Origin of the sequence: Marichromatium gracile, from assembly GCF_004343155.1 — a bacterium.
Lineage (GTDB): Bacteria > Pseudomonadota > Gammaproteobacteria > Chromatiales > Chromatiaceae > Marichromatium > Marichromatium gracile.
Genome location: NZ_SMDC01000001.1, coordinates 339,657 through 396,761, shown reverse-complemented (window position 1 = coordinate 396,761; position 57,105 = coordinate 339,657). Strand labels below are relative to the sequence as shown.

General features: G+C 69.8%; 49 protein-coding genes (2 of these 49 running past the window's edge). 6 read left to right on the top strand and 43 right to left on the bottom strand.

Annotated elements, in window-relative coordinates:
• From waaA to EDC29_RS01690, 25 genes are all read right to left on the bottom strand, one after another.
• Positions 1-763, bottom strand: the 5' portion of a protein-coding gene (gene waaA, locus EDC29_RS01810; RefSeq protein WP_132228309.1) for a lipid IV(A) 3-deoxy-D-manno-octulosonic acid transferase. It extends 551 nt beyond the left edge of the window; 763 of the gene's 1,314 nt are visible here — the first part of the coding sequence; it begins with the start codon at positions 761-763; its stop codon lies beyond the left edge, outside the window.
• The gene (gene hldE, locus EDC29_RS01805) at positions 756-2,186 is read right to left on the bottom strand and encodes a bifunctional D-glycero-beta-D-manno-heptose-7-phosphate kinase/D-glycero-beta-D-manno-heptose 1-phosphate adenylyltransferase HldE (protein ID WP_082805941.1); all 1,431 of its coding nucleotides are present in this window, start codon (positions 2,184-2,186) and stop codon (positions 756-758) included. Before hldE ends, waaA begins: the two co-directional genes overlap by 8 nt.
• A gap of 31 nt (positions 2,187-2,217) precedes the next feature.
• The gene (locus EDC29_RS01800; protein WP_132228307.1) at positions 2,218-4,731 is read right to left on the bottom strand and encodes an EAL domain-containing protein; all 2,514 of its coding nucleotides are present in this window, start codon (positions 4,729-4,731) and stop codon (positions 2,218-2,220) included.
• Positions 4,732-4,749: 18 nt separating this feature from the next.
• Complete coding sequence (locus tag EDC29_RS01795) at positions 4,750-6,780, bottom strand: HDOD domain-containing protein (RefSeq protein WP_165913407.1); 2,031 nt, start codon at positions 6,778-6,780, stop codon at positions 4,750-4,752.
• 121 nt (positions 6,781-6,901) lie between these two features.
• Positions 6,902-7,669, bottom strand: a complete 768-nt coding sequence (locus EDC29_RS01790; RefSeq protein ID WP_132228303.1) for a polysaccharide deacetylase family protein — start codon at positions 7,667-7,669, stop codon at positions 6,902-6,904.
• A 56-nt stretch (positions 7,670-7,725) separates the two neighbouring features.
• Positions 7,726-8,244, bottom strand: coding sequence for an NADH-quinone oxidoreductase subunit B family protein (locus tag EDC29_RS01785; protein ID WP_062272728.1), 519 nt, complete (start codon positions 8,242-8,244; stop codon positions 7,726-7,728).
• Between the two features lie 31 nt (positions 8,245-8,275).
• A complete protein-coding gene (locus EDC29_RS01780) occupies positions 8,276-9,865 on the bottom strand; it encodes a hydrogenase large subunit (protein WP_132228301.1) in 1,590 nt (529 codons plus the stop codon).
• Positions 9,862-11,334 carry a hydrogenase 4 subunit F gene (locus EDC29_RS01775; protein ID WP_062272724.1) on the bottom strand — a complete coding sequence of 491 codons (1,473 nt, stop codon included), beginning with the start codon at positions 11,332-11,334 and terminating at the stop codon, positions 9,862-9,864. Before EDC29_RS01775 ends, EDC29_RS01780 begins: the two co-directional genes overlap by 4 nt.
• Entirely contained in the window at positions 11,331-12,017 is a 687-nt protein-coding gene (locus EDC29_RS01770) for a formate hydrogenlyase (RefSeq protein WP_123139040.1), read from the bottom strand. The genes EDC29_RS01775 and EDC29_RS01770 overlap by 4 nt, the downstream gene beginning before the upstream one ends.
• Positions 12,014-12,979 (bottom strand): respiratory chain complex I subunit 1 family protein, encoded by a 966-nt coding sequence (locus EDC29_RS01765; RefSeq protein WP_123139041.1) that lies wholly within the window; start codon positions 12,977-12,979, stop codon positions 12,014-12,016. Before EDC29_RS01765 ends, EDC29_RS01770 begins: the two co-directional genes overlap by 4 nt.
• A 78-nt stretch (positions 12,980-13,057) precedes the next feature.
• Positions 13,058-15,070, bottom strand: a complete 2,013-nt coding sequence (gene hyfB, locus EDC29_RS01760; RefSeq protein ID WP_123139042.1) for a hydrogenase 4 subunit B — start codon at positions 15,068-15,070, stop codon at positions 13,058-13,060.
• Positions 15,067-15,336, bottom strand: a complete 270-nt coding sequence (locus EDC29_RS01755; protein WP_005224898.1) for a transcriptional regulator — start codon at positions 15,334-15,336, stop codon at positions 15,067-15,069. The genes hyfB and EDC29_RS01755 overlap by 4 nt, the downstream gene beginning before the upstream one ends.
• A 235-nt stretch (positions 15,337-15,571) precedes the next feature.
• The gene (locus tag EDC29_RS01750; RefSeq protein WP_123142792.1) at positions 15,572-16,885 is read right to left on the bottom strand and encodes a histone deacetylase family protein; all 1,314 of its coding nucleotides are present in this window, start codon (positions 16,883-16,885) and stop codon (positions 15,572-15,574) included.
• Entirely contained in the window at positions 16,879-18,555 is a 1,677-nt protein-coding gene (locus EDC29_RS01745; protein WP_132228299.1) for a hydantoinase/oxoprolinase family protein, read from the bottom strand. Before EDC29_RS01745 ends, EDC29_RS01750 begins: the two co-directional genes overlap by 7 nt.
• A gap of 130 nt (positions 18,556-18,685) precedes the next feature.
• Positions 18,686-19,741, bottom strand: a complete 1,056-nt coding sequence (locus tag EDC29_RS01740) for a PilT/PilU family type 4a pilus ATPase (protein WP_123139328.1) — start codon at positions 19,739-19,741, stop codon at positions 18,686-18,688.
• Positions 19,742-19,963: 222 nt separating this feature from the next.
• A complete protein-coding gene (locus EDC29_RS01735; RefSeq protein WP_123139045.1) occupies positions 19,964-21,124 on the bottom strand; it encodes a PilT/PilU family type 4a pilus ATPase in 1,161 nt (386 codons plus the stop codon).
• 166 nt (positions 21,125-21,290) lie between these two features.
• The gene (locus tag EDC29_RS01730; RefSeq protein ID WP_123139046.1) at positions 21,291-22,757 is read right to left on the bottom strand and encodes a glutamate synthase subunit beta; all 1,467 of its coding nucleotides are present in this window, start codon (positions 22,755-22,757) and stop codon (positions 21,291-21,293) included.
• The gene (gene gltB / locus EDC29_RS01725; RefSeq protein WP_123139047.1) at positions 22,750-27,405 is read right to left on the bottom strand and encodes a glutamate synthase large subunit; all 4,656 of its coding nucleotides are present in this window, start codon (positions 27,403-27,405) and stop codon (positions 22,750-22,752) included. Before gltB ends, EDC29_RS01730 begins: the two co-directional genes overlap by 8 nt.
• Before the next feature lie 366 nt (positions 27,406-27,771).
• A complete protein-coding gene (aroB, locus tag EDC29_RS01720) occupies positions 27,772-28,854 on the bottom strand; it encodes a 3-dehydroquinate synthase (protein WP_123139048.1) in 1,083 nt (360 codons plus the stop codon).
• 348 nt (positions 28,855-29,202) lie between these two features.
• Positions 29,203-29,736, bottom strand: a complete 534-nt coding sequence (gene aroK / locus EDC29_RS01715; protein WP_123139049.1) for a shikimate kinase AroK — start codon at positions 29,734-29,736, stop codon at positions 29,203-29,205.
• A 498-nt stretch (positions 29,737-30,234) separates the two neighbouring features.
• Positions 30,235-32,436, bottom strand: a complete 2,202-nt coding sequence (locus EDC29_RS01710; RefSeq protein ID WP_123139050.1) for a type IV pilus secretin PilQ — start codon at positions 32,434-32,436, stop codon at positions 30,235-30,237.
• Between the two features lie 20 nt (positions 32,437-32,456).
• Positions 32,457-32,978: a pilus assembly protein PilP gene (locus EDC29_RS01705; RefSeq protein WP_123139051.1), complete on the bottom strand. Its 522-nt coding sequence runs from the start codon at positions 32,976-32,978 to the stop codon at positions 32,457-32,459.
• On the bottom strand, positions 32,975-33,589 hold the full coding sequence (locus EDC29_RS01700) for a type IV pilus inner membrane component PilO (RefSeq protein WP_123139052.1): 615 nt from the start codon (positions 33,587-33,589) through the stop codon (positions 32,975-32,977). The genes EDC29_RS01705 and EDC29_RS01700 overlap by 4 nt, the downstream gene beginning before the upstream one ends.
• 55 nt (positions 33,590-33,644) lie before the next feature.
• Complete coding sequence (locus EDC29_RS01695; RefSeq protein WP_123139053.1) at positions 33,645-34,214, bottom strand: PilN domain-containing protein; 570 nt, start codon at positions 34,212-34,214, stop codon at positions 33,645-33,647.
• A 2-nt stretch (positions 34,215-34,216) separates the two neighbouring features.
• On the bottom strand, positions 34,217-35,284 hold the full coding sequence (locus EDC29_RS01690) for a pilus assembly protein PilM (RefSeq protein ID WP_123139054.1): 1,068 nt from the start codon (positions 35,282-35,284) through the stop codon (positions 34,217-34,219).
• Between the two features lie 316 nt (positions 35,285-35,600).
• Here EDC29_RS01690 and EDC29_RS01685 point away from each other — a divergent pair, with 316 nt between their 5' ends.
• Positions 35,601-36,209, top strand: coding sequence for a hypothetical protein (locus tag EDC29_RS01685; RefSeq protein WP_123139055.1), 609 nt, complete (start codon positions 35,601-35,603; stop codon positions 36,207-36,209).
• Between the two features lie 10 nt (positions 36,210-36,219).
• Here the strand turns inward: EDC29_RS01685 and EDC29_RS01680 are convergent, their stop codons facing one another.
• The 12 genes from EDC29_RS01680 to EDC29_RS01625 all read right to left on the bottom strand — a co-directional run bounded on the left by EDC29_RS01680 (position 36,220) and on the right by EDC29_RS01625 (position 48,295).
• On the bottom strand, positions 36,220-37,059 hold the full coding sequence (locus EDC29_RS01680; RefSeq protein WP_132228297.1) for a type II secretion system minor pseudopilin: 840 nt from the start codon (positions 37,057-37,059) through the stop codon (positions 36,220-36,222).
• Complete coding sequence (locus tag EDC29_RS01675; protein WP_132228295.1) at positions 37,056-37,751, bottom strand: prepilin-type N-terminal cleavage/methylation domain-containing protein; 696 nt, start codon at positions 37,749-37,751, stop codon at positions 37,056-37,058. The genes EDC29_RS01680 and EDC29_RS01675 overlap by 4 nt, the downstream gene beginning before the upstream one ends.
• Positions 37,748-38,140, bottom strand: a complete 393-nt coding sequence (locus EDC29_RS01670; RefSeq protein WP_123142795.1) for a type IV pilus modification PilV family protein — start codon at positions 38,138-38,140, stop codon at positions 37,748-37,750. The genes EDC29_RS01675 and EDC29_RS01670 overlap by 4 nt, the downstream gene beginning before the upstream one ends.
• Positions 38,137-38,592: a GspH/FimT family pseudopilin gene (locus EDC29_RS01665; protein ID WP_132228293.1), complete on the bottom strand. Its 456-nt coding sequence runs from the start codon at positions 38,590-38,592 to the stop codon at positions 38,137-38,139. Before EDC29_RS01665 ends, EDC29_RS01670 begins: the two co-directional genes overlap by 4 nt.
• 4 nt (positions 38,593-38,596) lie before the next feature.
• Positions 38,597-39,022, bottom strand: a complete 426-nt coding sequence (gene gspG, locus EDC29_RS01660) for a type II secretion system major pseudopilin GspG (RefSeq protein WP_123139060.1) — start codon at positions 39,020-39,022, stop codon at positions 38,597-38,599.
• 77 nt (positions 39,023-39,099) lie between these two features.
• Entirely contained in the window at positions 39,100-40,308 is a 1,209-nt protein-coding gene (locus EDC29_RS01655; protein ID WP_132228291.1) for a type II secretion system F family protein, read from the bottom strand.
• 4 nt (positions 40,309-40,312) lie between these two features.
• Positions 40,313-41,992, bottom strand: coding sequence for a type II secretion system ATPase GspE (gspE, locus tag EDC29_RS01650; protein ID WP_132228289.1), 1,680 nt, complete (start codon positions 41,990-41,992; stop codon positions 40,313-40,315).
• Positions 41,971-43,845: a polysaccharide biosynthesis protein gene (locus tag EDC29_RS01645; protein ID WP_132228287.1), complete on the bottom strand. Its 1,875-nt coding sequence runs from the start codon at positions 43,843-43,845 to the stop codon at positions 41,971-41,973. The genes gspE and EDC29_RS01645 overlap by 22 nt, the downstream gene beginning before the upstream one ends.
• Complete coding sequence (locus EDC29_RS01640) at positions 43,842-44,888, bottom strand: MraY family glycosyltransferase (RefSeq protein ID WP_132228285.1); 1,047 nt, start codon at positions 44,886-44,888, stop codon at positions 43,842-43,844. The genes EDC29_RS01645 and EDC29_RS01640 overlap by 4 nt, the downstream gene beginning before the upstream one ends.
• Positions 44,889-44,948: 60 nt before the next feature.
• Positions 44,949-45,503, bottom strand: a complete 555-nt coding sequence (locus tag EDC29_RS01635) for a DJ-1 family glyoxalase III (protein WP_123139065.1) — start codon at positions 45,501-45,503, stop codon at positions 44,949-44,951.
• 54 nt (positions 45,504-45,557) lie between these two features.
• Positions 45,558-46,925: a S41 family peptidase gene (locus EDC29_RS01630; protein WP_132228283.1), complete on the bottom strand. Its 1,368-nt coding sequence runs from the start codon at positions 46,923-46,925 to the stop codon at positions 45,558-45,560.
• Positions 46,922-48,295, bottom strand: coding sequence for a murein hydrolase activator EnvC family protein (locus tag EDC29_RS01625; RefSeq protein WP_242465899.1), 1,374 nt, complete (start codon positions 48,293-48,295; stop codon positions 46,922-46,924). Before EDC29_RS01625 ends, EDC29_RS01630 begins: the two co-directional genes overlap by 4 nt.
• A 183-nt stretch (positions 48,296-48,478) precedes the next feature.
• Here EDC29_RS01625 and EDC29_RS01620 point away from each other — a divergent pair, with 183 nt between their 5' ends.
• The 4 genes from EDC29_RS01620 to EDC29_RS01605 all read left to right on the top strand — a co-directional run bounded on the left by EDC29_RS01620 (position 48,479) and on the right by EDC29_RS01605 (position 51,084).
• Complete coding sequence (locus EDC29_RS01620) at positions 48,479-48,841, top strand: ArsR/SmtB family transcription factor (RefSeq protein ID WP_123139067.1); 363 nt, start codon at positions 48,479-48,481, stop codon at positions 48,839-48,841.
• A 156-nt stretch (positions 48,842-48,997) separates the two neighbouring features.
• On the top strand, positions 48,998-49,435 hold the full coding sequence (locus EDC29_RS01615; RefSeq protein WP_062272671.1) for a rhodanese-like domain-containing protein: 438 nt from the start codon (positions 48,998-49,000) through the stop codon (positions 49,433-49,435).
• A gap of 147 nt (positions 49,436-49,582) precedes the next feature.
• On the top strand, positions 49,583-50,077 hold the full coding sequence (secB, locus tag EDC29_RS01610; RefSeq protein WP_123139068.1) for a protein-export chaperone SecB: 495 nt from the start codon (positions 49,583-49,585) through the stop codon (positions 50,075-50,077).
• On the top strand, positions 50,074-51,084 hold the full coding sequence (locus tag EDC29_RS01605; protein WP_123139069.1) for an NAD(P)H-dependent glycerol-3-phosphate dehydrogenase: 1,011 nt from the start codon (positions 50,074-50,076) through the stop codon (positions 51,082-51,084). Before secB ends, EDC29_RS01605 begins: the two co-directional genes overlap by 4 nt.
• Before the next feature lie 39 nt (positions 51,085-51,123).
• On the opposite strand, the gene EDC29_RS01600 is transcribed toward EDC29_RS01605, so the two are convergent.
• The gene (locus tag EDC29_RS01600) at positions 51,124-51,594 is read right to left on the bottom strand and encodes a tRNA (cytidine(34)-2'-O)-methyltransferase (RefSeq protein WP_123142803.1); all 471 of its coding nucleotides are present in this window, start codon (positions 51,592-51,594) and stop codon (positions 51,124-51,126) included.
• A gap of 185 nt (positions 51,595-51,779) precedes the next feature.
• On the opposite strand from EDC29_RS01600, the gene EDC29_RS01595 reads away from it, so the two are divergent.
• The gene (locus tag EDC29_RS01595; protein WP_062272772.1) at positions 51,780-52,004 is read left to right on the top strand and encodes a hypothetical protein; all 225 of its coding nucleotides are present in this window, start codon (positions 51,780-51,782) and stop codon (positions 52,002-52,004) included.
• 36 nt (positions 52,005-52,040) lie between these two features.
• Here EDC29_RS01595 and EDC29_RS01590 read toward each other — a convergent pair whose 3' ends face one another.
• The 5 genes from EDC29_RS01590 to glnA form a co-directional block, all read right to left on the bottom strand.
• Positions 52,041-52,445: a hypothetical protein gene (locus tag EDC29_RS01590; RefSeq protein WP_132228281.1), complete on the bottom strand. Its 405-nt coding sequence runs from the start codon at positions 52,443-52,445 to the stop codon at positions 52,041-52,043.
• A 91-nt stretch (positions 52,446-52,536) separates the two neighbouring features.
• Complete coding sequence (gene ntrC, locus EDC29_RS01585) at positions 52,537-53,976, bottom strand: nitrogen regulation protein NR(I) (protein WP_123139330.1); 1,440 nt, start codon at positions 53,974-53,976, stop codon at positions 52,537-52,539.
• Positions 53,977-54,066: 90 nt separating this feature from the next.
• On the bottom strand, positions 54,067-55,149 hold the full coding sequence (gene glnL, locus EDC29_RS01580) for a nitrogen regulation protein NR(II) (RefSeq protein WP_123139072.1): 1,083 nt from the start codon (positions 55,147-55,149) through the stop codon (positions 54,067-54,069).
• A gap of 112 nt (positions 55,150-55,261) precedes the next feature.
• Positions 55,262-55,783: a DUF4124 domain-containing protein gene (locus EDC29_RS01575; RefSeq protein WP_132228279.1), complete on the bottom strand. Its 522-nt coding sequence runs from the start codon at positions 55,781-55,783 to the stop codon at positions 55,262-55,264.
• 115 nt (positions 55,784-55,898) lie between these two features.
• A protein-coding gene (gene glnA, locus EDC29_RS01570; RefSeq protein WP_062272656.1) for a glutamate--ammonia ligase crosses the window boundary here: on the bottom strand, positions 55,899-57,105 show its 3' portion. 200 nt of this gene lie beyond the right edge of the window; 1,207 of the gene's 1,407 nt are visible here — the last part of the coding sequence; its start codon lies off the right edge, out of view; it ends in the stop codon at positions 55,899-55,901.

Genomic DNA, 57,105 nt, shown 5'->3' with positions numbered 1-57,105 from the left:
GGGTGCTGGCGGCGATCCACAGCGGACGCCCCTCGCCCCAGTGCGCGCGCAGCTCGGCACTGCGGGTCTCGCGTTCGGGGTCGTCGGCGACGTCGAACTTGACCGAGCCGGTCACCCGCACCCGCTCGGGCTCGGCGCCGAGCGCGTTGAAGCGACGCGCGTCGCCGCGCCCCTGGGCGGCGATCAGCGCGAAGCGGCGCAGCGTCGGCGCGGTGAGCCGGCCGAGCTGGGCATAGCCGCGCGCCGAGCGCGCCGACAGTCGGGCATTGACCAGCAGCGAGGGGATGCCGCGCTCGGCGCAGGCGTCGAGCATGTTCGGCCAGATCTCGGTCTCGATGACGATCAGCAGCCGGGGACGCGCCTGATCGAGGAAGCGCGCCTGCACCCCGGGCAGGTCGTAGGGGGTGTAGCGGTGCGCCACCCGCTCGCCGAACAGCGCGTGCAGCCGCTCGGCCCCGGTCGGGGTGGTGGTGGTGACCAGCACCCGACAGGTCGGGGTACGCGCGAGCAGGTGGTTGATGAGCCCGCGCGCGGCCAGCACCTCGCCGACCGAGACGGCGTGCACCCAGACCTCGACCGGCGGTGCGGGCACGCCGCGCGCCAGCCGTTCGCCGAGACGCAGCTCGCGCGCCGGTCGCGACAGCCCGCGCAGCACCAGGCGCAGTAGCACCAGCGGCAGGGTCAGACGCAGTACCAGGGTGTAGAGCAGTTGCAACAGTGTCCCCCTGAACGAGGGTTGGTCCTCGATCACCGACTCAGACATCGCGGATCGCCCCGATGATCCGGCTGGTCGAGCGCCCGGGCAGGAAGTCGAGCACCCGCACCTCGCCGCCGCGCGCGCGCACGCAGTCGGCCCCGGCGATCTCCTCGACGCGGTAGTCCCCGCCCTTGACCAGCACGTCCGGGCCGACGGCGCAGATCAGCGCCTCCGGGGTGTCCTCGGAGAAGGGACAGACCCAGTCGACCGAGGCCAGCCCGGCGAGCACCGCCATGCGCTGCTCGACGCCGTTGATCGGTCGCCCCTCGCCCTTGAGCCGGCGCACCGAGTCGTCGTCGTTGACCGCCACCACCAGCCGATCGCCGAGCGCGCGGGCCTGCTGCAGATAGGCGACATGACCCTCGTGGAGGATGTCGAAGCAGCCGTTGGTCATCACCACCCGCTCGCCGCGCGCGCGCGCCTCGGCCACGGTGTGCACCAGGGCGTCGCGATCGAGCAGGGTGCGCCACTCGCCGCCGCGATAGGCGCGCGCCAGTTCGCGCACGCCGACGCTGGCGGTGCCGAGCTTGGCCACCGCCAGCCCGGCGGCGCAGTTGGCCAGGGCGCAGGCGGCGGGCAGCGGCATGCCGGCGGCGAGCGCGGCGGCGAGCGCGGCGATCACGGTATCGCCCGCGCCGGTGACGTCGAACACCTCGCGTGCCTGGGTCGGCAGGTGCAACGCCTCGGCACCGGCGGCGAGCAGCAACATGCCGCGCTCGCCCAGGGTCACCAACAGCGCCTCCAGCGCCAGCTCGTCGCGCAGCCGCCCGGCGCGCGCGATCAGGGTGGCGTCGTCGGCGCAGACGCCGACCACCGCCTCCAGCTCGCCGCGATTGGGGGTGAGCAGGGTGGCGCCGCGATAGCGCGCGAAGTCCGATCCCTTGGGGTCGACCAGCACCGGCAGGCCACGGGCGCGGGCGCGCTCGATCAGCCGCTGCGGGTCGACCAGGGTGCCCTTGCCGTAGTCCGAGAGCAGCAGCAGCTGATGATGCGGCAGCGCGGCCTCGACCAGCGCCGGCAGCGGGTCCTCGGCCAGCGGCGCGAGCGGCTCCTCGAAGTCGAGCCGGATGAGCTGCTGGTGATGGCTGAGCACCCGCAGCTTGGTGATGGTCGGCACGTCGTCGCGACGGTGCAGGTGCAGCGCGACCCCAGCCTCGCGCAGCGGCGCGGCCAGGCACTCGGCGGCCTCGTCGCGACCGGTGACCCCGGCCAGCGCGGTGCGCACGCCGAGCGCGGCGAGGTTGAGCGCGACGTTGGCCGCACCGCCGGGGCGGTCCTCGCGCCCGTCGATGCGCACCACCGGCACCGGGGCCTCGGGCGAGATACGACGGGTGCTGCCGCTCCAGTAGCGGTCGAGCATCAGATCGCCGGCCACGAGGATGCTGGCGCGGCCGAAGTCGGGGAGATCGGGAAGGGGGATCGGGCTCAAGCTGGACTCCGCAATCGCACGGGACAGATCCCTAACATGATCGCACGAGTTCCTCGATCGGGCGCGGTCGACCGACGCCGTAACCCTGAGCGTAATCGACGCCGATGCCGCGCAGCACCTCCAGCGTCTCCTCGCCGTCGACGAACTCGGCCACGGTGCGCATCCCCATCGCCTGACCGACCTCGTTGATCGAGCGCACCATGGTGCGGGCGATCGGGTTGACGGCGATGTCCTTGATGAACATGCCGTCGATCTTGATGAAGTCGACCGGCAGGTTCTTCAGATAGGCGAAGGAGGACAGCCCGCTGCCGAAGTCGTCGAGGGCGAAGCGACAGCCGAGCGCGCGCAGCGCCTCGATGAACTCGACGGCGTTGGTCATGTTGGAGATCGCCGCGGTCTCGGTGACCTCGAAGCAGAGCTTGGCGGCGATGGCCTCGTGGCGGTGCAGCCGCATGGCGATGCGATCGAGCAGCTGGGGGTCGCTCAGCGAGTGACCGGAGAGGTTGATCGAGCACAGGCTGAGACCGTCGAGATGCTCGGGGTGATCGCCGAGCCAGGCGAGCGCCGTCTCCAGCACCCACTCGTCGATCCGCCCGATCAGGTGATAGCGCTCGGCGGCGGGCAGGAAGGCGCCGGGCATCACCGCCGCACCGTCGTCGTCGTACATCCGCAGCAGCAGCTCGTAGTGCGCGCCGTCGCCGTCGCCGTTGACCGGCACGATCGGCTGGAAGGCGAGCCCGAAGCGCGCCTGCTCGAGCGCCAGGTTGATCCGCGACACCCACTGCATCTCGCCGTGACGGCGCGCCAGCTCGGCATCGTCGGCGGTATAGACATGGATGCGGTTTCGCCCGCCGTCCTTGGCCGCGTAACAGGCGCTGTCGGCGGCGCTGAGCAGCGAGACCAGGCCCTCGCTGGCGGCGTCGATCGACACCAGCCCGATGCTCACGCCGAGCCGGAAGCGCTTGTCGCCCCAGACGAAGTGGAAGTCGCCGACGGCCTTGCACAGCGCCTCGGCGACCCGGATCGCGCCGGCGTGCTCGCAGTCCTCCATCAGCACCCCGAACTCGTCGCCGCCGAGCCGCGCCAGGGTGTCCTGCTGACGGATGCAGGCGGCGAGCACGTGGGCGAGCTGGCGCAGCACCGCGTCGCCGGCGATGTGCCCGCAGGTGTCGTTGATCACCTTGAACTGATCGAGATCGAGATAGCAGAGCGCATGCTGGCGGCGCTCGCGCCGCGCCTCCTCGATCGCCCGCTGCAGTCGCTGCTCGAAGGCGCTGCGGTTGAGCAGCCCGGTGAGCGCGTCGAGACTGGCCTGACGGCGCAGCTCCTCGGAGAGTCGGTGGGCCTCGGTGTTGTCGAGCCAGGAGCCGACCAGCTCCACCGCCCGACCGTTGCCGTCGCACAACAGGCGCACGCTGTCGCGCACCCAGCGCCAGTCGCCGTCGCGATGACGCATGCGGTACTCGGCATTGGCCGCGCGCCCGGCATCGCCGTCGAACATGCCGTCGAGCACGGCGCGATCCTCCGGGTGTACCAGCCCCTCCCACACCAGCGCGCCGTTGACCAGTTGCTCGGGATCGTAGCCGAGCAGCTGGCGGAGGTTGTCGCTGACGAAGATGAAGCGCGCCGGGCGCCCCGGCTCGCGGGCATAGACCACCGCCGGGCTGGCGGCGATGACGTGGTGGAGCAGATCGAAGGAGCGGCGCATCGCCTCCTCGGCGCGACGGTGCGCGGCGAGGTCGCGGACCACCGCGAAGACCTCGCCGCCGACCGGCGTCTCGGTACCGGCGCCGAGCGCGAGCAGCTTGATCTCGACCGGCAACGGCGGCCCGCCGGCGCCGTCGAGCAGCTCCAGCTCGATGGCGCGCACCCGCCCCTCGGCGCTCTCACCCAGCTCATCCAGCAGGGCGCTGGCGCGACCCCGATGGCCGGGCGCGACCAGTTCGAGCAGCGGGCGCTCGAGCACGCTCTCGGGACGGCGCTGCAACAGCACCGCGATCCGATCGTTGACGAAGCGCACCCGGCCGGCGCCGTTGAGCAGGAAGATCAGGTCGGGCGAGGCGTGTACCAGGAAGCGGTGGAGACGCTCAGAGTCGCGCAGCCGCGCCTGCATGGTCGCCTGGGCGCGGGTCAGCGCGCCGCGCTCGCAGGCGCGCGCGATCGCCGCAAGCAGGGTGTCGAGCCGATAGGGCTTGGCGACGAAGTCACAGGCGCCATGACGCAGCGCGCGGGTCGCCTCGGCCACCGAGCGGGTGGCGCTGACCACCACCACGGCGATCTCCTCGCCGCGCTCGGCGAGCCGGTCGAGTACCTGCACGCCGTCGCCGACCGGCAGGATCAGGTCGAGCAGGATCAGGTCGAAGCGCTCGCCCTCGAGCTGCGCCAGGGCCTCGGCGACACCGGCGACGGCGCACACCGAGAAGCCCCGCGCCCCGAGCAGGCGCTCCAGGCTGGCGCGACTGCGCGGCTCGTCGTCGACCACCAGCAGGCGCCGGCAGCCGTCCTCGGCCAGCGTCGCGGGGGAAGGGGGTTGTCGATCGCTCATCGCTTCGCTCCGCCTCGCTCAGGGTCGGCGCAGCGGCAACAGGACCTGGAAGCGACAGCCGGCGCCAGGCCGACTGCGACAGCTCACCAGCCCTCCGGCCGCCTCGACCAGATTACGCACGATGGTCAGCCCCACCCCGGCATGTCCCGGCTTGGCGCTCTGTTGCGGCTGAAACAGGGTCTCCAGCCGTTCGGCGGCAAGCCCCGGGCCGTCGTCCTCGACCCGCAGCTCGACATGGGCGCGACCGCCGACCCGCACCCCGTCCTCCAGCGCCACCTCGATCCGTCCGCCCTCGCCCAGCGCCTCGGCGGCGTTGCGCACCAGATTGACCACCACCTGACGCAGGGCGTCGCGCGCCAGACGCAGCGGCGGCAGCGAGTCGGGACAGGTACAGCTGAACGCGATCCCGCGCGGCCGACACAGCGCATGGTCGAGCACCCCGACGAGCCGGCGCAACGACTCGGCCGGATCGCCCTCGTCACCGTCGCCGGCGGCCTCGTCGCCGTCGACCAGACGCACCAGGATGGTCCCGACCCGTTCCAGCTCCTCGCGCAGCACCAGCAGGTCGGCATTGGCCTCGGCGTCGTCTGCAAGACGCTGGGCGAGCAGTTCGAGATAGTTCTGGGCGATGCTCAGCGGGTTGCCCGCCTCGTGCACCACCTGACGCAATCGCGCCCGTTCGAGCAGCGCGCGCTCCTGCGCGGCGCGCTGGTGCAGCAGGCGCTGCTCGCGCTGGCGCGCCAGCGCCCGGCCACAGACCTCGCCGAAGGTCCGCAGCAGCCGCTCGCGCGCGCGCAGCCGGGCGAGCTGCGCCGCGCTCGGCGCCAGCACCAGCACCACGCCGGGCTCGCCGGCGGCGCGCAGCGGCAGACAATAGAGCGCCTCGGCGCCGGCGGCGAGCTGGTGTTCGAGCACCCCGGGCCCGTCGTCCGCGAGCAGCGTCGAGCAGGGCTCGCCGGCGAGTGCGCGAGCGGGCAGGTGCTCACCGTCGGCGGCACAGTCGATCGCCGCGAACCCGGGATCGGCCATCAGCGGATCGCGACCGCGCAAGCGCCCGTCCTCAGCCACCAGGAAGCGCGCCCGGTCGATGCCGAACAGCACCACCACGCAGCGCGCGATGGTCGCGAGCAGCACGTCCTCGTCCTCGGCGCGGGCGAGCTGGCCGTCGAGCCCGTCGACCAGCGCGCGATCGCACAGCGCACGCGTCAACGGCGCGCCCGGCGCGCTACCGCTCTCGAACCCCAGCGCCGCGCACAGCGGCTCGACCTGTTGCACGGCCTCGCGATGCAGCCGTTGCGCCAGCGCCGGGGTCAGGCCGAACAGCGCATCGGCCAGCGCCAGGGCCTCGGACTCGCGCCAGTGCGGACTGTCGAGTGCGTTGGCCAGATGCACCAGACGCAGCGCCGGCGGCGCGTCGGCGAGCGCCGCGAGCGGGGCGTGATGATGGCGCGCGGCCATCACCAGCGGCGCCGGCAACCGCCAGGCGCCGAGCAGCGCGCCACCCACGGCGCAGTGATCGACACCGAGCCGTTCGCGCTCGCGCGCGAGCAGACGCGCGGCATCACCCTCGCCCGCGCCTTCGGGCGGCCACTCACCGCGCTGGGTGGCGATCACCAGACGACCGATGTCGTGCAGCAGACCGGCGAGATAGAGCCGCTCGGGCGCGTCGATGGAGAGGGTATGGGCCAGGGCGCGGGCGAGCGCGGCGGTGACCAGGGCATGACGCCAGAAGGCGGCGAGCGTCGCGGCGGACAGCGCGCGCTCCGGGGCCAAGGCCTGGACCAGCGCGGTGGTCAGGGCGATGGTCTTGATGGTGTCGAGCCCGAGGGTGACCAGCACCCGTTCGAGCGAGACGAAGGTGGGCGCACGACGGCGGAAGGCGGCGGAGTTGGCGATCGCCAGCATCCGCGTGGTCAGCGACGGGTCGCGCGCGCAGATCCGCGCCAGGGTCTCGAACTCGACGGCCTCGTCGACGAAGGCATCGAGCAGTTCGAGCAGCACCAGGGGTGGCGAGGGCAGCGCGTCGAGCGCGCTCGGATCGATATCCATGCTTGCTGTGGCCATAGAACGAACACCGCAGATCGATCGTCGGGGGATCGCTCCAGGTCATCGCTCCATGGTGTGCCCGCAGCGCATGATTCACGCGAAAAGTGTAATGAATTTCACCCGCTCATTCACCCGCCAATCGCGCCCGCCAGCTCACCAGATCGGGCTTGGGGGCGTGCTTGACCGCGACCTTCCACCAGAAACCGAGCAGGTCGTCGCCGAAGGAGATCGCCTTGCGCGGCAGCGCCAGCGGATGATCGGCGCGGGTCGCGGCACCGCGCAGACAGGTCGTCGCCGAGCGATAACCGGCGGCGGCGGCAAGCCCCGGGGTGTGGTGATCGAAGCTGCCGAAGGGATAGCAGAGATGCTGCACCGGGGCGCCGAGCAGGTCCTCGAGCCGTGCACGACTGGCGCCCAGCTCCTCGGCCTGACGCGCAGGCGGGCACTCGCCGAGCTTGACGTGATTGGCGGTGTGCGAGCCGATGGTGATGCCAGCGGCATGGACCTCGCGCAGCGCGGCGGCGTCCATCAGCTCGGGGACCGGGCGGCCGGGGTCCTTGGCGAACCACTCGGCGCGCCGCCCGACCCAGTCGCTGATGACATAGACGGTGGCCGGGAAGCCGTGACGCGCGAGCACCGGCAGGGCGTGGTCGACGAAGTTGCGATAACCGTCGTCGAAGGTCAGTACCACCGAGCGCGGCGCCAGCGCGCGCTCGCCGCGCAGCCCGGCGAGCGCCTCGTCGAGCCCGATCACCCGATAGCCGAGGCGCGCGAGCAACGCCATCTGCGCGCTGAAGCGACGGCGATCGCAGTAGTTGGCGCGATGTGCGCGCATCGGCGCGAAATCGCCGACCTGGTGATACATCAGGATCGAGAGACGGGGCTCGCTCATGGTGACACTCGTGCGATGGGGATGAGTGCCAAGGATACCGTCGCCGGCGATCGCGATCAGTCGCGATCCTGCGCCAGCGCCGCCAGCAACCCCTCGACCAGCTGCAGCGGGGTGGGCGGGCAGCCGGGGATGCGCACGTCGACCGGGATCACCCGCTCGACCGCGCCGCAGCTGGCATAGCTCTCGCCGAACTCGCCGCCGTCGCAGGCGCAGTCGCCGGCGGCGATGACGAACTTGGGCGCGGGCATGGCGCGCCAGGTGCGACGCAGCGCCTGTTCCATGTGACGCGACACCGGCCCGGTGACCAGCAGCGCGTCGGCATGACGCGGCGAGGCGCAGAAGCGGATGCCGAAGCGTTCGAGGTCGTAGTAGGCGTTGGCGAGGGCGTGGATCTCGATCTCGCAACCACCGCAGGAACCGGCATCGACCTGACGGATCGCGAGGCTGTGGCCGAACCGCGCGTCGACCCGGCGGCGCAGCTCGATGCCGAGACGTTCGAGGCCGGCGGCGTCGGGACGCGCGACCGGCTCGGTGCGCAGCCCGGTGCGAACGATCTGGTTGAGGATGCGGAACATGGTTCAGTGCCTGTCGATGCTGGGGCGGGCGCTACAGGTCCACCCCGGAGTAGGAGCCGTTGACCGACTTGTTGCACACCGGGAAGTCGGGGACGATGTTGCCGAGGATCAGGTGTTCGAGCGCCGGCCAGTTGAACCAGCTCGGGTCGCGCGGGAAGTAGCGCGCCACCCGCCCGGCGACATCGAGCCGCACCAGCGCGACCGACTCGCCGCGCCAGCCCTCGACCAGCCCCAGCCCGCTGGCCTCGGGGCGCGGCGTCAGCGGCGCCGCGATCGCGCCCTCGGGGAGCGCGGCGAGCAGCTGCTCGATCAGCCCCAGGCTGGCGTGGATCTCGCGCATCCGCACCCGCATCCGCGCCGCCACGTCGCCCTCGTGCTCGACCACCGCCGTCTCCAGCCGCAGCCGGTCGTAGGGTGCGTAGGGGACGTGATGGCGCAGGTCGTGGTCGATCCCGCTGGCCTTGGCGACATAGCCGGTGCAGCCGAGCGCGCGCGCCGTGCCCTGCGCGAGGATGCCGGTGGTGAGCAGCCGGTCGTTGAGCGGCGGATGATCGTCGAGGATGTCGAACAGCCGCCGCAGCACCCGTCTGAGCTCGCCGTTGGCCTGGATCAGACGCTCCGGCGCGGCGGGGTCGAGATCGCGCACCACGCCGCCGGGGACCAGAGTGTCCATCAGCAGACGATGGCCGAAATGGCTGGCGTTGTCGCGCTGCCAGCGCTCGCGCAGCAGCGCGCACTGGCTCTGGCCGAAGCCGAAACCGACGTCGTTGCAGATCCCGCCGATGTCGCCGAGATGGTTGGCCACCCGCTCGCGCTCGGCGAGCAGCGCGCGCAGATAGAGCGCGCGCGCCGGCACCTCGGTGTCGCAGGCGCGCTCGAGTGCCTGACAGGCCGCCCAGGCATGGGCCACGGTGCTGTCGGCGGCGACCCGCGCGGCGAGTCGCACCAGCCCCGCGGCATCACGGCCGACGGCGTGTTTCTCGATGCCCTTGTGGACATAGCCGAGACGCTCCTCGAGCCGCAGCACGTCCTCGCCCATCACCTGGAAGCGGAAGTGTCCGGGGGCGATCACCCCGGCGTGCACCGGCCCCACCGGCACCTCGCAGACGCCGTTGCCCTGCAGCCGCACGATCGGGTAGTCGCCATCGGCGGGGGTGCGACCGGGATGGTCGCCGGCGAGCGGGAAGTCGGGACGCAGCGGGTGGGCCGTCTCCGGCCAGGCCTGGTGACGGGTCCAGCGCACCGCACCGCGCGGATGACCGAGGAAGCGCACCCCGAGGAGGTCCTGGGCATGGCGTTCGAGACGGTCGACACCGGGGAAGAGCGGGGTGTGGGAGGCCAGCTCGGGCGGCGCGCCCGTCACCTCGGTCTGCGCCAGCAGATAGCCGTCGGCGGCGGCGAACAGCGCCTGCACGCGCAGCCGCTCCTCATCGAGCGCATCGGCCCAGAGCCCGGCGTGACGCAGCCCGGCGTCGGCGGCGAGCTCGGCGAGCAGGCCCCAGTGCGCCGCCGGCAGCGCCAGACAGGACTCGACCCCGGCGACGCCGGCGCATGCAGTGGCGCCGATACCCGGGGCGGTGAGCAGCCCCTGCAGGTCGGCGAGCGGATCGGTGACGTTCATAGCAGATGACTCCCCGCGATCAGTCCGGTCGCCCGGTCGAGCCAGCCGGCGAGCAGCGCCGGGATCGCCAGCCCCAGCCACAGCACCAGCCCGAGATGGATCATCACCGGCAGCATGTTGGCCTCGACCGGCTGCTGACCCTCGGGCGGCGTGCCGTAGACCATCGGGTGGACATGGCGAAACAGCCCGGCGCAGGCCACCGCCAGCCCGCCGAGCAGCGCCACGCTCAACCAGGGCTGGGTCTGGATGGTGGCGGTGAGCAGCAGGAACTCGCTGGCGAAGACCCCGAACGGCGGGAAGCCGGCGATCGCCACCACCCCCAGCAACAGCGACCAGCCGACCGCCGGCTGGGTACGGATCAGCCCGCGGATGCGGTCGATCGACTGGGTGCCGGCGATGTGCGCAGCGTGCCCCACGGTGATGAAGATCGCCGACTTGGTCAGCGAGTGCACCAGCATGTGCAGCAGCGCGCCGAAGGTGGCCAGCGGCCCGCCGAGCCCGAAGGCGAAGGTCATCAGGCCCATGTGCTCGATCGAGGAGTAGCTGAACATCCGCTTGATGTCGCGCTGGCGGTGCAGAAACAGCCCGGCGACGAGGAAGGAGATCAGCCCGAAGCCCATCAGCAGCGCACCGGCCAGGTGCGGGGTATCGGTCGCCGCCAGCGAGCCGTCGACCAGCATCTTCAGCCGCACCACGGCATAGAGGGCGACGTTGAGCAGCAGCCCGGAGAGCACCGCAGACATCGGCGTCGGCCCCTCGGAGTGGGCATCGGGCAGCCACTGGTGCATCGGCACCAGCCCGACCTTGGTGCCGTAGCCGACCAGCAGGAAGACGAAGGCGATGCGCATCACCGTGGGGTCGAGCGCCGCGGCGTCGGCGTAGAGCACGCTCCAGGTCAGCCCCTCGGTGGGGTCGGCGAGCACCTGCTGGGCGGCGAAGTAGGTCAGCACGGTGCCGAACAGCGCCAGGGCGATGCCGACGCCGCAGAGGATGAAGTACTTCCACGCCGCCTCGACCGCCTCCGGGGTGCGATAGAGCGAGACCAGCAGCACCGTGGCCAGGGTCGCGCCCTCGACCGCCACCCAGAGCACGCCGAGGTTGTCGGTGGTGAGTGCCACCAGCATGGTCAGCATGAAGGTCTGGTACATGCTGTGATAGATGCGCACCCCGGGCGGACTGATACGGGCGTTGGCGCAGACGTGACGCATGTAGGGGCGCGAGAAGATCGCCGTGGTCAGACCGACGAAGGCGGTGAGCACCACCAGATAGACGTTGAAGGCATCGACCCTGAAGTGCAGCCCGGCGACCACCTCGTGCGCGGCGACCGTCCAGCCGAGCCACAACGCGGCGGCCAGGGTGAGCGCGGCGACGCCGAGGTTGATCCAGCCGGCCCAGCGCACCGAGCTGACGAAGGCGAGCGCCAGCGCCCCGGCCAGCGGCAGCAGCAGGATCAGGATCAGCGCGCTCATGGCGTCTCCTCCTCGGTCTCGGTGAGGCGGTTGAGGCGGTCGACGTCGAGCGAGTCGATGCTGTCGCGGATCTGGAAGAAGAACACCCCGAACAGCACCATCGCCACCAGCACGTCGAAGGCCACGCCCAGCTCGACCACCAGCGGCATGCCGGCGGTGGCGGAGACCGCGGCCAGGAACAGCCCGTTCTCCATCGACATGAAGCCGAGCACCTGGGCCACCGCCTGCTGGCGCGCCACCAGCATCAGCAGCCCGATCAGCACCACCGCCAGGCTCACCGCGACGATGTTGCGGGTGAAGGTCAGCTCCTCGGCAACGATCGGCACCACCACCCAGTAGCTGAAGATCACCAGCGCCACCGCCGCCATGCTCACCAGCGCCGGGTGGCTGAGGGTCTCGGTGTGACGCTCCAGGGCGAGACGGCGCACCAGCCGGTGCAGCATCCAGGGGATCAGCATCGCCTTCAGCGCCAGGGTGAGCAGCGCCGAGAAATAGAGATGGTGGGCGTGGCCGGCGATCGCCACGGTGAGGGTCACCGCGGCGATCAGCGCGCCCTGCCAGGCGAAGGCGTGGATGGCGGCGAGCAGTCGGGTCTGCGACAGCAGCCCGAAGGACAGGAAGAGCACCAGCGCCGCCTGCAGCAGCACGAACTGTTCGAGCAGCGGCAGTTGCGTGAGACTCATGCGCCCACCTCCAGGATGACGTGACTGAGCAGCCCGAGCAGGGCCAGCAGCAGGGCGAGGTTGAGGAAGGCCGGGGCGCGGAACAGCCGCATCTTGGCCACCACCGTCTCGCCGACGGCGAGCGCCGCGCCGAGCACCGCGAGCTTGAGCAGGATCGCCCCCAGGCCGAGCGCCAGCGCCGCCGGGGCGAACGCCTGACCGATCCCCCAGGGCACGAAGACGTTGGCGATCAGCACCCCGTAGAGCATCAGCTTGAGATACGCGGCCAACTCCATCAGCGCCAGGTGGCGACCGGTGTACTCGAGCAGCATGCCCTCGTGGATCATCGTCAGTTCGAGATGGGTGGTGGGGTTGTCGACCGGGATGCGTCCGCTCTCGGCGAGCGCCACCAGCACCAGGGCGCCGAAGGCGAAGAGATAGGACGGGCGGACCACGAAGCCGTCGGCCAGGTGATAGCCGATCACGCTCGACAGGCTGGTGCTGTGGGCGCTCATCGCCAGGGTGAAGACCGCGACCAGCATCGCCGGCTCGGCGAGGCTCGAGACCATCATCTCGCGCGAGGCGCCCATGCCGCCGAAGGCGGTGCCGACGTCCATCCCCGCCAGCGCGAGGAAGAAGCGCGCCAGACCGAGCAGGCCGACCAGCACGATGATGTCGGCGATCTGCGCCGTCGGCAGGTCGCGCGCCACCAGCGGCACCGTGGCCGCGGCCAGCCAGGTGGCGACGAACACCACGTAGGGCGCCAGACGGAACAGCGGCGAGGCGGTGTGCGCCACCCGCGTCTCCTTCGCCAGCAGCTTGCGCAGGTCGCGATAGGGTTGCAGCACCGAGGCGCCGCGGCGGTTGTTCAGCCGCGCCTTGACCTTGCGCACCCAGCCGATCAGCAGGGGCGCCAGCGCGGGGTAGAGCAGCGCCTGCAGCAGCGCCATCCCCCAGGCCGAGAGCATCACAGGTTCATCCATCGCACAGGGTCCCGCACGGCAGTGGGCGCGCCGCGACTGGGCGCGACGCCACCGGGTTGAGCAGGGCGCGCGCCGCGATCACGAGATGATCCACAGCAGCACCAGCAGCGTCGCCAGGGTCCAGCCCAGATAGACCCGCACGTTCCCCGACTGCAGCAGCACCACCCGACGCGCGGCCGACTCCACCGCCTGGGCCAGCGGCACATAGAGCAGCGACCAAGCACGGTCGGCGATGCGCAGGCGATAGCGCGGCCGGGTATCGGTGGCCGCGGGCTTGCGCTCGTCGATCGCGAAGGCGAGCGCGAACACCCGGCGGATCGGCTGGGCGAAGGCCGCGGCGCTGTACTGCATCCGCGGCGTCGGCGGGGTCAGACCGCAGTCCCAGGGGTCGCAGCGGCGCACCCGTCGTACCCGCCCGCGCCGCGCCCAGAGGATCGCCGCACCGGCGATCAGCGCCAGCAGCAGGATCGACAGCGGCGCGCTGTAGCTCGCGGTCTCGGCCGAGACCGGGGTCAGCCACAGCCAGCCGCCGGCAGCGGCCTGCGGCAGCCCGGTGCCGACGACGGCCACGGCGACCGGGTCGAGCAGCGCGATCACCTGGGTCGGCAGCACCCCGAGCAGCACGCAGAAGAGCGCCAGCAGCCCCTGTCCCCAACGCATCCCCAGCGGCACCGCCCGCGCCCGCCGGACGTGACGCGAGCGCGCCTGGCCGAGGAAGGCGACGCCATAGACCTTGACGAAGGTCGCCGCCACCAGCGCGCCGGTGAGCGCGAGTACCGCCGAGACGATCGGGATCAGGCTGCGCAGCACGCCGCTGTCGAGCTGCCAGGCCTGGAGCGCGGCCTGGAAGGTCAGCCATTCGGAGACGAAGCCGTTGAGCGGCGGCAGCGCCGAGATCGCGACACAACCGATGAGGAAGAACAGCCCGGTCCAGGGCATGCGCCGCAGCAGCCCGCCCATCTGCTCGAGGTCGCGCTCGTGGGTGCTGTGCAGCACCGCCCCGGCGCCGAGAAACAGCAGCCCCTTGAACAGCGCGTGGTTGATGGCGTGATAGAGCGCGGCGACGAAGGCCAGCGCGGCGAGCGTCGGATGGCCGGTGGCCATGAACAGCACCGCCAGACCGAGGGCGATGAAGATGATGCCGAGGTTCTCCACCGAGGAGTAGGCGAGCAGCCGCTTGAGGTCGCTCTGCATCATCGCAAACAGCACCCCGGTGAGCGCCGAGAGACTGCCGACGGCCAGCATCACCACGCCCCACTGCCAGTGGAACTGACCGATCAGGTCGAAGACCACGCGCACGAAGCCGTAGACGGCGACCTTGAGCATCGCCCCGGACATCAGCGCCGAGATGTGCGAGGGCGCCACCGGGTGCGCCTCGGGCAGCCAGGCGTGCAGCGGCACCAGCCCCGCCTTCATGCCGAAGCCGAGCAGCACCAGGGCGAAGCACAGGCTCGCCCAGGACGTCGACAGCGCCGCCTCGCGCAGCAGGGTGAACTCGAAACCGCCGGCGAAGGCGGCGAGCACGCCGAAGCCGAGCAGGATCGCCAGCCCGCCGACATGGGCCATCAGCAGATAGAGGAAGGCTGCGCGACGGTTGGCCGGGTTGTCGTGGTGGAAGGCGACGAGGAAATAGGAGGCCAGCGACATCAGCTCCCAGGCCACCATGAACACGAAGGCGTCGGCGGCGAGCACCACCAGCAGCATGCCGGCGACGAACAGCCCGCTGAAGCCGCCGAGCGCGGCGAGCGACTCGCGTCCGTTCTCCAACCCGCGCACATAGGCCGGGCCGTAGATGCCGGCGGCGGTGACGAGGATACCGATCAGCGCGAGGAAGAAGCCGGCGAGGGCGTCGAGTTGGAGGTGCCAGGGCAGCCAGGGCAGCCCCAGCGGCAGGACGAGACCGAGATCGAGCCCCTCGACCAGCGCCCACAGCCCGGCGCCGCTCGCCGCCACCCCGGAGAGCCCGAGCAGCGGCAGCGAGGCCCAACGCAGCGCCCGCGGCCAGCGTGCGGCCGGCAGCGCGACCAGCGCCGAGGCCAGCGCCAGGGTCAGCGCCAGCAGGGCCAGTGACAGGGCGGGATGCATGTTCATGGACGATCGTCGTCCGGCGGCATGACCTTCAGCCGCACCCCGCGTCCGCCACCGGCGCTGACCGCACCTTCGCCGATCAGCTCGATACCGGCCCGATCGAGCGCCTCGACCACCTTGACCAGGGATTCGACATTGCCGCGCACCTGGCCGTCGCTGGCCTCCATGCGCTGGATGGTCGGCAGCGACAGGGCCGCCGCCTCGGCCAGTCGGCGTTGATCGAGGCCCAGCAGGGCGCGGGCGGCACGAAGTTGCGCGGCTGTAATCATGTCTCAGACATCACTAATTAGTATTTGAACATTAGCTTAGTACTCTGAACCATGTTTATGCAAACGTTGAACATGATAAATCACCGTCCAGATATCACACTGGACGCTGACGATCAGACAGACGAGCGCCCGTCACGACGGCGCAGAGACGCCGGCGCCTGGAGTCGAACGGGGAGAGGCGCCTCGTGCACCGCCGACGAACGGCGGTAGCGGGCGAGGCGGGGGAAGATCGCGATCAGCGGATCAGATAACGATCGGCGGGACGGTCCTGGAGGAAGGCGGCGGCGAAGCCCTCGTCGGGCGCCAGCTCGAACCAGCGCAGCGCGGCGCGACGGCAGTCGTCGCAGGCATAGAGCGGGACATGGACGGCGAGCGTCTGCGGACCGTCGCCGATGCGGGTGGCGATACGCAGCGCGCCGCCGCAGTGCCGACACAGCCGCACCGCCTCGTGCTGATGCTCGAAGGCGTCGATGGTGTCGTAGTAGATCTCGCGGGTGCGATGGGCACACTCGTCGCTGACCGCGTGGAGCTGTGCCTGACGCTGCTCGCGCTTGGCCCAGACGGCGCGGGTGCGGGTGCCGATGCGGCGCACCGCCTCGGTGATCTCCTCGGGCTGCACCCCGCCCGAGGGGCGGCGGTAGGGCTCGACGACATGATCGCTCTCCAGCCCGGTCATCGCCAGCAGGATGCCCATGTTGATATAGGGCAGCGCGCTCTCGATCGAGTAGCCGCCCTCGAGCACCGCCAGGTCCGGGGCGAGCAGCCGGGTCAGCTCGGCATAGCCACGGGCGCTGAAGTCCATGTCGGTGAGCGGGTCGGCGAAGTGGTTGTCCTGACCGGCGGAGTTGATCACCAGCTCGGGCTCGAAGTCCTCGAGGATCGGCAGCACGGTGTCGCGCACGATCTCCAGATAACCGGCGTCGGAGGTGCGCGGCGGCAGCGGGATGTTGACGGTGGCACCGACCGCGTTGGGCCCGCCCTGCTCGTCCATGAAGCCGGTGCCGGGATAGAGGGTGCGACCGTCCTGATGGATGGAGATGAAGAGCACGTCGGGATCGTGCCAGTAGATGTCCTGGGTGCCGTCGCCGTGATGGCAGTCGGTGTCGATGATGGCGACGCGGCGGATGTCGTGCTGCTGGCGCAGCGCCTCGATCATGATCGCCTCGTTGTTGATCGCGCAGAAGCCGCGCCCGCCGTGCATCACCCGCTGGGCGTGATGACCCGGCGGGCGCACCAGCGCGAAGCCGCGCTCAATGTCGCCGGCGTGCCAGGCGCGGGCGAGACGCAGCGCGCCACCGGCGGCGATGCGGTGCGACTCGCCGGCCACCGTCTCGACCCCGGACGGGCAGAAGTGGACCCGCTGCACGTCGGCCACGGAGACCGGCTCGGGGCGGTATTCGCGCACCCCCTCGAGATCGAGCAGGCCCTCCTCGCAGATCTGGTCGCGGGTGTAGAGCAGGCGCTCCTCGCGTTCGGGGTGGGTGGCCTCGATCGCCCAGTCGAAGGCGGGAAAGAGGACCAGCCCGGTCTCGTGTCTGGCACTCAGCATACGGCGACCTTGGCGTGTTCCGGGGTGAAGGGCTCGAGCAGCCCGGGCTTGACCTGGAGGGTCAGACGGATGTTGCGCCCGACGGTGGAGAAGCCGCGCACGATGTTGAACTCGAGGTCCTCGACCACCTCCAGCTCCGGGGTCCCGGCCTCGGGACCGAGACGCTCGAAGAGCAATGCCCGGGCCTGCTCCAGCGCCTGCTCGCGCCGATAACTCCGATCGCACCGCCACTGCCGGTCGCTCCCGGAGCAGCTCACCCAGCCCTGCTCGGTGTCGGCGATCAGGCTCAGGGCATCGGTCGGGCGCGCCATCGCCGCACCGATCGCGTTGGCCACCCCCGAATCGGGCACCAGCTCGACCGGCAGCTGGCTGCGCCGCGCCAGGTGCGGGGCCAGCGACTCGGCCGGCCCGCCGAGCACCAGGATGCGCGCCGGGCGGATGCGATGCCCGTCGAGCAGCTCGTGGATGGTGTCGACATGGCTGCCGTTGACCTGATCGACCAGGCCATCGACCGCGGCCATGATCCGTCGACAGGCGTGATCGATCACCGCGCGCGCGGCCATCGCCGGCTCGCAGCCGAGTTCGGCAGCGAGCTCGGCCACCCCGGCGGTGGCCACCTGCGGGTCGCCGCGCTCGCTCTCGCCGAGGGCGATCAGCGCGTCGGTGGGGGTGAGCGCCGGTCCGCCGCGCGCCAGCGGTGCGCCGAGTCGGCGTGGACCGATGGTGATCTTGCCCTCGACACAGCGCACCTCGCTGTCGCCGCCGACGCCGATCGAGCGGCTGAGTAGGGCGCGGATCAGGGTGCGGGTGGCGCCGATGGTGATGCCGAGCGGTTCGAGCAGCGGCGAACCGCCGCTGAGCAGGGCGATCTCGGTGGTGGTGCCGCCGATGTCGAGCACCACCACGTCCTCCTCGGGCGAGGCCACCGGGATGGCCCCCATCACGCTCGCCGCCGGCCCCGAGAGCACGGTCTCGGCGGGGGAGTCGAGCGAGGCGGCCAGCGACAGGGTGCCGCCATCGGCCTTGAGCAGGTGCACCGGGGCGCTCACCCCGCGGGTGCGCAGCGCCTCGGCGATCGCCTCGTAGAAGTTGCGGTGCAGCGGATAGACCGAGGCGGCGAGATGGGTGGTGGCGATGCGCCGGGGGAAGTTGAGCTGCCCGGAGACGCGGTGGCCGGTGAACACCCGCTCGAAGCGCTCGGCGATACGCTCGGCGATGCCCAGCTCGTGGGCCGGGTTGCGGGTGGAGAACTTGCCCACCACGCCGACATAGCGGATGCCGGCGGCGGCAAAGCGCTCGGCGCAGAGATCGACGGCGTCGAGATCAAGCGGGCTGATCTCGCGACCGCGATGATCGATCGCGCCCGGCACCACCGCGTAATGCTCGCCGGTGCGATAGAGCGCGGGATCGACCCCGGGACCGGCGCACACCAGCATCCCCACCGGGGAGAGACCGGCGCCGACCACCGCGTTGGTGGTCAGCGTGGTGCTCAGCACCACCCGGCGCACCGCCGTCGGCTCGGTGGCGTGCAGCACCCGGTCGAGGGCCTCGAGCAGGGTCGCGCCCAGGTCGTCGGGGTCGGTGTCGACCTTGGCGCGCGCGCGCACCCCCTCGGGGCCGAGCAAGACGATGTCGGCGTGCGTGCCGCCGACGTCCAGTCCGATGATCATCCATTCCTCCGCGAGAGACCCCGGTCCGTGTGCCCAGGGCGGGATAGCGGGCGACCCCTGGGCCGCCGGTTGGTCGTTCGGGTGCCGGAGCGTCCGGCCACCGCTGTGGTCGCGCGCGGGTCCATCCAGATCAGCCGAAGTGGATCCTCGCCTCCAGGTTGGCGGCGGAATCGGCGTTGTCGAGTGCTTCCTGCAGCGAGATGGTGCCGTCGCGATAGAGCGCGAGCAGGGCGTCGTCGAAGGTGCGGATGCCCTCCTCGCCGCTCTGCTGCATCGCCTGACCGAGGGCCTCGACCTGACCGTCGCGGATCAGGTCGGCAATGTGCGGGGTGTTGACCATGACCTCGATCGCGGCGCAGCGCGACCCGGCCTGGGTGCGTACCAGGCGCTGCGAGATGATCGCGCGCAGATAGACCGAGAGGTCGGTGAACAGCGTCTTGTGCTGCGCCTGGGGGAACAGGTTGATGATGCGCTCCATCGCTTGATAGGCGTTGTTGGCGTGCAGCGTGGCGACGGCCAGATGGCCGGTACCGGCCAGTTCGAGCGCCGCCTCCATGGTCTCGCGGGTGCGGATCTCGCCGATCAGCACCACATCGGGGGCCTCGCGCAGCGCGCTCTTGAGCGCCTTGGCATAGCTCTTGGTGTCGAGCCCGAGTTCACGCTGGCTGACGATGCACTGCTTGTGCGGATGGACGAACTCGATCGGGTCCTCGATGGTGATGATATGGCCCGGGGCAGTGCTGTTGCGGTGATCGAGCATCGCCGCGAGGGTGGTCGACTTGCCCGAGCCGGTGGCGCCGACCATGAGGATGATGCCGCGCCGGTGCATGATCAGCTTGGGCAGCACCGCCGGCAGACCGAGCTCGTCGCAGGTGGGGACCGTGGTGCGGATATAGCGCAGCACCATCGAGGGGTAGCCGCGCTGGTGATAGGCGTTGACGCGGAAGCGGGCGCGATTGTCGAGCGCGACGGCGAAGTCGACCTCCAGCTCCTCCTCGAACTCGCGCGCCTTGGCCGGATCGAGCAACGAGGCAAGGGCCTCGCGACACACCGTCGGGGTGAGCATGGTCTCGCCGATCGGGCGGATGACGCCCTCGATCTTGATCTTCACCGGCATACCCGGGGTGAGGAAGAGATCGGAGGCGTTGTGCCGGATCATCATCTCGAGATAGGGGGTGATATCCATCGCCATGTCGGGCTCCGGGGGTCGGCGCGGACGCGCGGGTGAAGACGGAGAAACTGCAAGGTTAACTTATAAAGGAATTCTTATATCCTTATGCATTTATCTTTGTTCCGCGTCAATGGCTTTTGCTCGACGCGCTTGCGCCTCCGCAGCGGGCGGCGCGCGATGCGGCCAGCCGTTTCAATCCTCTAGCGCCGCGCTCGCCGGACAGCGGCAGCCCGTCACCTAACGAAAGGGCGGCTCATCGTCGTCGCCGAGGATGGACAGCCCGTCGGCCGGCTCGAAATGATCCTTCTCGCGCGCCTCCTGTCCCTGGAGCTTGATCATCAGCCGCAGCTCGTTCATCGAGTCGGCGTTGCGCAGCGCGTCCTCGTAGCTGATCTTGCGCGCCTCGTAGAGGTCGAACAGCGACATGTCGAAGGTCTGCATGCCCTGCTCGCGCGAGCGCTTCATCACCTCCTTGATACCGCTGACGTCGCCCTTGAAGATCAGGTCCTGGATCAGCGGCGAGTTGATCAGCACCTCGACGGCGGGGATGCGACCACCGTCGGTGCAGGGCAGCAGGCGCTGCGAGATCACCGCCTTGAGGTTGAGCGAGAGATCCATCAGCAGCTGGGCGCGGCGCTCCTCGGGGAAGAGGTTGATGATGCGATCGAGCGCCTGGTTGGCGCTGTTGGCGTGCAGCGTCGAGAGACAGAGATGGCCGGTCTCGGCGAAGTTGATCGCGTGCTCCATGGTCTCGCGATTGCGGATCTCGCCGATGAGGATGACGTCCGGGGCCTGGCGCAGGGTGTTGACCAGCGCCGCCTCCCAGCTCTCGGTATCGACTCCGACCTCGCGCTGGGTGATCAGACAGTTACCGTGGGGATGGACGTACTCGACCGGGTCCTCGATGGTGACGATGTGGCCATAGGTTTCCTGGTTGCGGTGTCCGACCATCGCCGCCAGCGAGGTCGACTTGCCCGAACCGGTACCGCCGACCAGCAGCACCATGCCGCGCTTGGCCATGACGATGTCGAGCAGCACCGGCGGCAGCTTGAGCTCGGCGGCGGAGGGGATGCGGGCGTTGATGGTGCGCAGCACCGCGCCGCCCTTGCCCTGCTGGACGAAGGCGTTGACGCGGAAACGGCCGATGTCCTGGGGATGGATCGCGAAGTTGCACTCCTTGTGCATGTCGTAATCGCGGATCTGCCGATCGTTCATGATCGAGCGCACGAGGATGTTGGTCTGCGCCGCGCTCAGCGGCTGATCGCCGATCGGGGTGAGACGGCCGTCGATCTTGCAAGCGGGAGGGAAGCCGGCGGTGATGAAGAGATCGGAGCCCTTCTTGGCGACCATCTTGCGCAGACAGTCGAGCATGAAACGCGCGGCCTGTTGGCGATCCATGGCGATACCTCGTTGGTTCTCAGCCATCGAGTGTATCACCTCGCCGGCACCGACAAGACCCTGCCCGTGACCGGGATGTGGACAACGAAAAAGCGGCCCTCGCGGGCCGCTTCTCCTGGGGTCGGGGACCGTCTCGCCCCGGATCGACCGGGGCGGACGGCGGCGCTCAGCGCGGCAGGTCGGAGCAGCCCATCAGCCACTCGTCGACGGCGCGGGCGCACTGACGGCCCTCGCGGATCGCCCACACCACCAGCGACTGGCCGCGACGCATGTCGCCGGCGGCGAACACGCCGTCGACGCTGGTGCGATAGGCCTCGGGACCCTCGGTGGTGCCCTTGACGTTACCGCGGGCGTCGAGCTCGAGCCCGGCCTCGTCGCGCAGCTCGGCGAGCATGCCCTCGTGGACCGGGTGGACGAAGCCCATCGCCAGCAGCACCAGATCGGCCTTGAGCTCGCCCTCGGTGCCGGGGACGTCGTGCATCTGCCAGCGACCGTCGGCGTCACGCTCCCAGCGCACCAGGTTGTAGCGCACCCCGGTCACCTGACCGTTGGCATCACCGACGAAGCCCTTGGTGGCGACGTTCCACATCCGCTCGCAGCCCTCTTCCTGGGAGGAGGAGGTGCGCATGCGGTTGGGCCAGTTGGGCCAGGTCAGCGACTTGTCCTCGCGCTCCGGCGGACGGTCGAGGATCTCGACCTGGGTGACCGACTTGGCGCCGTGACGGTTGGAGGTGCCGATGCAGTCCGAACCGGTATCACCACCACCGATGACCACCACGTGCTTGCCCTCGGCGCTGATGAAGTCGTCGTCGGGGACGTGGGAGCCCTGCACCCGCTTGCTGTTGCGGGTGAGGAAGTCCATCGCGAAGTGGATGCCGGCGAAGCTGCGACCGGGCACGTCGAGGTCGCGCGGCTTCTCCGAGCCGCCGGCCAGCACCACCGCATCGTACTCATCGCGCAGCTGGGCGACCGAGATGTCGACACCGATGTGGGCGTTGGTGTGGAACTCCACGCCCTCGGTACGCATCTGCGCCATGCGCCGATCGATCAACTGCTTGTTGAGCTTGAAGTCGGGGATGCCGTAGCGCAGCAGGCCGCCGATGCGGTCTTCCTTCTCGTAGAGCGAGACCTTGTGGCCGGCGCGCGCGAGCTGCTGCGCGGCGGCCAGGCCCGCCGGGCCGGAACCGACCACGGCGACCCGCTTGCCGGTACGCCGCTCGGGCACCTGGGGCTTGATCCAGCCCTCCTCCCAGGCCTTGTCGACGATCGCACACTCGATGGTCTTGATCGCCACCGGGGTGTCCTCGAGGTTGAGCGTGCACGAGGCCTCGCAGGGCGCGGGACAGATTCGACCGGTGAACTCGGGGAAGTTGTTGGTCGAGTGCAGCACCTCGATGGCCGCCTGCCAGTCACCCCGATAGGCCAGATCGTTCCAGTCCGGGATGATGTTGTTGACCGGGCACCCCTGGTGACAGAAGGGGATGCCACAGTCCATGCAGCGCGCACCCTGTTCGCTGACCTCGGCCTCGGTCAGCGGGATGACGAACTCGTTGTAGTGGACGACGCGATCGCCGGCCGGCTCGTAGCGCCGGTCGCGACGGTCGTATTCCATGAAACCGGTCGGCTTACCCATGGTCGACGATCCCCTTGAGCTGCTTGTTCGACTGCGGCGGACGGCTCTGGCTGGCACGCATGCCTTCCAGCGCCTGACGGTAATCCACCGGCATCACCTTGACGAACTTCGGCAGCCAGGCCGCCCAGTCGTCGAGGATGCGCCGCGCCACCGCGGAGTTGGTGTAGTGCAGGTGTTTCTCGATCAGCTGCTTGAGACGCAACGCGTCGTGGCGCGTCATGTCGCGGCTGAGATCCACCCGTCCATGGGTCTCGAGATCGCCGCCCTGATGGTCGAGCGCCTCGAGTGCGTCGTCCTCGGCAGCGACCGGCTCGAGCTCGACCATCGCCAGATTGCAGCGATCGGCGAAGTCGCCGGCCTCGTCGAGCACGTAGGCGACACCGCCGGACATGCCCGCGGCGAAGTTGCGCCCGGTCGCGCCGAGCACCACGGTGACACCGCCGGTCATGTACTCACAGCCGTGATCGCCGACGCCTTCGACCACCGCCACGGCGCCGGAGTTGCGCACGCAGAAGCGCTCACCGGCGACGCCGCGGAAGAAGCACTCGCCGTTGATGGCACCGTAGAGCACGGTGTTGCCAACGATGATGTTCTCCTCGGCCTTGCCGATGGCCGACTCGGCCGGCGGGTAGATGATGATGCGTCCCCCCGAGAGGCCCTTGCCGACGTAGTCGTTGCCCTCGCCCTCGAGCTCGACGGTCACGCCACCGGCGACCCAGGCGCCGAACGACTGACCGGCGGTGCCCTTGGCCTTGATGTGGATGGTGCCGTCGGGCAGCCCGGCGTGACCGTAGCGCTCGGCGACGCGGCCCGAGAGCATGGCGCCGAAGGAACGGTTGAAGTTCTTCACCGGGGTCTCGATGCGTACCGACTCACCGCGCTCGAGCGCGGGCGCGGCCTGGGCGATCAGCTCGTTGTCGAGCGCCTGGTCGAGCCCGTGGTCCTGGGCCTCGGTGTTGTGGATCGCGACCTCGGGACCGACCTCGGGCTTGGCCAACAGACGCGAGAAGTCGAGCCCCTGCGCCTTCCAGTGATCGATGGCGCGACGCATCTCGAGGCGATCGGAGCGACCGATCATCTCGTTGATGGTGCGGAAGCCGAGCTTGGCCATCAGCTGACGCACTTCCTCGGCGACGAAGAAGAAGTAGTTGATGACGTGTTCGGGCTTGCCGGTGAAGCGCTTGCGCAGCTCCGGATCCTGGGTGGCGACGCCGACCGGGCAGGTGTTGAGATGACACTTGCGCATCATCAGACAGCCCTCGACGATCAGCGGTGCGGTGGCGAAGCCGAACTCGTCGGCGCCGAGCAGCGCGCCGACGACCACGTCGCGACCGGTACGCATGCCGCCGTCGACCTGCACCGAGATGCGCCCGCGCAGACGGTTGAGCACCAGCGTCTGGTGGGTCTCGGCGAGACCGATCTCCCAGGGCGAGCCGGCGTGCTTGATCGAGGTCAGCGGGCTGGCGCCGGTGCCGCCGTCATAGCCGGAGATGGTGACGTGATCGGCATGGGCCTTGGACACGCCCGCGGCCACGGTGCCGACACCGACCTCGGAGACCAGCTTGACCGAGATGCGCGCCTTGGGGTTGACGTTCTTCAGGTCGTGGATCAGCTGGGCGAGATCCTCGATCGAGTAGATGTCGTGGTGCGGCGGCGGCGAGATCAGACCGACGCCCGGGGTCGAGTGACGCACCCGCGCGATCTGCGCGTTGACCTTGTGACCGGGCAGCTGACCACCCTCGCCGGGCTTGGCGCCCTGGGCGATCTTGATCTGGATGTCGTCGGCGTTGACCAGGTACTCGGCGGTGACGCCGAAACGACCCGAGGCGACCTGCTTGATCGCCGAGCGCTCGGGGTTGCTCGAACCGTCGGGCAGCGGGTTGAAGCGCTCGGGCTCCTCGCCACCCTCACCGGTGTTCGACTTGCCGCCGATGGCGTTCATCGCCTTGGCCAGGGTCGAGTGCGCCTCGTAGCTGATCGAACCGAAGGACATCGCGCCGGTGACGAAACGCTTGACGATCTCCTTGGCCGGCTCGACCTCGTCGATCGGCACCGGGGTCTCGGCGAACCTGAAGTCCATCAGCCCGCGGAAGGTCAGCAACCGCTCGCTCTGCTCGTCGATCAGACGCGAGAACTCGGCGAAGGTGTTGGCGTCGTTGGCACGCGTGGCGTGCTGCAGCTTGGCGATGCTGTCCGGGGTCCAGATGTGCTCCTCGCCGCGCAGCCGGAAGGCGTAGTCGCCGCCGACATCGAGATGCTTGCGATAGATCTGCTCGCCACCGAATGCCTGGGCGTGCCAGCGCACCGCCTCTTCGGCGACCTCGGGCAGACCCACGCCCTCGACCGTGGTCGGGGTGCCGGTAAAGTAGGCCTCGACGAAGCCGCTGTTGAGACCGACCGCGTCGAAGATCTGCGCGCCGCAGTAGGACTGGAAGGTGGAGATGCCCATCTTCGACATCACCTTCTTCAGCCCCTTGCCGACGGCCTTGATGTAGCGCGACTGCGCTTCCTCGAAGCTCGGCGCGTCGTCCTCGGCGGCAAGCATCGACTGGATGGTGTCGAAGGCCAGATAGGGGTTGATCGCCTCGGCGCCGTAACCGGCGAGGGTGGCGAAGTGATGCACCTCGAGCGCCGCACCGGTCTCGACCACCAGGCCGGAGCTGGTGCGCAGCCCGCGACGGATCAGGTGGTGATGCACCGCCGAGGTGGCCAGCAGCGCCGGGATGGCGATGTGGTCACGGTTGGTGTTGCGGTCGGAGAGGATGAGGATGTTGTAGCCGGCGAGCACCGCATCCTCGGCCTCCTTGCACAACCGCTCGAGCGCAGCGGCCATGCCCGCGGAGCCCTCGCTCGAGGCATAGACCATGTGCAGGGTGGTGGTGCGGAAGGCGCCGCCACAGTTGTCTTCGATGTGGCGCACCCGCTCCAGGTCCTCGTTGGTGAGGACCGGCTGGTTGACCTCCAGACGCCAGTTCTTGCCCATCTCGTTGAGACCGAGCAGGTTGGGGCGCGGGCCGATCAGCGACACCAGCGACATCACCAGTTCCTCGCGGATCGGATCGATCGGCGGGTTGGTGACCTGGGCGAAGTTCTGCTTGAAGTAGGTCGAGAGGTGCTTGGGACGGCTCGACAGCACCGAGGGCGGGTTGTCCGCACCCATCGAGCCGATCGCCTCCTGACCGCTGGCGATCATCGGCGCGAGCAGGAACTTGAGGTCTTCCTGGGTGTAGCCGAAGGCCTGCTGGGCGTCGAGCAGGGTGGCCTCGTCGGGGGCCATCGGGGCGACGTCGGTGGGCAGCTCGTCGAGGTGGATCTGGGTCTTGCCCAGCCACTCGCCGTAGGGCTGCGCGCCGGCCAGCTCGGCCTTGATCTCGGCGTCGTCGATGATGCGGCCCTGCTCGAGGTCGATCAGGAACATCTTGCCCGGCTGCAGTCGCCACTTCTTGACGATGCGCTCCTCGGCGATGTCGAGCACGCCCATCTCCGAGCCCATGATCACCATGTCGTCGTTGGTGACCAGGTAGCGCGCCGGACGCAGGCCGTTGCGGTCGAGGGTGGCGCCGATCTGGCGACCGTCGGTGAAGGCGACCGCCGCCGGACCGTCCCAGGGCTCCATCAGCGCCGCGTGGTACTCGTAGAAGGCGCGCCGCTCGGCGTCCATCTGCTTGTTACCCGACCACGCCTCGGGGATCAGGATCATCATCGCGTGGGCGAGCGAGTAGCCGCCCATCACCAGCAGCTCGAGCGCGTTGTCGAAGCAGGCCGAGTCGGACTGACCCTCGGGGATCAGCGGCCAGATACTGTCGAGATCGTCGCCGAGGATCTCCGAGCGCATGGTGTGACGGCGCGCGGCCATCCAGTTGACGTTGCCGCGCACGGTGTTGATCTCGCCGTTGTGGCAGATCATGCGGAACGGCTGCGCCAGGTCCCAGGTCGGGAAGGTGTTGGTCGAGAAGCGCTGGTGCACCAGGGCCAGGGCCGAGGTGAAGCGCTCGTCGCCGAGATCGAGGTAGTACTTGCCGACCTGATCGGCGAGCAGCATGCCCTTGTAGTTGATGGTGCGCGAGGACAGCGAGACCACGTAGTAGGCGGTCTTGTCGAAGCCGGCGCTGCGGATCTCGTTGTCCATCCGCTTGCGGATGACGAACAGACGGCGCTCGAAGGCGTCCTGGTCGGGACAGTTGTCGCCGCAGCCGACGAACACCTGGCGCACCATCGGTTCGCTCGGCAGCACGCTCTCGCCGAGCGAGCTGTTGTCGACCGGGACGTCGCGCCAACCGAGCACGCGCTGACCACCTTCCTCGAGGTGGCGGGTGACGGTCTCCTCCATGCGCGCGCGTGCATCGGCGTCCTTGGGCAGGAACACCATGCCGACGCCATAGGCGCCCACGGGCGGCAGTTCGAAATCGACCACGGCGCGGAAGAAGGCGTCGGGGATCTGCACCAGGATACCGGCGCCATCGCCGGCCTTGGGATCAGCGCCAACGGCACCGCGATGGGTCAGTCGCTCGAGGATCTCGAGTCCCTGTTGAACGATTGCGTGACGCTTCTCGTTCTTGATGTTGCAGACGAAGCCGACGCCACAGGCGTCGCGCTCATTGGCTGGGTCATAGAGACCCTGTGCAGGAGGCAAGGCACGAAGGCTCATCGCTGACCTCGTTGATACCTGGGGTAAATGATTCCGACTGTCGACGCCGCCGTGGACGGGAAGACCTTGGTGATCGAGCACCAGGGCGCGTGCCGACCGCCAGGCGGTTGGCGTCACAATCCTGTGTCCTGGATCCAGAGAGCAGGCTCGCTCGTCATCGCAATACGCTCGGCGTGCGATCTCCAGGGTGTCCGGAGCGCGTCGGCACGGGCCGCCGACGCCGGTGTTCGGCGAGCGGGGTTCGAGGCATGCGAACCCCAGCGACCAGGCCGGGTTGAAATCGCGAACCCCTAATAATAACGTCGAACACCGGCGCACGCCACTATCTATGCGCGCGTGCGGATCACGGGGCGTGGGCGACCACCCTCAGGGACGTCGCGCCGACAGGGTCGCCATCAATTGATCCTGATCGATCTCGTCGCTGATCACCGCCTCGCCGACGGCGGTGAGCAACACCAGACGCAGACGCCCGTCGAGCACCTTCTTGTCGACCGCCATCAGCTCGCGGAAGCGCTCGGCGTCGAGTTCGGGCGGCGGCTCGGTGGGCAGCCCGGCGCAGGTGACCAGGCTGCGCACCCGCTCGACATCGGCCTCGGCCAGCCAGCCCATGCGCGCCGAGAGATCGGCGGCCATGCACATGCCGGCGCCGACGGCCTCGCCGTGGAGCCAGTTGCCATAGCCCGAGGCCGTCTCGATCGCGTGTCCGAAGGTGTGACCGAGATTGAGCAGGGCGCGCTGTCCCGACTCCAGCTCATCCTCGGCAACGATCTGTGCCTTGATCTCGCAGGAGCGGCGGATGGCGTGGGCGAGCGCCTCGGGGTCGCGCGAGAGCAGCTCGGCCATGTGCGACTCCAGCCAGTCGAGGAAGGAGGGATCGCGGATCAGCCCGTACTTCAGCACCTCGGCCAGACCGGCCGAGAGTTCGCGCTGGGGCAGGGTGTCGAGGGTCTCGGTATCGGCGATCACCGCCAGCGGTTGATGGAAGGCGCCGATCATGTTCTTGCCGGCGGGGTGGTTGATGCCGGTCTTGCCGCCGACCGAGGAGTCGACCTGGGAGAGCAGGGTGGTGGGCACCTGGATGAAGGGCACGCCACGCTGATAACAGGCCGCGGCGAACCCGGCCATGTCGCCGACCACCCCGCCGCCGAGCGCGATCAGGGTGCAGTCACGCGCGAAACGGGCATCGAGCAGGGCGTCGAAGATGCGGTTCCACACCTCAAGGGTCTTGTACTGCTCACCATCGGGCAGCACCACCTCGCGCACCTCGAGACCATCGAGGGCTGCGCGCAAGGGGGCCAGATACAAGGGTGCCACCGTTTCATTGGTGACGATCATCACCTGCCGGCCACGGATATGGGGGCGGTAGAGCACGGGGTCGTGGAGCAGTCCGGGACCGATATGGATCGGGTAACTTCTGTCCCCAAGATCGACTTCAAGGGTTCTGGTCATAAGGCAGCTCTTGGCGGGTTGGCTCGCACACCGGCGCCGGCTCGTCGTCCCCCGTCAGCGGCGACGCATTACGGCGGGCCGATGACGGGATGGCGCTGGGCGTCAGCGACCGGGGCCAGCCCGGTCCTTGGCACGGCTGGCGCAAGGGATGCGCGCGCACGGGTTGATGATCGGTCTTATTGGCATCTTAGCGGTCTGACACGGAGTTGCAATCGCATCACCCGACCAGACACCCCGCCCGATCGTCCGCATCAACCGCCGACGCCGACACGACGCGCCCGTGGCTGTGACCGTCCCGGGCGACGCCCTCACAGAGCGAAGGGGTTCGACCCCAAACGTAAATCGGGGTCAGAGCACGCCGGTGGCGCCCTCCTCGAGCCGCCGCACGATCTCCTTGACCACCGAGCCGGTGCCGCGCTTCTCGGTGGTCACCACCATGTCGGCGACCTGGCGATAGAGCGGCTCGCGCTCCTCCATCAGTTCGCGCAGGCGCTGCAGCGGCTCCTCGGTGTCGAGCAGCGGACGATTGCGGTCGCGGGCGGTGCGGGCGTGCTGCTGCTCGGCGCTGCAGTGGAGATAGATGACCACGCCACGCGCGGCCAGGTCCTGACGGTTCTCGGGGTCGATGATGACCCCGCCGCCGGTGGCCAGCACCATCCGTTCACCGGCGATCAGATCGACGATGACCTGACGCTCGCGGGCACGGAAGCCGGCCTCGCCCTCGAACTCGAAGATGGTGGGGATATCGACACCGGTACGACGCTGGATCTCCTGGTCGCTGTCTTTGAAGGTGTAGGAGAGCGCCTCGGCGAGCTGACGCCCGACGGTGCTTTTTCCGGCCCCCATCGGGCCGACGATGAAGATGTTCTGTGCACGGATCATAGCGAAAGATATGCCAGGTTGTCTGTACGCGGGTGAGGTTCGCGTCCTCCCTCGCATCGAGTTGGATGAGCGCGCAGCGCGAACCGGCGGGGATGGCGGTGACCTACATCGCCTGCCGACCCGGGCGACCCGACGACACCGGCGAACGGTGGGCCAGCGCCTGCTCGGGCTGCGGAAACATTGGAACGAGGACCAAGGAGGTGTCTCGACGCGGGCGACGACGGCGGCGGGATGCCGGCCACCGTGCACGCCTTGCCCGGCTCGAGACCGACTCCCCAGGCAGCCCTCGGATGACATGGACGATCGACCGGGCATCCCGGCACGCATGCGGTCGCAGGCACGGCGGGACGGGTCGAGCGCGCCCATCAGCGGAGCGGGGCAACGCCCGGCTCGCGCGACATTCTAGCCCCATGGGGTAAGTTGCGTCCCGGATACGCGAAAAAAACGCCGGCATCCCCGGGAAAGATGCGGGTTCCCGAGGGCGCCGGGACGGCGCCATCAGCGTCGCGCGAGATCGCCGCGGAGGATCTTGGGGGTCACGAAGATCAGCAGTTCGCTGTTGTTATCCTCTCGCAGCTCCTGCTTGAACAGCCGTCCCACCACCGGGATGTCGCCGAGCCAGGGCACCTGTTCTTTCTTGAAGCCGCGGGTGCGCTCGTAGACGCCGCCGAGCACCACGGTCTCGCCGTTGTCGACCAGCACCGAGGTCTCCACCGAGCGGGTATCGATGGCGATGCCGCTATCGGTCTCGTTGGTATAGTTGGGCGCGTCCTTGTTGACCAACAGGTCCATGATCACCCTGTCATCGGGGGTGATGTGCGGGGTGACGTCGAGCTGCAGCACCGCGTCCTTGAACTGGGTCTGGGTGCCGTTCTGCGACACCGTCTGATAGGGGATCTGCTGACCGACCTTGATCGTCGCCTGGTGCTGATCGGAGGTGATCACCCGCGGGCTGGAGATGATCTCGCCGCGTCCCTCCTGTTGCATCGCCGAGAGTTCGAGCTGGAGCAGATAGGAGCCGACCTTGCCGATCAGGAAGTTGACCGCGCCGGATGGGTTGGGGGCGGCGAGGTCGACCATCAGGGTCTGGTTGTCGTCCTCGTCGATGATCCCGGAGTTGTAGGGGCTGCCGGTGTCGACGTTGAGACCGAAGGGGCCCTTGTCGAAGCCACCGATCTCGAGGGTGCCGGGCTGGGCGCCGGCGATCATCACCTCGTTGCCGCCCGCGGCGCCGAACGAGGTCGACAGCCCGAAGCGCACGCCGAGATCGCGCGCGAAGTTGCTCTCGGCGATCACCACCCGCGACTCGATCATCACCTGGCGCACCGGTACGTCGAGCCGGGTGACGATGCCGCGGATGTCCTCGAGCCGCGCGGCGGTGTCCTGCACCAGCAGGGTGTTGGTGCGCTCGTCGACGGTGACGTTGCCGCGATCCTTGGTCAGCAGCTGGTTCTCCTCGCTCTTGAGCAGACGGGCGAGATCGGCGGCCTTGGCGTAGTTGACCTGGATGAACTCCGAGCGCAACGGCGCCAGCTCCTCGATCTTCTGCATCGAGCGCATCTCCAGCTCTTCCTGGCTGGCGATCTCCTCGGTCGGCGCAACCATGATGACGTTGCCGGTACGGCGCATCGACAGTCCCTTGGTCTTGAGGATGATGTCGAGCGCCTGGTCCCAGGGGACGTTCTTCAGCCGCAGGGTGATGTTGCCGGTGACGGTGTCGCTGGCCACCAGATTGAGATCGGTGAAGTCGGCCAGCACCTGCAGCACCGCCCGCACCTCGATGTCCTGGAAGTTCAGCGACAGCCGCTCGCCCTCGTAGACGACCTTGCTGCGCAGCTGCTCTTCCTTCTCCGCCGCGGTCAGCGGACGGAAGTCGAGGGTGAAGAGGTCGTCGGTCTGATAGGCCATGTAGTCGTAATCGCTGCCGGTCTCCACCGCGACCTCGACGTTGCGCCCGCGCGGGCGCGACTCGACGGCCACCACCGGGGTGGCGAAGTCGACCACGTCGAGTCGGCGGAACAACCGGCGCGGCAGCGAGGTGTCGTGCAGTTCGACCATCACCCGCCGCCCCTGCTCGCGCACCGTCACCCGGGTCTCGGGGTTGGGCAGACGGATCAGCACCCGCCCCTCACCCTCGGCGCCGCGTCTGAAGTCGATATCGCGCACCGAACCGCCGGAGGCCGGCGTCGACGGCGCGCGCGTCGCGGTCGGTCGGGACAGCGCCGCTGTCGTTTGCCGACTCGGCGGCGAGCCGGCCGCGTCGGCCTGGGTCTCGATGATCAGACGCACCCGGTTGCCCTCGCTGCTCACCCGATAGGGGACGGGATCGCTGAGATTGATCACCACCCGGGTGCGATTGCTCGCCTCCACCGCCACCAGGCTGTGCACCGAACCGATGCCGATCGGCAGCGAGCGCTCATCGAGCCCGTTGCTCACCCCGGGGAAGTCGAGCGCAATCCGCGCCGGCGCATCGGTGGCGAAGGTCTCGGGCGGACTCACCGGCGCCGAGAGCTCGAGTTGGATCTCGACCCGGTTGCCGGGCTGGGCGGCGAACTGCACGTCGCGCAGCTCCACGGCCATCGTCGCGGTGCTCCAGCCGGCGAGCAGCAGGAGCAGAAGGCACAGCGACACGACCGGCCGGCGCACGCCGCGCGCCAGCGCCCTCCCGAGGCGTGCATCGGATTGAGATGGTGCGTTCATGCCGGGGTCCCCTCCAGAAATCATTCGGAAAGCTCCAGGGCCGCGTCGCGCTCGCGCCACTGCCCCGGGGCGTCGGCGACGATCTCGATGAGCTCGATCGAGTCCTCGTCGATGCTGACGATCTGCCCGTTGTTCAGCCCCATGTAGTTGCCGACCCGCACCCGGTGCAGGACCCCGTCCTGGGTCCGCACCAGCGCCCAGCGCAGGTCCGTCTGCTCGAGCGTCCCGACCATGCGCAAGGCATCGAGTGCATAGCCCTCGAGCACCTCCTTGCGGCGATTGGGGTCGGGCGCCAGACCGTTGTCGCTCTCCTCGGCGGCGAGCGGGGCGAGCCCGCGATCGGGGACGAAGGGGTCACGTCGATCGCCGGGGTCGAACACGAAGCTGTCGACCGGCTGGATCTCGGGCAGCGGCTCGACCGGACGCGGCGGACGCGACTTGACCTCGCCGACATAGCGTTCGAGATCGGACATGTTGCCGCCACCACAGCCGGCCAGCACCAGCAGCGCGGCGACCGGGACGGACAGGCGGATCCGGTTCATTGCGCCGCCCCCTCGTCGAGATAGCGATAGGTCTTGACGGTGGCATCGAGCGAGAGCTTGCGCCCCGCCTCGGCGACATCCCGGTCGCGACCGCCGGGCTGCTCGATCTCGATGTCGTGGATGGTGACGATGCGCGGCAGCGCCGCGAGCCCGCTGATGAATCGACCGAACTCGTGATAGCTGCCGTTGACGCGGATCCGGATCGGCAGCTCGGCGTAGAAGTCGCGCTGGTTCTCGCCCTCGGGCTCGAAGCGCTCGAACTCCAGCCCGTTGGCCAGCCCGGTCTGGGAGACATCGATCAGCAGCGAGGCGACCTCGGTCTTGTTCGGCAACTGGCGCAGCATGGCGCCGAACGACTCCTCCATCTCGGCGAGCTGCTGACGATAGCCGGCGAGGTTGGCCGCCTTGCGCTGTTTCTTCTCGAAATCGGCGCGCAGCTGCTGCTCCTGACGCTCGGCGGTCTCGAGCAGCATCAGCTGATTCTTGATGTCGAAATGGTAGGCCGCGACGCCGAGCAGCAGACAGCCGACCGCGATCACCGCCGCCTTGGCCGGCAGCGGCCAGTCGCCGATGGTGCTGAGATCGAGTTCGTTGAGTTGATTCAGATCCATGACGATCTCCGCCGCGTCGCGGTCTCCGTCGGGGGCGAGCCACGTGTCGCGCCGATCATGCCGGCTGGTCCTCGTCCTCGCCGCCGGGGCGGACCTGATCGAAGGACAGCCGGAAGTGGCTCAGCCCGGTCCCGGTCTTGTCCTTGTTCTCGATCAGCATCAGCCGCGGATTGCCGACCCAGTCCGATGACTCGATGCTGCTCATGAAGGCCGAGACCCGGGCGTTGGACTGGGCGCGCCCCTCGACCACCACCGAACGCCCCTTCTGCTCGAGACGGTTGAGATAGACCCCCTCGGGGATGGTCACCACCAGCTCCTCGAACAGGTGGACGATCTCGGGCCGACTCTGCTGCAGGTTCTGGATGACCTCCATGCGCGCAAGCAGGTCGGCCTTGGTCTGCTCGAGCCGGTCGATCTCGCGGATCTTGCGCTGGAGCTGGGCGATCTCCTGCTGCAACAGCTGGTTGCGACTCTCCTGATAGGCGATGCGCCCGTCGTAATGAAGGTGCACCAGCACCGCCAGCACCAGGGTCGCGCCGAGCGCCGCGCCGGCGGCGATCGCCAGCTCCTTCTTGCGCCGCTGTCGCGCCTCTTCGCGCCACGGCAGCAGGTTGATCCGTGGCATCTCTAGTCCACTCCCCGCAGGGCCAGGCCGAGCGCGAGCATCATCCCCGGCGCCTCGCGCATCAACGCCTGGGCGTCGAGCGTCGGGGCCAGGGTCATGCGCGCGAAGGGATTGGCGATGGTGGTCGGAATACGCAGTCGCTCGCTGACGAGCTGATCGAGCCGGGGCAGCGAGGCCACGCCGCCGGAGATCACCAGCCGGTCGACCCGGTTGTAGCTGGTGCCCGAATAGAAGAACTGCAGCGCACGGCCGATCTGTTGCGCCAAGGCCTCCTTGAAGGGCGCGAGCACATCGATGTCGTAGCCCTCGGCGACATCGCCGTCGAGGATCTTCGCCGCCGCCTGCTCACGCGAGAAGCCGTAGCGACGCTGCACCTCGTCACGCAGCTGCTGCCCGCCGAAGTTCTGTTCGCGGGTATAGACGATGCGCCCCTCGTGGAGCACGTGCAGGGTGGTGGTCGCGCTGCCGACGTCGGCCAGGGCGACGGTCGCGCCCGGCTCGCCGTCCTCCTCGAGCAGCAGCGCGCAGGCGTTCTCCATGGCATAGGCCTCGACATCGACGATCGCCGGCACCAGCCCGGCGGTCTCGAGGGCGTTGACCCGGTCGTCGACGTTCTCGGTGCGCGAGGCGGCGAGCAGCACGTCGATCATCCCCGGGTTGGTCTGCGAGGGACCGATCACCTCGAAGTCGAGATTGACCTCCTCGAGCGGATAGGGGATGTACTGGTCGGCCTCGAGTTCGATCTGGCTCTCCAGCTCGGCGTCCTCGAGTCCGCCCGGCATCACGATCATCTTGGTGATCACCGCCGAGCCGGCCACCGCCACGGCGGCACGCTTGGTCTCGGTGCCCGAGCGACTCACCGCACGGGCGATGGTCTCGCCCACCGCCTCGGACTCGACGATCTTCTTCTCGGCGACCGCATTGGCCGGCAGCGGCTCGATGGCGAAGTGCTCGAGGCGCAACCCGCTCGAGGCGTTGGCGTGCCCGCGCGAGAGTTCGATGAGCTTGACCGAGGTCGAGCCGATATCGACACCGATCAGTGTACGGTTCTTGCTGATGAGGCCGAACATTCAGTGATCTCGTCTGCTCGATCGTACCCGGAGCGGGTAAACCGACTTCTACGATAATGGCTCTAAAGATATCAAAATTTTGCGCTTTCGCGAGCATTCATCGTCGCGACGACCATCCTGGCGGCACCACCACCCGGTCCGCGCCCCGACAACCGAGCTCATCGCCGCGCCACGCACGGTGCCCTTGCCGGAACACCCTTCCGCCGCCGCCGTCGGCCATGCTAGTGTCGGTGCCGATACGGGCGTGACGACGCCCGCGATGGTCGTCCACAGACCCGCCCCGGCGGGACCGGCGAACGAGCGGAGGGGTTCAGCGATGACCGCACGAGCGCGCACCGACGCCCTGCGTGCGCGAATGGCCTACGAGGCCGCGCGCATCATGATCGAACAGGGCCTGTCCGACTTCGACCGGGCCAGACGCAAGGCCGCCACCCGCACCGGCATCCGCGACCGTCGGCACTGGCCGGACAACGAGACCGTGCAGGAGGCGCTGCTGACCCAGCGCCGGCTGTTCCGCGACGACGACGCCGCGCAGTTGCGGCGGATGCGCGAGGCCGCCGCCGGGGCGATGCGCAACCTCGCCGACTTCTCGCCGCGACTGGTCGGCGCGGCGCTGCAGGGCGTCGGCGACCCCAGCCTCGGGGTCGAGTTGCTGCTCTATGCCGAGCGCCCCGAGGACGTGCTCTTCCGTCTCCACGACCAGGGCATTCCCTGGGACGAGGGCGAGCGCACCCTGCGCTATCCCGGCGGTGCCCGCAATGCCCACCCCGCCTTCAGCTTCGTCGCCGGCGACCAGCCCTTCGAGCTGATCGTGCTGCCGCCACGGGCGCGGCGCCAGCCGCCGCTCGACCCGGTCGACGACCGCCCCTGGCGCGGCGCCGACCTCCCCGCCCTGGAGCGGCTGCTCGCCGAGCCCGGCGTCTGAACCGCCCGGATCAGGCGCCGGGATAGACGAGACGGCGCCAGCGCACGCGATAGGGGCGCCCCGGGTCGGCACCGAGTTCGAGCAGCGCCAGCAACCGCCAGCCACCGTCGCGGGCGCGCACCTCGACGCGATAGCGCGGCCCACCGCGCAGCCTGGGATCGATCTCGCGCGCCGCGCGCAGTGCTTGCGCCTGCTCCAGCCCGAGACCGTCGAGTGCGGCGAGCACCGCCGCCGGGGCGAAGGCGCGCGCGATCCCGCCAGCGTCACCCGTCACCCGCGTCAGCGGCGCCAGCGCCGCGACCAGCTCGGGCGTCATCCCCGGCAGCAGCGCCAGCTCGTCGACCAGCGGCAGCTCACCATCGCGGGCCCCGAAGGCGCGACCGAGGGCGCGGTAATCGGCGTCTTCGGCGCCCCCCGCGCGGGTCAATGCATCGCCATCGCGCCAGTCGACGATCTCCGCCGCCAGCCGTCCGGCTCGCCCCGGTTCGACCCCGAGGACCCGCAACAGGTCGATGAGCCGCTGCGGGTCGGCGCGGTTGAGATCGATCAGCCCGCCGAGGTCCTGGATGCGGACCTCCAGCCGCTCGCCGCCGAAGGTCCAGGGATGGGGCGTGGCGTCGACCCGCCACAGCGGCTCGCCAAGCCGCCCCGGCGGCAGCGTCAGGCGTAGCGCCACCTCGGCGAGCGCGGCATCGGCGGCGGCGCGGAAGCGCGCGGCGGCGAGCGCGTTGTCGACCAGCGCCAACTCGCTGCGCCCGGTGGCGGTCAGCCCGGCGGCCATCACCGTCAATAGCGCCAGCACCCAGAGCACCAGCAGCAGCGCCACCCCGCGCTGACGCGACGCACTCATCGCGCCGCCTCATCGGCGAGCGCCACCACCAGCTCGGGCCAGTCGAGCGCCGCGGTGCGCAACCGCATCCGCACCAACCGCGGCGGGCGCGGCTGACCCAGCCAGTCGCGATGCCAGGCCGGGCCCGGCTCGCCCTCGCGGGTGCCGTAATAGGCCAGCTCGAAGCGCATCGGCCCCGCCAGCAGCAGGGTCCGGCCAAAGGCGCCGTCGCCCAGGTCCAGTTCCTCGCCCGGCGCACCGGGCGCTGGCGGCTCATCGGCCAGCGCCACCCAGGGCGGCGTACCGGACGCGCCGGCGAGCACCTCGGGATGGAACAGCCAGTGGGTGAGCATCAGCACCTCGCCGCGCGGACCCCGCTCGCGGGTCAGACGCAGCAGATGCAGACCGGGCAGGCCGACATGGGTCGACAAGGGCGCAACCCACTCCAGACGCTCGCTGTCACCGGCGAACACCGGGTGCACGCCGTCCTCGCGGGTCAGCGCCAGCGCCCGCCCCTGACGCAGCGCGCGACCGACGAAACCATGCACCGCGCGCAGCTCGGCGAGCGCCTCGGCGCGGGCATCGACCGCCTCCCAGGTGCGCGCACCGAGGCGCAGACCGGCGAACACCAGGGTCGCGATCAGCCCGAGCAGCGCCAGCGCCACCAGCAGTTCGAGCAGGGTGAAGCCGCGCGCGCGGCGGCGCGGGCTCATGGCAGCGGCGCGCCGAGACGCTGGGTGGGCAGCACCAGCCGACGCTCGCGCCCGGCCTCGACCCAGCGCACCCGCGCCTCGACCCGGTAGGGCTGGGGATCGCCGGCGGCGAGCCCGGCGCGCGCCAGCGGGATCATCGCCAGGCTCCAGCGCATCCCCGCCGCCTCGCCGCCCTCGATCACCCCGGGGACGAGGTCGACGGCACCGCCGTCGACCAGCGCCAGGCGCGACTCGGCGAGCGCCGAGGCGCGTGCCAGCATGGTCGCGCGCTGACTGGCGAGCGAGGCGCGCGAGAAGATCTCCAGCAGCACCCCGAGGGCAAGGGCGAGGATGGCGAAGGCGACCACCGCCTCGAGCAGCGAGAAGCCGCGCTCGCGCGCCCGGCTCATGGCGCGCTCCAGGGGGCCATGTACACCCGCCCGGTGAGCCAGTGCACCCCGACCTGATAGCCGCGCCCCTCGGCGCTCAGCACGATGCGCCCGCCGCTCGAACTGCCGTCGGGGAAGAAACGGATGGCCCCGGCGCGCGCACCGACCAGCTCGCCGCGGGCCGTCTCCAGATGCAGCGCCAGACGCCGCGGCAGCTGCACCGGCGCCGCACCCGGCGGCTCCAGACGGTGCGCGGCGGGGCGCACCAGCAGCGCCTCGGCGCGGGCCTCGCGGATCGCCCGCTCGCGCGTCAGGCGCAGCGCGGCCACCGTGCGCCGCGCCGCGGCCTTGGCCTCGACCCCGGGGAGCGCGGCGCTGAAGGCGCCGGGGAGCGCGGCGAGCACCAGCCCGAGGATCGCCAGCACCACCAGCAGCTCGACCAGGGTGAACCCGGGCGCGCGAGCGGCGCGCACGCGCTCAGTCCCAGCTGTGGAGGTCGGCGCTCTCGCCCTCGCCGCCCTCGCGGTTGTCGGCGCCGAAGGTCCACAGGTCGAAACCGCCGTGCTCGCCGGGGAAACGGTAATGATAGGGGTTGCCCCAGGGGTCGGTGGGCACCTCGCCCTTGGTCAGATAGGGGCCGTTCCAGGTGTCGAGGTCGGCGGTATTGCGCACCAGCGCCTCGAGCCCCTCGCTGGTGCTCGGATAGCGCCCGACCTCGAGCCGGTAGAGATCGAGGGTGGCGGCGAGGCTGTCGACCTGCAGCTTGGCGGTCTTGCTCTTGGAGCTGTCGAGGAACTTCATCACCTGGGGACCGACCACCCCGGCGAGCAGTCCGAGGATGGCGAGCACCACCAGCAGCTCGACCAGGGTGAAGCCGTACATACGCGAACGCTGAGAATCCATGGCAATGCCGATACGCGAGTGAAGGGGAGGCCATTCTAGAGGGCCGAGGAAAGCACGGGCAAACGCCCGCGCCGGCCTCAAACCACCAGGGCGTTGGCACCGAGGATGGCGCCGAGGATCGAGAGGATGATCCCGGCGACCACCACCCCGAGGCCGAGGATCAGCGCCGGTTCGAGCAACGCGAGCAGGCGCTGCACCGCAGCGCGGGTCTCGCGATCGTAGATCGTCGCGACCTTCGCCAGCACCGGCTCCAGTCCGCCCGACTCCTCGCCGACCCGGACCATCTGCAGCGCCAGCGGCGGCAGCGCCTGGTGGCGCGCCAGCGGGCCGGCCAGACCACGCCCGCGACGCAGCTCGTCGCCGGCGGCCTCGAGCCGTTCGGCGAGCGCGCGGTTGGTCACCACCTCGCGGGCCAGATCGAGCGCGCCGGCCAGCGGCAGACCGTTGCCGAGCAGGGTGGCGAGGGTGTGACAGAGCCGCGCCGTCTCCAGCCGCCACAACAGCGCACCGGCCAGCGGCAGCCCGAGCAGGCGGCGATCGATCCGGACGCGGCGCGCCGGGTCCTCCAGCCAGCGTTCGAGCGCCAGGGCGATCGGCGCGGGCAGACAGAGCAGCACCCACCAGTGGTCGCGCAGCAGCTCGCCGAGACCGATGAGGATGCGGGTCGAGCGCGGCAGGGTCGCGCCCATGTCGGCGAACAGGCCGGCGAACTGGGGGACGACGAAGATCAGCAGCAGGGCCACCGTCAGCCCCGCCACCGTGACCAGGATCGCCGGATAGACCAGCGCCGAGATCACCGTCTGGCGCAGCTCGGCGATGCGTTCGAGATAATCGGCCAGACTCCCCAGCACGCGATCGAGCGCGCCGCCGGCCTCGCCCGCGCGCACCATGCTGACATAGAGCCTGGAGAACTGACCGTCCTGCTCGGCGAGTGCCGCCGAGAAGCTCGCGCCACCGCGCACCCGCTGCTGCAGGTCGCCGAGCACCCGGGTGGTCGGCCCCGCGGCGGCCAGCTCGATGAGGATCTGCAGCGCACGATCGAGGGCCATGCCCGACTCCAGCAGGGTGGCGAGCTGACGGGTCAGCGCGGTGACCTCGGCGCGCCCGAGCCGACGACGCGCGCGCGCGCGCAACCGCGCCCGCAGCCCGCCGGCCGGGCGCAGCTCCAGCACCAGCAGGCCCTCGTGCTGCAGCTGCGCGCGCAGCGCCGCCAGATCCGGCGCCTCGCGCTCGCCGTCGAGCGTCTCGCCGTCGAGCCTGACTGCGCGGAACTGGAAGCGCGCCATGGTCTCAGTCCTCGGCCACCCGCAGCACCTCCTCGATGCTGGTCAGCCCGGCGCGCGCCTTCGTCACCCCGTCCTCGAACATGGTCACCATGCCCTCGGCACGGGCGATGCGGCGGATCTCGGCGGCCCCGGCATGATCGAGCACGGCGGCACGGACCGCCTCGGAGAGGATCAGCAGCTCGCCGATCACCAGCCGGCCGTGATAGCCGGTGCCGCGACAGGCGTCGCAGCCGACGGCGCGGTGGAGTTCGAGCGCGTCCGTGGCGAGGCCGAGTCGCGCGGCCAGCTCGGCGTCGGCGCGATAGCGCGCGCGACAGTGGGGGCAGAGCCGCCGTACCAGCCGCTGCGCGAGGATGCCGTTGACGGTGGAGGTCAGCAGATAGTCCTCGACCCCCATCTCGAGCAGCCGGGTGGCACCGCTTGCGGCATCGTTGGTGTGCAGGGTGGAGAGCACCAGGTGTCCGGTCAGCGCCGACTGCACCGCGATGCGCGCCGTCTCCAGGTCGCGCATCTCACCGACCATGATGACGTCCGGGTCCTGGCGCACGATCGCCCGCAGCGCGCTGGCGAAGGTCATGCCGATGGCCGGGCGCACCGGGATCTGGTTGATCCCGGCGAGCTGATACTCGACCGGGTCCTCGACGGTGATGATCTTGCGCGACTCGGTGTTGAGCCGCGCGAGCAGGGTGTAGAGGGTGGTGCTCTTGCCCGAGCCGGTCGGCCCGGTGACCAGGAGGATGCCGTAGGGGTGTTCGAGCACCCGATCGAGCCGCGCGCGCAGCGCACCGTCGAAGCCGAGGGCATCGAGGTCGAAGCGCACCCGATCCTTGTCGAGCAGCCGGATCACCAGACTCTCGCCGAACAGGGTCGGCACCGTGGAGACGCGCAGATCGAGCTCGCGCCCCTGCACCCGCAGCGGGATGCGCCCGTCCTGCGGCAGGCGGCGCTCGGCGATGTTGAGCCGCGCCATGATCTTGACCCGCGAGATCACCGCCGCGCTCGAGCGCACCGGCGGCGCCTCGACCTCCTGCAACACGCCGTCGACGCGATAGCGCACCCGCAGGGTGTCGGCGAAGGGCTCGAGATGGATGTCCGAGGCGCGCGCCTCGACGGCGCGCTGCAGCAGCTGGTTGACCATGCGGATCACCGGGGCCTCGCTGGCGAGGTCCTTGAGCTGCTCGATGTCGGTGGCGTCGATCTCGCCGCTCGGCTCCTCCGCCGCGGGCTCGGGCGCGGCCTCGTAGAGCCGCTCGAAGCTCTGTTCGAGCACGCTCGGCAGCGCCACCGCCAGACGCACCGGGCCGGCGGCGGCGAGTCGCACCGCCTGGACGACGAAGGGATCGGCGGGGTTGGCGAGTGCGACCTCCAGCACGCCGTCGCGCTCGGCCAGCGGCAACACCCGGGCGTCCTTGAGAAAACGCGGGGTGAAGCGCTCCTCGGCCACCGGCGCACCCGGAAAGCGCTCGGGCTCGACCAGTTCGAGCCCGAGCTCGGCAGCCAGCGCCTCGGCGAGCGCGCGCTCGGCCACCAACCCGAGCCGCAACAGCATCGGCAGCAGTGCCTCGCCGCCCTCCTCGGCGAGGCGCCGGGCGCGCGCCAGATCGCTCTCGGTGAGCCGGCCGGCGCGCGCCAGACGCGTCAGCGCCGCGGACTCGGCCGCGCTCAGCTCGGGGGCGGCGGACATGCGCAGGCGCCCTCCGGCGCGATCACCGGGCTCTGCCACTCGGGCAACAGCCCCTGCAGCAGCGCGCGGGCGGCGCGCTCGTCGCCATCGACCGCGCTGCGGCACAGCGCCTCGAGGCGATCTGGATCGAGCGCGACCCCGGCGCCGCGCGCGGCGCGGATCTTCGGGTGCGCGGTCTCGACCAGGTCCTCGCCGTCGTAGAACAGCTCCTCGTAGAGCTTCTCGCCGGGGCGCAGGCCGACATACTCGATGGCCACGTCGACCCCGGGCTCGCGCCCGGCGAGCCGGATCATCTGTTCGGCGAGATAGGCGATGCGGATCGGCTCGCCCATGTCGAGAACGAAGATCTCGCCGCCCTCGCCGATCGCCGCCGCCTGCATGATCAGCTGGCAGGCCTCGGGGATGGTCATGAAGAAGCGCTCGATCTCGGGATGGGTGACGGTGAGCGGACCGCCGCGTTCGAGCTGACGACGGAACAGCGGCACCACGCTCCCGGCCGAGCCGAGCACGTTGCCGAAGCGCACGGTGATGAAGCGGCAGCCCTCGGCGCGATCGAGGCGCTGGCACAGCGCCTCGGCCAGCCGCTTGGTCGCACCCATCACGTTGGCCGGGTGCACCGCCTTGTCGGTGGAGATCAGCACGAAGCGCTCGCAGGCGTGGGCGACCGCCGCCTCGGCCACCACCCGGGTGCCGCCGACGTTGTTGCGCACCGCCACCCCGACCTGATCCTCGAGCATCGGCACGTGCTTGTAGGCGGCGGCGTGGAAGACGATCGCCGGGCGCTCGGCGGCGAACAGGGCATCGATCGCGGTGGCGTCGGTGACGTCGAGCAGGTGGCGCGAGAAGGCGAGCCCGGGGTGGCGCTCGCGCAGCTCCAGCTCGATGCGATAGAGGTTGTACTCGCAGCTGTCGACCAGGATCAGTCGCTCGGGGGCGGCGCCGGCGAGCTGGCGCACCAGCTCCGAGCCGATCGAACCGCCGGCGCCGGTGATCAGGATCGCCCGTCCCGAGAGCCCGGCACAGATCCCCGACCAATCGAGCCGCACCGGGTCGCGCCCGAGCAGGTCCTCGATCGACACCGGGCGCAGCTGGCCGATGCTGACCTCGCCGCGCATCAGGCTGGCCAGCTCGGGCACGGTGCGGAAGGCCACCCCGGCGCGCTCGCACAGCGCCACCAGACGGCGCATCTGTCGCGCCCCGGCGCTCGGCACCGCCAGCAGCACCAGCTCGACGTCGTGACGCGCGGCCAGCGCCGGCAGCGCCGTGGTCGACCCCAGCACCGGCACGCCGTGGACCTCGCTGCCCTGACGGCGCAGCTTGTCGTCGAGGAAGCCGATCGGGACATAGGCGCGGCGCGGGTCGCGCAGCATATCGCGCACCAGCATCTCGCCGGCGCGCCCGGCACCGACGATCAGCACCCGCTGACCGCCGGAGAGGTCGAGCTTGCGATCCTTGAGCCAGCGATAGAGCAGGCGCGGCCCGGTCAGCAGCGCCAGCTGCAGGCCGAGATAGATCACCGGCACCGAGCGCGGCAGCGCCAGCGAGCGGTTGACGATGAAGAGCACCGCGATCACCAGCAGCGAGCCGACCACCACCGCCTTGAGGATACGGATCAGGTCCGGCAGCGAGGCGAAGCGCCACACCCCGCGATAGAGCCCGAAGGCCCAATAGACGCTGCCCTGCACCAGCATCACCCAGGGCAGCGCCTGCAGCGCCCCGGCGAGGAACTCGGGGGGGATCTCGCCGAGGTTGAAGCGCAGCCAGTAGGCCAGCAGCCAGGCCGCGGGGATGGTGACGAGATCGTGGGCGAAGGCGGCGGTGCGCGAGCGCAGCCGGTCGATCACCGGGTTCATGCGCGCGACCCCGCGGCGGCGCGCTCGACCAGCCCGACCTTGAGGTGCACCAGCAGATAGATCGCGCACCAGGCACCGATCACCAGCCACTGATCGCGCGCCACCAGCCCCGGCGCGGCGACCGCGCAGGCGCTGGCGGCGGCCATCAGCAGCTGGGCACGCAGCAGGGTGCGGCGGTGCGACCAGCCGGCGAGCACCAGGCGCTGGTAGTGGTGCGAGCGATGCGCCTGCCACACCCGCTCGCCGCGCGCGAGCCGTACGAGCAGGGTCCAGGTGGCATCGACCACGAAGGGCGAGAAGGCGAGCAGCGCCACCCACAGCGGGAACAACCCGAGCTGCGCGCCCCACAGCGCCAGGGCCGCCGCCAGCAGCCCCAGCGAGGCCGAGCCGACGTCACCGAGGAAGATCCGCGCCGGTGGGAAATTGCCGCTGAGGAAGCCGGCACCGGCAGCGGCCACGCAACCGGCGACGGCGGCATAGCCCGGCTCGCCGCCGCTCCAGCCGAGCAGCGCCAGGGCACCGAAACCGAACAGGGTCATGCTCGCCGCCAGCCCGTCCATGCCGTCCATGAAGTTGTAGAGATTGGTCATCCACACCACCGCCAGCAGGGTCAGCGGCAGACTCGCGACCAGCGGCAGCGCCCACGCCACCCCGGGCAGCTCGACCACGCCCCAGCGCAACCCGACGGCGATCAGCACCAGCGCGCCGAGCACCTGGGCGAGCAGCCGCCAGCGCGGCGCGACCTCGCCGAGGTCGTCGACGAAGGCGACCGCCGCCACCGGCGCCAGCGCCAGTGCGATCCAGCCGAGCACGCCCGGCGCCAGCCCCAGCACGGCGAGCGCGAGCAGCGGCAGCGCCAGCCCCAGCAGCACCGCCAGACCGCCGGTGCGGGGCACCGGCGCACTGTGCAGCGAGCGGGCGTTGGGGACGTCGAGCGCACCGAACCGGGTGCCGGCGCGCGCAGACAGCCAGCGCGTGGCGAGCGCGCTCAGGAGCAGGGCGGCGAGCACCGCCACGGCCAGGATCGGGGTCTGTGGGATCATCTCGGAATGGTTCGAGGTCGGCGCCCGGCGCGGGCCGGGCGCGGTTGCATCGGGAAGGGGTCAGGCGGCGCGTGTCAGCCCCGTCTCGACCCGGGCGCGACACTCGCTGCCCTGCAGCAGTTCGAGCAGCTCCAGGGCGAAGTCCATCGCGGTGCCGGGGCCACGGCCGGTGACCACCTTGCCGTCGATCACCACCGGGGCGTCGACCAGTTCGGCCCGCGGGAAGTCGGCGGCATTGAGCGCGCCCGGATAGTGGGTGGCGCGACGCTCGTCGAGCAGCCCGAGGTTGGCCAGCGCCTTGGGCGCGGCGCAGATCGCGGCGGTATAGGCGCCGGCGGCGTGATGGCGCTGGAGCAGGGCGCGCACCCGCGGGTCCTGATCGAGATGATCGGCGCCGGGCAGGCCGCCGGGCAGCACCACCATGTCGAACTGCTCATCGGCGACCGCGTCGAGGGAGGTGTCGGCCACCAGCACGGTACCGTGACTGGCGGTGACCTCACGGGCACCGAGCGCGGCCGTCACCACCTCGACCTCACCGCGACGCAGCAGATCGATGATGGTCACCGCCTCGAGCTCCTCGAGACCTTCGGCGAGCGGGACGAGTACCCTGGGCATGGCTTGACACTCCTTAACTTGCAGTGATGGATGGATCGGCGGCCAGGGGCGCACTCAATCGGCGCGTGACCGCCCGAGGATGTTGACACCCTTGAGCACGTTGAGCGCCTCGAGCAACTGGTAGTCGTCGCGGGCGCGCAACGGCGTCGGCTCGGCGTCGGCGTCGAGCGACTCGGTGGTCGCGGCCTCGGCGGGCTCGTCCGCCTCGACCGGAACCGTCCCGTCCCCGTCCGGATCGTCGAGATGACGCACCAGATCGGCCTCCTTGAGCGGCTCCACCGAGGCGCCGGCGAGGGGGCGGAACTCGCCGCGCTCGAGCAGGATGTCGGGGCTGATCCCCTGGGCCTGGATCGAGCGTCCGGAGGGGGTGTAGTAGCGCGCCGTGGTGAGCTTGAGCGCGGTCTCGTCGTCGACCGGGACGATGGTCTGCACCGACCCCTTGCCGAAGGTCTGGGCACCCATGACGATGGCGCGGCGCTGATCCTGCAGCGCGCCGGCGACGATCTCCGAGGCCGAGGCGCTGCCACCGTTGACCAGCACCACCAGCGGGGCGCCGTCGAGCACGTCGTCGGGACCGGCCTTGAAGTCGAGCCGGCTGCTCGGATCGCGCCCCTGGGTATAGACGATCAGCCCGCCGGTGAGGAAGGCGTCGCTCACCCCGACGGCGCTGTTGAGCACCCCGCCGGGGTTGTTGCGCAGGTCGAGCACCAGCCCCGCGAGCGGGGTCTCGCCCGCCTTCAGCGTCTCGATCGCCGCGGTCATGTCCTCGGCGGTGCGCGACTGGAAGTGGGCGATGCGGACATAGCCGTAGCCGGGCTCGAGCACCCGGCTCCTGACGCTCTCGACCTGGATGACGGCGCGCTCCAGGGTCAGCTCCAGCGGCGCCTCCTCGCCCTCGCGCATCAGCATCAGCACCACCTCGGTGCCTGGCTCGCCGCGCATCAGCTCGACGGCATCGTTGAGGCTCATCCCCTTCACCGGCTTGTGGTCGATGCGCACGATCAGGTCGCCGGCGCGCAGCCCGGCGCGCTGTGCCGGGGTGTCGTCGATCGGCGCGATCACCTTGACGAAGCCGTTCTCCATGCCGACCTCGATGCCGAGTCCGCCGAACTCGCCGCTGGTACCGACACGCAGGTCGCGGTACTCCTCGGCGTCGAGATAGGCCGAGTGCGGATCGAGTCCGGCGAGCATGCCGCGGATGGCGCTCTCGAGCAGCTCGCCGTCGGCGACCGACTCGACATAGTCGGTCTTGATGCGACCGAAGACCTCGGCGAAGGTGCGCAGCTCATCGAGCGGCAGCGCCTCGGAGGCGATGTCAGCGGCGGCGATCTCATCACCGGCGGGTTCGGCGGCATACGCCGACGGACCGACGGCGAGCAACAGCCCCAGGGCCAGGGCGAGCGGACGAGGCATGATCATCATGACGCGGGGATCTCTCGATCGATGATGGATTCGGCGACGCGGCGGCCGACCGGCGCACCGCGGACATCCCTGATGGCGTAAGGATCGCATGTTTCCGCACGCGCCGACAGCGCCGCCCCGGGCAACGGCGCCTTGGACGACGCGCGCGGCGACATGTTCCCGGCGACCGGTGGGTGACCGAGCGCAGCGCGCGCGCCGGGACGACTGCACCACTGGGTCGGATCCTGTGGCTTGCCGTCGTGGCGGATGGCGAAATAGAGCGCCGGGCGCGGCTGGCCGCCACTGTTGCCACTGAGTGCGATCACCTCGCCGGCGCCGACCCACTCGCCGACCTCCTTGGTCAGCGCCTGGTTGTGGCCATAGAGGCTCATGAAACCGTCGCCGTGCTCGAGCACCAGCAGCAGGCCGAAGCCGCGCAGCCAGTCGGCGTAGACCACCCGGCCGTCGTAGACCGCATGCACCTCCTCGCCGGCCTCGGCGGCGAGCAGCACGCCGTCCCAACGCAGTTGGGAGTCGGCCTTGCGGCTGCCGAAGCCGGCCAGCACCCGGCCCTCGATGAGCGGCCAGGTCAGCCGCCCCTTGCGCGCGGCGAAGGGATCGCGACGGATCTCGAGCTCGGCCTGGATGGCGGCGCGCTGACGCAGGTGCTCGATCAACCGACGCAGCGTCTCGGCATCGGCGCGGCGCGCGGCGAGGTCGTCACGACGCGCGGCGATCGCCGTCTCGAGCGCGGCAAGGACCGTTTCGCGCTCGTCCTGGGCGGCCTCCAGCCGGGCGCGCGTCGCGCCACGCTCGGCGCCGAGCTCGGCCAGCAACGCGGCCTGCTCGGCGGCGGCGGCGGCGAGCGCGGCGAGACGCTCGATCTCGCCGCGTACCCGATCGATGCGCTGCACCCGGTCGCGATTGAGATAGGCGAAGTAGGACAGCACCCGCCCGGCGCGAACCGGGTCCTCCTGATTGAGCAGCAGCCGCAACCGGTCGGCGCGTCCGACCACGTGGGCGGTACGCACCAGCTCGGCCAGTTCGCCGAGCTGGCCGTCGAGCGCGGCGCGTGCGGTGAGGCGACGCTGCGCGAGCGCCTCGGCACGGACGCGCTGACGGGCCTCCTGCTGCGCGATCTCGCGCTCGGCCAGCGCAAGTCGGGCGATCTCACGCTCGTGCCCCTCGAGCGCGGCGATCAGCTCGCCACGGGTGCGCTGCTGATCGGCCAGCGCGGTGCCGAGGCGCTCGACCTCGCGCTCGAGCTCGACGAGGTCGCGCTGGCGCGTCTCGAGCGCGGGCTCGGAGCCGGCCGTCGGCGCCGCGACCGCCAGCAGCGTGCAGAGACACAGCCACGGCCAGGCACGAGGGACACAGGACGCCGCGTTCAACTCACCCACCCCCGGTCAATGTCTGCTCGATGATGCGCTCTCCGCCGCGGCGTGCGCGGTCGCCGCCCCAGCCCCGGCATCCGCGATCGATCCGGGCGGATTCGGCTCACAGCGCGCCGCATCGCGCTTGACGGGCAAAGCGTTTATCATCATATGGTGAAACATTGATTAGACACGATCACGATGGTGAGCAAGCTGAGCCAGTCTCCTCCCCCGATCCTCAACGCCGCCGGCTCCGAGCCACTCGACCTGTTCGCCGACGACGCGGATATCGAACGCGCCTCGCGTTCGCTCAAGGCGATGTCGCATCCGCTGCGACTGAAGATCCTGTGCACGCTCGGCGAGCAGGAGGTCAGCGTGCAGGAGATCGTCGACCATGTCGGCACCTCGCAGAGCAATATCTCCCAGCATCTGGCGATCCTGCGCGACAAGGGTATCCTGGCCTCGCGCAAGGACGCCAACCGTGTCTACTACCGTGTCAGCGACGGTCGCACCCTGCAGCTGATCGGGATGATGCGCGAGGTCTTCTGTCAGCACGTGCGCTGACACCTCCGGGGTGTCGCCCACCGCCGCGGCTCCTTATACTCTGAACCCCCTTTGCACCAGCGCCGGTTCGCGCGATCTCGCCGCCGCACCCCGATCAGCAGCGGTGACGGGCGGCACGCGGGCGGCGCTCCAACATTCATGTGAGACTGCATCGCGATGTCGCTAGACCAGCTCGTCCAGTTCGTGGGCAACCATTGGCTCCTGTTCCTGGCGCTCGTCGTCATCCTCGGGTTGCTCATCCACAACCTGATCGTCGGCAGCAAGGGCAGCGTCGAACCGCTCGCGGCCACCGAGATGATCAACCGCCAGGATGCGGTGGTGATCGACGTGCGCCCGGCGGCCGACTTTGCCAAGGGTCACATCCTCAACGCCATCAACATCCCCATGAACGGCTTCAAGAATCAGCTCGCCACCGTCGCCAAGCACAAGGGCAAGCCGATCATCGTCAACTGCCGCTCCGGCTCGCAGTCGCAGATGGCCTGCGCCCAGCTGCGCAAGGAGGGCTTCGAGGAGGTCTACAACCTCCGCGGCGGCATCATGGGCTGGGAGGCGGCGAGCCTGCCGCTGGCCCGCGGCGGCAAGAAGAAGCGCTGAGCCCCGCCGCGCGGCGGGCCTGATCGGCCCGCGCGAGCGCGGGCACCCTCGCCCCGTCCCGGCGCGCCGGGGCCGGGCCCGATCCGTTCCCGCCGCCCGACGCCAGTCAAGGACGTCGGGGGCACCACCAGACACAGGAATCGCGGCATGGCCGACAAGCAACAGCAGACCCCCGAGCGTCAATTCTCCGTCCAGCGCGTCTATATCAAGGATGTTTCCTTCGAGTCCCCCAACGCGCCCGAACTCTTCCGCGGCGACTGGACCCCGAAGCACACCCTCAACCTCAACACCAGGATCAACGATCTCGACAAGGACCACTACGAGGTGGTGCTCGAGGTCACGGTGACGGTCAAGGTCGGCGACAAAACCGCCTTCATCGTCGAGGTGCAGCAGGCCGGCATCTTCAACATCGCCGGTTTCCCCGAACAGGAGCTCGGCCCGATGCTCGGCGCCTATTGCCCGAGCCTGCTCTTCCCCTATGCCCGAGAGGTGGTCTCCGACCTGGTGGTCAAGGGCAGCTTCCCGCAACTGGTGCTGCAGCACGTTAACTTCGACATGCTCTTCGCCCAGCACCAGCAGCAGCGCGCCCAGCAGGAGGCCCAGCAGGGCGGCACCGAGCCGGCCGAGGCGGTCCAGCATTGAGCACCACCCCCAGCGCCCGGATCGCAGTCATCGGCGCCGGCTCCTGGGGCACGGCGCTGGCGCTGCAGCTGGTGGCCAACGGCCATCAGGTACGGCTCTGGAGTCATGAGCCGGAACAGATCGCGGCACTCCAGCGCGACCGCGAGAATCGCCAGTTCCTCCCCGGCGTGGCGCTGCCCGAAGGGCTGATCCCCACCGCCTCGCTCGCCGAGGCCCTGGCCGACGCCAGCGACTGTCTGGTGGTGGTGCCGAGCCATGCCTTCCGCACCGTCGCCCGTCAGCTCGCCGCACACCTCTCCAAGGGCTTCGGCGTGGCCTGGGCGACCAAGGGGCTGGACCCGGGCAGCAACCAGCTGCTCCATCAGGTCGCCCAGGAGGAGCTCGGCGAGCGCCCGCTGGCGGTGGTCTCCGGGCCGAGCTTCGCCCGCGAGGTCGGCGACGGCCTGCCGACGGCGGTCACCGTCGCCGCCGAACGCGAGCCCTTCGCCCAACACGTCGCCGGCCTGCTCCACGGCGGGCGCTTCCGCGCCTATACCAGCAGCGACATGGTCGGGGTGGAGATCTGCGGCGCGGCGAAGAACGTGCTGGCGATCGCCACCGGCATCGCCGACGGTCTCGGTTTCGGCGCCAACACCCGTGCGGCGCTGATCACCCGCGGTCTGGCCGAGCTGATCCGGCTCGGTCAGGCACTCGGCGGCCGCCCCGAGACCTTCATGGGGCTGGCCGGGATGGGTGACCTGGTGCTCACCTGCACCGACGACCAGTCACGCAACCGCCGCATGGGGCTGGCGCTGGCCCGGGGTGAGAGCATCGAGGCGGCACGCGCGCGCATCGGCCAGGAGGTCGAGGGCGTGATCACCGCCAAGGCGATCCACGGCCTGGCCCAGCGTCTCGGCATCGAGATGCCGATCAGCGAACAGGTCTATCTGGTGCTCCACGCCGGGGTCTCGCCGGCACAGGCGACCCAGGCATTGCTCGAGCGCGAACCCAAGCCCGAGTTCCACTGACCCCCACGCCCGGACCGCACGCGGTCCGGGCGCCCGCCCTCAGCGTGGCGCGGCACCGGCAAACCCCTGCTGGCGCCAGGCCTCGAAGACCACCACCGCGACCGCGTTGGAGAGATTGAGACTGCGATTGCCCGGACACATCGGGATATAGAGCCGTTGCGACTCGGGCAGCGCCTCGATGCGCGCGCGCGGCAGCCCCCGGGTCTCCGGACCGAACAGCAGCGCATCGCCGGGCTGGTAGTCGGGCTCGGTATAGGGCACCTGGCCATGACTGGTGAGCGCGAACAGCCGCCGCGGGGCGAGCTGCCCGAGACAGCTCTCGAGCGAGGCGTGTACGCGAACCTCCGCCCATTCGTGATAATCGAGCCCGGCGCGACGCAGCTTGCTGTCCTCGAGCACGAAGCCGAGCGGCTCGATCAGGTGCAGCCGGGCCCCGGCGTTGGCGCTCAGACGGATCGCATTGCCGGTGTTGGGCGGGATCTCGGGCTCGTAGAGGATGATATCGAACATCGCGGGCGGGACTCGTCAGGAAGCAGCGGAGGGCGGAGGAAAATCCTTTGCGGACGGCGAGATATCCGCCCGCGCACCAGGGTTTAACGGTTGTCCCCGGCGCGCGGACGCATGATATATTAAGACTTCGGCATTTGCTAAATTCGCCGTCGCAGACGGCTCACGCCATAGTGGGGGACAGGTCCATGAGTGACATCGCCGCGCTGAAAGCAGAGAAGCAAGCGCTGATCGAGAAGATGGTCGAGATGCAGCAGCAGTTCATCGACTACGAACACGAAAACGGCGTCTCGGGTAAGGACTACTGGGGGTCCCAGGAGGGCCTGCTGGCCAATTACCGTGACGAGTACATGACGATGGCCAACCGTGTCGTCGACATCGCCCACGAACTCGTCGGGTCCTCGCGACTCTGACCCGACAGGCCCCGGCAGCTGCCGGGGCCGCCGCAGTCACCCCGTCTCCGGGCGCAGGTGCTCGATATATCGAGGCACCGCCTCCAGCTCCAGCCGCACCGCCTCGCCCCGCACCACCAGCGGCGCCTCCAGCCCCTCGAACTCCAGACTGCACCCCACCCGTCCCCGGCTCTCGAAGGGCACCGGGATCATGTCGCGATAGACATAGAGGTTGTCCTCGAGCTCGCCACCGCTGCAGCACAGCTCACCCGGAGGGGGCAGGACGGTCTCGTCGGCCCCGTCGAACACCAGGGTTCCGGCCTGCCACCAGCGTGTCCGCTCGCGCGAGCCGGTCATGGTCTTGAGCTGATAGGCGCGCGAGAAATGGATCCGCAGCTGCCCGCCGCGCTGCTCGACGGCATCGACCGTCGAGCCCTTGAGATCGATACTGATGCTGTCCACTCGACTCACTCCATCGCCATGCCCGGTCCACGACGTCCGGGCCTCGTCGACCTAGTGTCGCGGCAGCCGCCGCCCAAGCCAAGCCCGGCGCTCAGTCCACCCCGGTCTCGGACTCGCTCTCGAGCCCGAGCTCCTTGATCTTGCGGGTCAGGGTGTTGCGCCCCCAGCCGAGCAGCCGCGCCGCTTCCTGGCGCCGCCCGCCGGTCTGTTCGAGGGCGCACTGGATGAGAGTCTGCTCGAAGACCGGCAGCGCCTCGTCGAGCAGACCGCGCTCGCCCTGCTGCAACCGCTGCCGCGCCCAGCGCCGCAACACCGTCTCCCAGGATGTCTCGGGCTGCTCCTGGGTCAGCGAGGCGCTGAGATCCTCGGGCAGGTCCTCGGCATGAATCTGCTTGCCCGAGGCCATCACCGTGAGCCAGCGCGCGGTGTTCTCGAGCTGACGCACGTTACCCGGCCAGTCGAGTCGCTCGAGCCGCTCGATCGCCCCCTGCATCAGCACCTTGGGCTCGCAGCTCAACTCGCGCGCCGCCTGCGCGAGGAAGTGGCGCATCAGCAGCGGGATGTCCTCGCGGCGATCGCGCAGCGCCGGCAGATGGATACGGATGACGTTGAGTCGGTGGAACAGGTCCTCGCGAAAGCGTCCCTCGCGCACCAGCGACTCGAGGTCCTGGTGGGTGGCGGCGATGATGCGCACGTCGACCTTGATCGGCGCGACCCCGCCGACACGATAGAACTCGCCGTCGGCGAGCACCCGCAGCAGCCGGGTCTGCAGCTCGGCGGGCATGTCACCGATCTCGTCGAGGAACAGGGTACCGCCGTCGGCCTGCTCGAAACGCCCCTCGCGGCGCGCCTGGGCACCGGTGAAGGAACCGCGCTCGTGACCGAACAGCTCGGACTCGAGCAGGTCGCGCGGGATCGCCGCCATGTTGAGGGCGATGAACGGACGTTCGCTGCGCGGGCTGTGACGATGCAGCGCCTGGGCCACCAGCTCCTTGCCGGTGCCCGACTCACCATTGATCAACACGGTGATGTTGGAGCGCGCCAGCCGCCCGACGGCGCGGAACACCTCCTGCATCGCCGGCGCCTCGCCGATGATGTCGGGTCCGGTCGGACGCGCCACCTCCTCCTGACGCTCCTCGCGACCACGCCGGCAGGCGCGGCTGACCTGCGCCACCGCCTCGTCGAGATCGAAGGGCTTGGGCAGGTACTCGAAGGCGCCGCCGTGGAAGGCGGAGACGGCGCTGTCGAGGTCCGAGTGCGCGGTCATGATGATCACCGGCAGCCCGGGGTAGCGGGCCGAGACCTGTTCGAGCAGATCGAGCCCGTCGATCCCCGGCATGCGGATGTCGGAGAGGATGACGTCGGGCTGCTCGCGCTCCAGCGCCTCCATCACCCCGACCCCGTTGGAGAAACAGGTGACGTGCATCTGCGCCTTGCGCAACGCCCGTTCCAGTACCCAGCGGATCGACCGATCGTCGTCGATCACCCAGACCCGGGGCTCGCGATTCCCGCGCTCGAGACTGTGCGGCATCATCGCGCTCCCGGCATGCCGACGGCATGCCTCGGGCGGCGTGGGCACGGCGACGCCGACGAGGTTGGCGAATGGGGTGGTTGCAGGTTCCTATGCATGCTCCGACTCCAGCGGCAGATAGACGAAGAACACCGTCTCGCCCGGCCGGCTCTCGCATTCGATCAGCCCGCCGTGCTGGTTGATGAGTTCCTGTGCGATGGGCAGCCCCAGTCCGGTGCCACCCTGCTTGCCCGAGACCATCGGGAAGAAGATCTTGTCGCGGATGTCCTCGGGGATCCCTTGGCCATCGTCCCGAACCTGGGTCTGCAACACCAGCCGATAGCGACGACTGCCGATGGTGAACTGACGCAGCACCCGGGTGCGCAGCTCGACGCGTCCGTCCGCGCCGGTGGCGGCCGCGGCGTTGCGCGCGAGGTTGAGGAAGGCCTGGATCAGCCGGTCACCGTCGCCCATCAGGTCGGGGATGCTGGGGTCGTAGTCGCGCACCACCTCGGGGCCGCGCGGGAACTCGGCGAGGATCAGCCCGCGCACGTGCTCAAGCACGTCGTGGATGTTGAGCGTCTCGCGCTGGGGCATGCGGTTGGGCCCCAGCATGCGATCGACCAGCGACTGCAGGCGGTCGGCCTCGTCGATGATGATCCGGGTGTATTCGCACAACGCGGGGTCGGGCAGTTCCTGCTCGAGCAGCTGGGCCGCGCCGCGCAACCCGCCGAGCGGATTCTTGATCTCGTGGGCGAGGCCGCGGATCAGCGCCTGGGTGGCCCGGTGCTGGGTGAGCAGGTGCTCCTCGCGGGTGATGCGCAGCTGACGATCGACCTGATAGAGCTCGACCAGCACCCCCTCGTCCGCACCAAAATGGTGCAGGGGCAGCACGGTACAGTTCACCGTCTTGGTGCGCCCGTCGGCCACGGTGACGTTGATCTCACGTTCGGTGAAGGGGTGGCGCGAACGCAGCGCCGCCGCCAGCCGGGCCTCGACCTGGCCATCGGGACAGGGCAGCAGGTCGGCGGCAGCCTGACCGATCATGTGTCGGGCGCTGGCCTCGAAGAGGATCTCGGCCGCCGGGTTGAGGTATTCGAGCCGCAGCCCTCGATCGAACAGCAGCACCGCCATGTTGACGTGATCGAGGATCGTCCGCTCCAGCGAGCGCTTACCGGTGGTTTGAGCTGTCATGGTCCATCTGCGCGACTGAGTGAGGTCATCCGAGACCGGAGGACGAGACAGGGCATCCTGTCGTCGAAGAAAAGACTAGCAAGAGACAGGCCAGTGCGGCCAGGAGGAGTGCTCAGAGCTCGCCGGGGGGCGCGTCGCGACGCAGCTCGAAGCGAAGTGTCGGGGCGCGGGCGATCAGCACACCCTGCTCGTCGCGGATCAACGCGCCGAGGCGGTGGGGACCGAAGGCCACACCATCGAGGGCAAAGCGGGTGGCGCCGGCCTCGATCACCGTCTCGAGTCCATCGAGCACCATCGCCAAGCGATGCCCCGGTTGCAGCGCGGGTTCGAGTCCGAGTTCGACGGCGAAGCGACCCTCGCCGCGCATCAGCACCTCCGCCTCGACAGGGGAGAGGATCTCGAAGCGCGCATAGGGCCCGGGGAAGGGGGCGCTGGCAGGGGGCGGATCGACGGGGCTGTCGGCGCCGCGCGAGACCGGGGCGTCGACATGGAGATCGAGTCGCTCGGCGGTGGCGTCGGCGGGTCGATCGGAGAAGTGCACCCGCCCGTCGGCATCGACCCAGCGATAGACGCCGGCCTGGACGATGAGGCAGGGGAGCAGCAACAGCGGGAGGAGCAGTGCCGGCCGGATCATGGCCGAAGCATAGTCCAGCGTCGGAGGGGGCTCAAGCGGGGACGCCTGGACGTCGGTGGCGCATCCCTGCGCCGAGGTTGCGACCGCGCGGGACCCGCGCGGTCGCGACAGCCGATCAGAGGCTGTAGTACATGTCGAACTCGACCGGGTGGGTCGTCATCCGCATGCGGGTGACCTCGTCCATCTTGAGGTTGATGTAGCTGTCGATCAGGTCATCGGTGAACACGCCGCCGACGGTGAGGAACTCACGGTCACGGTCGAGGTTGTCGAGCGCCATCTCCAGCGAGGAGGCGACGGTCGGGATGGCCTTGGCCTCTTCACGCGGCAGGTCGTAGAGATCCTTGTCCATGGCATCGCCGGGGTGGATCTTGTTCATGATGCCGTCGAGACCGGCGAGCATCATCGCCGAGAAGGCGAGGTAGGGGTTGCCGGTGGGATCGGGGAAGCGCACCTCGATGCGACGACCCTTGGGGCTGGCGCAGTGCGGGATGCGGATCGAGGCCGAGCGGTTGCGCGCCGAGTAGGCGAGCATCACCGGCGCCTCGAAGCCCGGGACCAGACGCTTGTAGGAGTTGGTCGAGGCGTTGGTCAGGGCGTTGAGCGCACGCGCGTGCTTGATGATGCCGCCGATGTAGTAGAGGGCCATGTCGGACAGGCCGCCGTACTTGTCGCCGGCGAACAGGTTCTGACCGTCCTTGGCGAGCGACTGGTGCACGTGCATGCCGCTGCCGTTGTCGCCGACCAGCGGCTTGGGCATGAAGGTCGCGGTCTTGCCGTAGGCGTGGGCGACGTTGTGCACCACGTACTTGAGGATCTGGTTGGCGTCGGCACGCTTGACCAGGGTGTCGAACTTGGTGCCGATCTCACACTGGCCGGCGGTGGCGACCTCGTGGTGGTGCACCTCGACGCCGACGCCCATCTCCTCGAGGGTCAGACACATGGCCGCACGCAGATCGTTGAGCGAGTCGACCGGGGGCACCGGGAAGTAGCCGCCCTTGACCTTTGGACGGTGACCCATGTTGCCGTCGCCGAACACCCGCTCGGAGTTCCAGCCGGCCTCCTCGGAGTCGATCTTGTAGAAGGCGCCGCTCATGTCCGCGCCCCAGCGCACGTCGTCGAGCACGAAGAACTCGGGCTCGGGACCGAAGAAGGCGGTGTCGGCGATGCCGGTGGACTTCAGATAGGCCTCGGCGCGCTTGGCCACCGAACGCGGATCACGCTCGTAGCCGATCATGGTGTCGGGCTCGAGGATGTCACAACGGATGATGAGGGTGCTCTCCTCGGAGAAAGGATCCATCACCGCGGTCGTGGGGTCGGGCATC

Excerpts from the sequence above, each read along its gene's own strand:
- EDC29_RS01635 (WP_123139065.1), bottom strand. The coding sequence starts at position 45,503 with ATGCCCAGGGTACTCGTCCCGCTCGCCGAAGGTCTCGAGGAGCTCGAG.
- EDC29_RS01795 (WP_165913407.1), bottom strand. The coding sequence starts at position 6,780 with ATGGATATCGATCCGAGCGCGCTCGACGCGCTGCCCTCGCCACCCCTG.
- EDC29_RS01710 (WP_123139050.1), bottom strand. The coding sequence starts at position 32,436 with ATGAACGCACCATCTCAATCCGATGCACGCCTCGGGAGGGCGCTGGCG.
- EDC29_RS01770 (WP_123139040.1), bottom strand. The coding sequence starts at position 12,017 with ATGAGTCTCACGCAACTGCCGCTGCTCGAACAGTTCGTGCTGCTGCAG.
- EDC29_RS01800 (WP_132228307.1), bottom strand. The coding sequence starts at position 4,731 with ATGAGCGATCGACAACCCCCTTCCCCCGCGACGCTGGCCGAGGACGGC.
- EDC29_RS01680 (WP_132228297.1), bottom strand. The coding sequence starts at position 37,059 with ATGAGTGCGTCGCGTCAGCGCGGGGTGGCGCTGCTGCTGGTGCTCTGG.
- EDC29_RS01730 (WP_123139046.1), bottom strand. The coding sequence starts at position 22,757 with ATGGGTAAGCCGACCGGTTTCATGGAATACGACCGTCGCGACCGGCGC.
- EDC29_RS01750 (WP_123142792.1), bottom strand. The coding sequence starts at position 16,885 with ATGCTGAGTGCCAGACACGAGACCGGGCTGGTCCTCTTTCCCGCCTTC.
- EDC29_RS01645 (WP_132228287.1), bottom strand. The coding sequence starts at position 43,845 with ATGAACCCGGTGATCGACCGGCTGCGCTCGCGCACCGCCGCCTTCGCC.
- aroK (WP_123139049.1), bottom strand. The coding sequence starts at position 29,736 with ATGATCCGTGCACAGAACATCTTCATCGTCGGCCCGATGGGGGCCGGA.
- EDC29_RS01780 (WP_132228301.1), bottom strand. The coding sequence starts at position 9,865 with ATGAACGTCACCGATCCGCTCGCCGACCTGCAGGGGCTGCTCACCGCC.
- hyfB (WP_123139042.1), bottom strand. The coding sequence starts at position 15,070 with ATGAACATGCATCCCGCCCTGTCACTGGCCCTGCTGGCGCTGACCCTG.
- EDC29_RS01785 (WP_062272728.1), bottom strand. The coding sequence starts at position 8,244 with ATGTTCCGCATCCTCAACCAGATCGTTCGCACCGGGCTGCGCACCGAG.
- EDC29_RS01595 (WP_062272772.1), top strand. The coding sequence starts at position 51,780 with ATGAGTGACATCGCCGCGCTGAAAGCAGAGAAGCAAGCGCTGATCGAG.
- gspE (WP_132228289.1), bottom strand. The coding sequence starts at position 41,992 with ATGTCCGCCGCCCCCGAGCTGAGCGCGGCCGAGTCCGCGGCGCTGACG.
- EDC29_RS01690 (WP_123139054.1), bottom strand. The coding sequence starts at position 35,284 with ATGTTCGGCCTCATCAGCAAGAACCGTACACTGATCGGTGTCGATATC.
- EDC29_RS01685 (WP_123139055.1), top strand. The coding sequence starts at position 35,601 with ATGACCGCACGAGCGCGCACCGACGCCCTGCGTGCGCGAATGGCCTAC.
- EDC29_RS01775 (WP_062272724.1), bottom strand. The coding sequence starts at position 11,334 with ATGAGCGCGCTGATCCTGATCCTGCTGCTGCCGCTGGCCGGGGCGCTG.
- EDC29_RS01745 (WP_132228299.1), bottom strand. The coding sequence starts at position 18,555 with ATGATCATCGGACTGGACGTCGGCGGCACGCACGCCGACATCGTCTTG.
- EDC29_RS01630 (WP_132228283.1), bottom strand. The coding sequence starts at position 46,925 with ATGATGATCATGCCTCGTCCGCTCGCCCTGGCCCTGGGGCTGTTGCTC.
- EDC29_RS01620 (WP_123139067.1), top strand. The coding sequence starts at position 48,479 with ATGGTGAGCAAGCTGAGCCAGTCTCCTCCCCCGATCCTCAACGCCGCC.
- aroB (WP_123139048.1), bottom strand. The coding sequence starts at position 28,854 with ATGACCAGAACCCTTGAAGTCGATCTTGGGGACAGAAGTTACCCGATC.
- EDC29_RS01675 (WP_132228295.1), bottom strand. The coding sequence starts at position 37,751 with ATGAGCCCGCGCCGCCGCGCGCGCGGCTTCACCCTGCTCGAACTGCTG.
- gspG (WP_123139060.1), bottom strand. The coding sequence starts at position 39,022 with ATGGATTCTCAGCGTTCGCGTATGTACGGCTTCACCCTGGTCGAGCTG.
- EDC29_RS01790 (WP_132228303.1), bottom strand. The coding sequence starts at position 7,669 with ATGAGCGAGCCCCGTCTCTCGATCCTGATGTATCACCAGGTCGGCGAT.
- EDC29_RS01740 (WP_123139328.1), bottom strand. The coding sequence starts at position 19,741 with ATGGATATCACCCCCTATCTCGAGATGATGATCCGGCACAACGCCTCC.
- EDC29_RS01655 (WP_132228291.1), bottom strand. The coding sequence starts at position 40,308 with ATGGCGCGCTTCCAGTTCCGCGCAGTCAGGCTCGACGGCGAGACGCTC.
- EDC29_RS01670 (WP_123142795.1), bottom strand. The coding sequence starts at position 38,140 with ATGAGCCGGGCGCGCGAGCGCGGCTTCTCGCTGCTCGAGGCGGTGGTC.
- EDC29_RS01705 (WP_123139051.1), bottom strand. The coding sequence starts at position 32,978 with ATGAACCGGATCCGCCTGTCCGTCCCGGTCGCCGCGCTGCTGGTGCTG.
- EDC29_RS01700 (WP_123139052.1), bottom strand. The coding sequence starts at position 33,589 with ATGGATCTGAATCAACTCAACGAACTCGATCTCAGCACCATCGGCGAC.
- EDC29_RS01575 (WP_132228279.1), bottom strand. The coding sequence starts at position 55,783 with ATGATCCGGCCGGCACTGCTCCTCCCGCTGTTGCTGCTCCCCTGCCTC.
- EDC29_RS01695 (WP_123139053.1), bottom strand. The coding sequence starts at position 34,214 with ATGCCACGGATCAACCTGCTGCCGTGGCGCGAAGAGGCGCGACAGCGG.
- glnL (WP_123139072.1), bottom strand. The coding sequence starts at position 55,149 with ATGACAGCTCAAACCACCGGTAAGCGCTCGCTGGAGCGGACGATCCTC.
- EDC29_RS01600 (WP_123142803.1), bottom strand. The coding sequence starts at position 51,594 with ATGTTCGATATCATCCTCTACGAGCCCGAGATCCCGCCCAACACCGGC.
- EDC29_RS01765 (WP_123139041.1), bottom strand. The coding sequence starts at position 12,979 with ATGGATGAACCTGTGATGCTCTCGGCCTGGGGGATGGCGCTGCTGCAG.
- secB (WP_123139068.1), top strand. The coding sequence starts at position 49,583 with ATGGCCGACAAGCAACAGCAGACCCCCGAGCGTCAATTCTCCGTCCAG.
- EDC29_RS01640 (WP_132228285.1), bottom strand. The coding sequence starts at position 44,888 with ATGATCCCACAGACCCCGATCCTGGCCGTGGCGGTGCTCGCCGCCCTG.
- ntrC (WP_123139330.1), bottom strand. The coding sequence starts at position 53,976 with ATGCCGCACAGTCTCGAGCGCGGGAATCGCGAGCCCCGGGTCTGGGTG.
- EDC29_RS01615 (WP_062272671.1), top strand. The coding sequence starts at position 48,998 with ATGTCGCTAGACCAGCTCGTCCAGTTCGTGGGCAACCATTGGCTCCTG.
- EDC29_RS01735 (WP_123139045.1), bottom strand. The coding sequence starts at position 21,124 with ATGGATCGCCAACAGGCCGCGCGTTTCATGCTCGACTGTCTGCGCAAG.
- gltB (WP_123139047.1), bottom strand. The coding sequence starts at position 27,405 with ATGAGCCTTCGTGCCTTGCCTCCTGCACAGGGTCTCTATGACCCAGCC.
- EDC29_RS01755 (WP_005224898.1), bottom strand. The coding sequence starts at position 15,336 with ATGATTACAGCCGCGCAACTTCGTGCCGCCCGCGCCCTGCTGGGCCTC.